This window comes from Candidatus Thorarchaeota archaeon (genome assembly GCA_013388835.1).
In the GTDB taxonomy this organism is placed as follows: domain Archaea; phylum Asgardarchaeota; class Thorarchaeia; order Thorarchaeales; family Thorarchaeaceae; genus JACAEL01.
Genome location: JACAEL010000069.1, coordinates 1 through 57,671, shown reverse-complemented (window position 1 = coordinate 57,671; position 57,671 = coordinate 1). Strand labels below are relative to the sequence as shown.

Annotated in this window: 60 protein-coding genes (1 of these 60 running past the window's edge); 34 read left to right on the top strand and 26 right to left on the bottom strand. The window is 53.7% G+C overall.

The genetic code is table 11. From position 1 onward, the window contains the following. On the bottom strand, positions 1 to 226 hold the 5' end (the start) of the coding sequence (locus tag HXY34_11515; GenBank protein NWF96759.1) for a hypothetical protein. It extends 437 nt beyond the left edge of the window; the window shows 226 of its 663 coding nt (coding positions 1-226); the start codon lies at positions 224 to 226; the stop codon falls past the left edge of the window. Positions 227 to 534: 308 nt separating this feature from the next. Here HXY34_11515 and HXY34_11510 point away from each other — a divergent pair, with 308 nt between their 5' ends. The 5 genes from HXY34_11510 to HXY34_11490 all read left to right on the top strand — a co-directional run bounded on the left by HXY34_11510 (position 535) and on the right by HXY34_11490 (position 8,627). Beyond that, positions 535 to 1,779: a hypothetical protein gene (locus tag HXY34_11510; GenBank protein ID NWF96758.1), complete on the top strand. Its 1,245-nt coding sequence runs from the start codon at positions 535 to 537 to the stop codon at positions 1,777 to 1,779. Positions 1,780 to 1,790: 11 nt separating this feature from the next. Next, entirely contained in the window at positions 1,791 to 2,609 is an 819-nt protein-coding gene (locus tag HXY34_11505) for a hypothetical protein (protein NWF96757.1), read from the top strand. Between the two features lie 112 nt (positions 2,610 to 2,721). Beyond that, positions 2,722 to 3,732: a hypothetical protein gene (locus HXY34_11500; protein ID NWF96756.1), complete on the top strand. Its 1,011-nt coding sequence runs from the start codon at positions 2,722 to 2,724 to the stop codon at positions 3,730 to 3,732. 159 nt (positions 3,733 to 3,891) lie between these two features. Then, complete coding sequence (locus tag HXY34_11495) at positions 3,892 to 4,707, top strand: hypothetical protein (protein NWF96755.1); 816 nt, start codon at positions 3,892 to 3,894, stop codon at positions 4,705 to 4,707. A 23-nt stretch (positions 4,708 to 4,730) separates the two neighbouring features. Then, positions 4,731 to 8,627, top strand: a complete 3,897-nt coding sequence (locus tag HXY34_11490; GenBank protein ID NWF96754.1) for a hypothetical protein — start codon at positions 4,731 to 4,733, stop codon at positions 8,625 to 8,627. Here the strand turns inward: HXY34_11490 and HXY34_11485 are convergent. The 3 genes from HXY34_11485 to HXY34_11475 are packed head-to-tail and all read right to left on the bottom strand — an operon-like array spanning position 8,608 to position 9,819. Next, the gene (locus HXY34_11485) at positions 8,608 to 9,096 is read right to left on the bottom strand and encodes a GNAT family N-acetyltransferase (GenBank protein ID NWF96753.1); all 489 of its coding nucleotides are present in this window, start codon (positions 9,094 to 9,096) and stop codon (positions 8,608 to 8,610) included. The genes HXY34_11490 and HXY34_11485 overlap by 20 nt on opposite strands. A gap of 2 nt (positions 9,097 to 9,098) precedes the next feature. Continuing rightward, entirely contained in the window at positions 9,099 to 9,443 is a 345-nt protein-coding gene (locus HXY34_11480) for a zinc ribbon domain-containing protein (GenBank protein NWF96752.1), read from the bottom strand. A 28-nt stretch (positions 9,444 to 9,471) separates the two neighbouring features. Further along, positions 9,472 to 9,819, bottom strand: coding sequence for a DUF59 domain-containing protein (locus HXY34_11475; protein NWF96751.1), 348 nt, complete (start codon positions 9,817 to 9,819; stop codon positions 9,472 to 9,474). A 144-nt stretch (positions 9,820 to 9,963) separates the two neighbouring features. Here HXY34_11475 and HXY34_11470 point away from each other — a divergent pair, with 144 nt between their 5' ends. Both HXY34_11470 and HXY34_11465 read left to right on the top strand, forming a co-directional pair. Next, on the top strand, positions 9,964 to 10,437 hold the full coding sequence (locus HXY34_11470) for a hypothetical protein (protein ID NWF96750.1): 474 nt from the start codon (positions 9,964 to 9,966) through the stop codon (positions 10,435 to 10,437). A 60-nt stretch (positions 10,438 to 10,497) separates the two neighbouring features. Then, positions 10,498 to 11,847 carry a hypothetical protein gene (locus HXY34_11465; protein NWF96749.1) on the top strand — a complete coding sequence of 450 codons (1,350 nt, stop codon included), beginning with the start codon at positions 10,498 to 10,500 and terminating at the stop codon, positions 11,845 to 11,847. Here the strand turns inward: HXY34_11465 and HXY34_11460 are convergent, their stop codons facing one another. Then, on the bottom strand, positions 11,848 to 12,552 hold the full coding sequence (locus HXY34_11460) for a HesA/MoeB/ThiF family protein (protein ID NWF96748.1): 705 nt from the start codon (positions 12,550 to 12,552) through the stop codon (positions 11,848 to 11,850). Between the two features lie 98 nt (positions 12,553 to 12,650). Between HXY34_11460 and HXY34_11455 the strand changes: the two genes are divergently transcribed. From HXY34_11455 to HXY34_11440, 4 genes are all read left to right on the top strand, one after another. Then, the gene (locus HXY34_11455; protein ID NWF96747.1) at positions 12,651 to 13,526 is read left to right on the top strand and encodes a DUF362 domain-containing protein; all 876 of its coding nucleotides are present in this window, start codon (positions 12,651 to 12,653) and stop codon (positions 13,524 to 13,526) included. A 173-nt stretch (positions 13,527 to 13,699) separates the two neighbouring features. After that, positions 13,700 to 14,884, top strand: coding sequence for a pyridoxal phosphate-dependent aminotransferase (locus tag HXY34_11450; GenBank protein ID NWF96746.1), 1,185 nt, complete (start codon positions 13,700 to 13,702; stop codon positions 14,882 to 14,884). Further along, entirely contained in the window at positions 14,871 to 15,452 is a 582-nt protein-coding gene (locus HXY34_11445; GenBank protein NWF96745.1) for a YkgJ family cysteine cluster protein, read from the top strand. Before HXY34_11450 ends, HXY34_11445 begins: the two co-directional genes overlap by 14 nt. A gap of 37 nt (positions 15,453 to 15,489) precedes the next feature. Next, positions 15,490 to 16,449 (top strand): NAD-dependent epimerase/dehydratase family protein, encoded by a 960-nt coding sequence (locus HXY34_11440; protein ID NWF96744.1) that lies wholly within the window; start codon positions 15,490 to 15,492, stop codon positions 16,447 to 16,449. A 9-nt stretch (positions 16,450 to 16,458) separates the two neighbouring features. Here HXY34_11440 and HXY34_11435 read toward each other — a convergent pair whose 3' ends face one another. Together HXY34_11435 and HXY34_11430 are read right to left on the bottom strand one after the other, a co-directional pair. After that, positions 16,459 to 17,460, bottom strand: a complete 1,002-nt coding sequence (locus HXY34_11435) for a hypothetical protein (protein NWF96743.1) — start codon at positions 17,458 to 17,460, stop codon at positions 16,459 to 16,461. A 101-nt stretch (positions 17,461 to 17,561) separates the two neighbouring features. Next, a complete protein-coding gene (locus tag HXY34_11430) occupies positions 17,562 to 17,702 on the bottom strand; it encodes a type II toxin-antitoxin system ParD family antitoxin (protein ID NWF96742.1) in 141 nt (46 codons plus the stop codon). A gap of 216 nt (positions 17,703 to 17,918) precedes the next feature. On the opposite strand from HXY34_11430, the gene HXY34_11425 reads away from it, so the two are divergent. From HXY34_11425 to HXY34_11375, 11 genes are all read left to right on the top strand, one after another. Beyond that, a complete protein-coding gene (locus tag HXY34_11425) occupies positions 17,919 to 20,015 on the top strand; it encodes an acetate--CoA ligase family protein (GenBank protein ID NWF96741.1) in 2,097 nt (698 codons plus the stop codon). Positions 20,016 to 20,019: 4 nt separating this feature from the next. Continuing rightward, a complete protein-coding gene (locus HXY34_11420; protein NWF96740.1) occupies positions 20,020 to 21,093 on the top strand; it encodes a phosphotransacetylase family protein in 1,074 nt (357 codons plus the stop codon). 464 nt (positions 21,094 to 21,557) lie between these two features. Further along, on the top strand, positions 21,558 to 22,115 hold the full coding sequence (locus HXY34_11415) for a hypothetical protein (protein NWF96739.1): 558 nt from the start codon (positions 21,558 to 21,560) through the stop codon (positions 22,113 to 22,115). An 80-nt stretch (positions 22,116 to 22,195) separates the two neighbouring features. Further along, positions 22,196 to 22,954, top strand: a complete 759-nt coding sequence (locus HXY34_11410; protein NWF96738.1) for a nitroreductase family protein — start codon at positions 22,196 to 22,198, stop codon at positions 22,952 to 22,954. 1 nt (position 22,955) lies between these two features. After that, on the top strand, positions 22,956 to 23,213 hold the full coding sequence (locus HXY34_11405; GenBank protein ID NWF96737.1) for a hypothetical protein: 258 nt from the start codon (positions 22,956 to 22,958) through the stop codon (positions 23,211 to 23,213). A gap of 1 nt (position 23,214) precedes the next feature. After that, entirely contained in the window at positions 23,215 to 23,496 is a 282-nt protein-coding gene (locus HXY34_11400; GenBank protein ID NWF96736.1) for a hypothetical protein, read from the top strand. Beyond that, positions 23,493 to 23,849 carry an SCP2 sterol-binding domain-containing protein gene (locus HXY34_11395; protein NWF96735.1) on the top strand — a complete coding sequence of 119 codons (357 nt, stop codon included), beginning with the start codon at positions 23,493 to 23,495 and terminating at the stop codon, positions 23,847 to 23,849. The genes HXY34_11400 and HXY34_11395 overlap by 4 nt, the downstream gene beginning before the upstream one ends. Before the next feature lie 12 nt (positions 23,850 to 23,861). Then, positions 23,862 to 24,986 carry a 3-hydroxybutyryl-CoA dehydrogenase gene (locus HXY34_11390; protein NWF96734.1) on the top strand — a complete coding sequence of 375 codons (1,125 nt, stop codon included), beginning with the start codon at positions 23,862 to 23,864 and terminating at the stop codon, positions 24,984 to 24,986. 162 nt (positions 24,987 to 25,148) lie between these two features. Continuing rightward, entirely contained in the window at positions 25,149 to 25,961 is an 813-nt protein-coding gene (locus HXY34_11385) for an enoyl-CoA hydratase/isomerase family protein (protein NWF96733.1), read from the top strand. Positions 25,962 to 26,100: 139 nt separating this feature from the next. Then, a complete protein-coding gene (locus tag HXY34_11380) occupies positions 26,101 to 27,267 on the top strand; it encodes a thiolase domain-containing protein (GenBank protein ID NWF96732.1) in 1,167 nt (388 codons plus the stop codon). Positions 27,268 to 27,269: 2 nt separating this feature from the next. Continuing rightward, positions 27,270 to 27,683 carry an OB-fold domain-containing protein gene (locus tag HXY34_11375; GenBank protein NWF96731.1) on the top strand — a complete coding sequence of 138 codons (414 nt, stop codon included), beginning with the start codon at positions 27,270 to 27,272 and terminating at the stop codon, positions 27,681 to 27,683. 24 nt (positions 27,684 to 27,707) lie between these two features. Here the strand turns inward: HXY34_11375 and HXY34_11370 are convergent, their stop codons facing one another. Then, the gene (locus HXY34_11370; protein ID NWF96730.1) at positions 27,708 to 28,064 is read right to left on the bottom strand and encodes a hypothetical protein; all 357 of its coding nucleotides are present in this window, start codon (positions 28,062 to 28,064) and stop codon (positions 27,708 to 27,710) included. 184 nt (positions 28,065 to 28,248) lie between these two features. Between HXY34_11370 and HXY34_11365 the strand changes: the two genes are divergently transcribed. Continuing rightward, positions 28,249 to 29,031, top strand: a complete 783-nt coding sequence (locus HXY34_11365) for an enoyl-CoA hydratase/isomerase family protein (GenBank protein ID NWF96729.1) — start codon at positions 28,249 to 28,251, stop codon at positions 29,029 to 29,031. Positions 29,032 to 29,064: 33 nt separating this feature from the next. Here the strand turns inward: HXY34_11365 and HXY34_11360 are convergent, their stop codons facing one another. After that, positions 29,065 to 30,012, bottom strand: coding sequence for an MBL fold metallo-hydrolase (locus HXY34_11360; GenBank protein ID NWF96728.1), 948 nt, complete (start codon positions 30,010 to 30,012; stop codon positions 29,065 to 29,067). A 100-nt stretch (positions 30,013 to 30,112) separates the two neighbouring features. Here HXY34_11360 and HXY34_11355 point away from each other — a divergent pair, with 100 nt between their 5' ends. Then, positions 30,113 to 31,570: a hypothetical protein gene (locus HXY34_11355; GenBank protein NWF96727.1), complete on the top strand. Its 1,458-nt coding sequence runs from the start codon at positions 30,113 to 30,115 to the stop codon at positions 31,568 to 31,570. Between the two features lie 223 nt (positions 31,571 to 31,793). Here the strand turns inward: HXY34_11355 and HXY34_11350 are convergent, their stop codons facing one another. Beyond that, positions 31,794 to 32,621: a CPBP family intramembrane metalloprotease gene (locus HXY34_11350; protein ID NWF96726.1), complete on the bottom strand. Its 828-nt coding sequence runs from the start codon at positions 32,619 to 32,621 to the stop codon at positions 31,794 to 31,796. Between the two features lie 292 nt (positions 32,622 to 32,913). Between HXY34_11350 and HXY34_11345 the strand changes: the two genes are divergently transcribed. Continuing rightward, entirely contained in the window at positions 32,914 to 34,062 is a 1,149-nt protein-coding gene (locus HXY34_11345; GenBank protein ID NWF96725.1) for a HEAT repeat domain-containing protein, read from the top strand. On the opposite strand, the gene HXY34_11340 is transcribed toward HXY34_11345, so the two are convergent. Both HXY34_11340 and HXY34_11335 read right to left on the bottom strand, forming a co-directional pair. Next, entirely contained in the window at positions 34,059 to 35,336 is a 1,278-nt protein-coding gene (locus HXY34_11340) for a VWA domain-containing protein (protein ID NWF96724.1), read from the bottom strand. The two genes, HXY34_11345 and HXY34_11340, sit on opposite strands and share 4 nt — an antisense overlap. A gap of 75 nt (positions 35,337 to 35,411) precedes the next feature. Beyond that, positions 35,412 to 36,911: an amidohydrolase family protein gene (locus HXY34_11335; GenBank protein NWF96723.1), complete on the bottom strand. Its 1,500-nt coding sequence runs from the start codon at positions 36,909 to 36,911 to the stop codon at positions 35,412 to 35,414. Positions 36,912 to 36,950: 39 nt separating this feature from the next. Between HXY34_11335 and HXY34_11330 the strand changes: the two genes are divergently transcribed. Continuing rightward, complete coding sequence (locus HXY34_11330) at positions 36,951 to 39,674, top strand: hypothetical protein (protein NWF96722.1); 2,724 nt, start codon at positions 36,951 to 36,953, stop codon at positions 39,672 to 39,674. On the opposite strand, the gene HXY34_11325 is transcribed toward HXY34_11330, so the two are convergent. Genes HXY34_11325 through HXY34_11310 form a run of 4 tightly spaced genes read right to left on the bottom strand, consistent with a single transcriptional unit; the run spans position 39,675 to position 43,428 of the window. Continuing rightward, positions 39,675 to 39,968 (bottom strand): hypothetical protein, encoded by a 294-nt coding sequence (locus HXY34_11325; protein NWF96721.1) that lies wholly within the window; start codon positions 39,966 to 39,968, stop codon positions 39,675 to 39,677. Positions 39,969 to 39,975: 7 nt separating this feature from the next. Beyond that, complete coding sequence (locus HXY34_11320) at positions 39,976 to 41,181, bottom strand: hypothetical protein (protein ID NWF96720.1); 1,206 nt, start codon at positions 41,179 to 41,181, stop codon at positions 39,976 to 39,978. A 7-nt stretch (positions 41,182 to 41,188) separates the two neighbouring features. Further along, positions 41,189 to 42,340: a VWA domain-containing protein gene (locus tag HXY34_11315; GenBank protein ID NWF96719.1), complete on the bottom strand. Its 1,152-nt coding sequence runs from the start codon at positions 42,338 to 42,340 to the stop codon at positions 41,189 to 41,191. A gap of 11 nt (positions 42,341 to 42,351) precedes the next feature. Then, positions 42,352 to 43,428, bottom strand: a complete 1,077-nt coding sequence (locus tag HXY34_11310) for a hypothetical protein (GenBank protein ID NWF96718.1) — start codon at positions 43,426 to 43,428, stop codon at positions 42,352 to 42,354. Positions 43,429 to 43,586: 158 nt separating this feature from the next. Between HXY34_11310 and HXY34_11305 the strand changes: the two genes are divergently transcribed. Beyond that, positions 43,587 to 43,967, top strand: coding sequence for a hypothetical protein (locus HXY34_11305; GenBank protein ID NWF96717.1), 381 nt, complete (start codon positions 43,587 to 43,589; stop codon positions 43,965 to 43,967). 3 nt (positions 43,968 to 43,970) lie between these two features. On the opposite strand, the gene HXY34_11300 is transcribed toward HXY34_11305, so the two are convergent. Next, entirely contained in the window at positions 43,971 to 44,522 is a 552-nt protein-coding gene (locus HXY34_11300; protein NWF96716.1) for a hypothetical protein, read from the bottom strand. A gap of 231 nt (positions 44,523 to 44,753) precedes the next feature. Here HXY34_11300 and HXY34_11295 point away from each other — a divergent pair, with 231 nt between their 5' ends. Then, complete coding sequence (locus HXY34_11295) at positions 44,754 to 46,085, top strand: GTPase (GenBank protein ID NWF96715.1); 1,332 nt, start codon at positions 44,754 to 44,756, stop codon at positions 46,083 to 46,085. 67 nt (positions 46,086 to 46,152) lie between these two features. Here HXY34_11295 and HXY34_11290 read toward each other — a convergent pair whose 3' ends face one another. After that, a complete protein-coding gene (locus HXY34_11290) occupies positions 46,153 to 47,103 on the bottom strand; it encodes a hypothetical protein (protein NWF96714.1) in 951 nt (316 codons plus the stop codon). A 237-nt stretch (positions 47,104 to 47,340) separates the two neighbouring features. Then, positions 47,341 to 48,936 carry a hypothetical protein gene (locus HXY34_11285; GenBank protein NWF96713.1) on the bottom strand — a complete coding sequence of 532 codons (1,596 nt, stop codon included), beginning with the start codon at positions 48,934 to 48,936 and terminating at the stop codon, positions 47,341 to 47,343. Between the two features lie 161 nt (positions 48,937 to 49,097). Here HXY34_11285 and HXY34_11280 point away from each other — a divergent pair, with 161 nt between their 5' ends. Then, on the top strand, positions 49,098 to 49,529 hold the full coding sequence (locus tag HXY34_11280) for a hypothetical protein (GenBank protein NWF96712.1): 432 nt from the start codon (positions 49,098 to 49,100) through the stop codon (positions 49,527 to 49,529). 298 nt (positions 49,530 to 49,827) lie between these two features. Here the strand turns inward: HXY34_11280 and HXY34_11275 are convergent, their stop codons facing one another. Both HXY34_11275 and HXY34_11270 read right to left on the bottom strand, forming a co-directional pair. Then, entirely contained in the window at positions 49,828 to 50,166 is a 339-nt protein-coding gene (locus HXY34_11275; protein ID NWF96711.1) for a hypothetical protein, read from the bottom strand. A 4-nt stretch (positions 50,167 to 50,170) separates the two neighbouring features. Next, positions 50,171 to 50,866, bottom strand: coding sequence for a hypothetical protein (locus HXY34_11270; GenBank protein ID NWF96710.1), 696 nt, complete (start codon positions 50,864 to 50,866; stop codon positions 50,171 to 50,173). Between the two features lie 104 nt (positions 50,867 to 50,970). Here HXY34_11270 and HXY34_11265 point away from each other — a divergent pair, with 104 nt between their 5' ends. Further along, the gene (locus tag HXY34_11265; GenBank protein NWF96709.1) at positions 50,971 to 51,627 is read left to right on the top strand and encodes a hypothetical protein; all 657 of its coding nucleotides are present in this window, start codon (positions 50,971 to 50,973) and stop codon (positions 51,625 to 51,627) included. Between the two features lie 69 nt (positions 51,628 to 51,696). Here the strand turns inward: HXY34_11265 and HXY34_11260 are convergent, their stop codons facing one another. Continuing rightward, complete coding sequence (locus tag HXY34_11260; protein NWF96708.1) at positions 51,697 to 52,419, bottom strand: hypothetical protein; 723 nt, start codon at positions 52,417 to 52,419, stop codon at positions 51,697 to 51,699. Between the two features lie 261 nt (positions 52,420 to 52,680). On the opposite strand from HXY34_11260, the gene HXY34_11255 reads away from it, so the two are divergent. Continuing rightward, on the top strand, positions 52,681 to 53,085 hold the full coding sequence (locus HXY34_11255) for a hypothetical protein (GenBank protein ID NWF96707.1): 405 nt from the start codon (positions 52,681 to 52,683) through the stop codon (positions 53,083 to 53,085). 15 nt (positions 53,086 to 53,100) lie between these two features. Continuing rightward, on the top strand, positions 53,101 to 53,307 hold the full coding sequence (locus HXY34_11250) for a hypothetical protein (GenBank protein NWF96706.1): 207 nt from the start codon (positions 53,101 to 53,103) through the stop codon (positions 53,305 to 53,307). Positions 53,308 to 53,323: 16 nt separating this feature from the next. Here the strand turns inward: HXY34_11250 and HXY34_11245 are convergent, their stop codons facing one another. Both HXY34_11245 and HXY34_11240 read right to left on the bottom strand, forming a co-directional pair. After that, positions 53,324 to 54,091, bottom strand: coding sequence for a PAC2 family protein (locus HXY34_11245; GenBank protein ID NWF96705.1), 768 nt, complete (start codon positions 54,089 to 54,091; stop codon positions 53,324 to 53,326). Positions 54,092 to 54,168: 77 nt separating this feature from the next. After that, a complete protein-coding gene (locus HXY34_11240; protein ID NWF96704.1) occupies positions 54,169 to 54,921 on the bottom strand; it encodes a TatD family hydrolase in 753 nt (250 codons plus the stop codon). Between the two features lie 71 nt (positions 54,922 to 54,992). Between HXY34_11240 and HXY34_11235 the strand changes: the two genes are divergently transcribed. Continuing rightward, positions 54,993 to 55,892: a hypothetical protein gene (locus tag HXY34_11235; GenBank protein NWF96703.1), complete on the top strand. Its 900-nt coding sequence runs from the start codon at positions 54,993 to 54,995 to the stop codon at positions 55,890 to 55,892. 4 nt (positions 55,893 to 55,896) lie between these two features. On the opposite strand, the gene HXY34_11230 is transcribed toward HXY34_11235, so the two are convergent. Next, positions 55,897 to 56,268, bottom strand: coding sequence for a hypothetical protein (locus tag HXY34_11230; GenBank protein ID NWF96702.1), 372 nt, complete (start codon positions 56,266 to 56,268; stop codon positions 55,897 to 55,899). A 154-nt stretch (positions 56,269 to 56,422) separates the two neighbouring features. On the opposite strand from HXY34_11230, the gene HXY34_11225 reads away from it, so the two are divergent. Beyond that, positions 56,423 to 57,361 (top strand): hypothetical protein, encoded by a 939-nt coding sequence (locus HXY34_11225; GenBank protein ID NWF96701.1) that lies wholly within the window; start codon positions 56,423 to 56,425, stop codon positions 57,359 to 57,361. Here HXY34_11225 and HXY34_11220 read toward each other — a convergent pair. Then, the coding region (locus HXY34_11220) for a hypothetical protein (protein NWF96700.1) at positions 57,354 to 57,671 on the bottom strand (318 nt) is incomplete at its 5' end. The genes HXY34_11225 and HXY34_11220 overlap by 8 nt on opposite strands.

The following is a 57,671-nucleotide window of genomic DNA, read 5'->3' as shown; positions in this document are numbered from 1 at the left end:
GGACTGGCTCGTCGTAGCTCAGCAAGTCCACCTGAACCTCAAGTTTCGGTTTCTTGAATGCAGAGGGCTTATGATGAAGAGTCACTCTAAGCTTCTTTCCAATCTGCTCCTTGCGGATTAGCTTGATGCTCTCAACCTCGGTCGATGCCGACTTGAAGTACTCCCCTTCATGCATGTAGGAGAACCAGAACCCGCCTTGATAGTCCGTGGGATTCTTCAGCAGCAATCGCTCGATTCCTAAGGAGTCGATGAGGCTCAGACGCTTGATGTAGAAGCCGATGCGACCACTTCCTCAAGAAGTGCACTCAACTGCATAGCTGAGGTCAATTCTTGGGTGTCGACCACCAGTTTCCAGTATCTCTGTCATTGCCTTTCACTGGTCCTTGCTTGAGCACACCCACGCGACACGATATAAAACTAATCTACTGGTTCGTAGTCACTCCCAACAGTTTAGTCATCCGGTGACTCCTGACCATGTGGTTCGCAAGATTGATATGTGGCTCCAAGAGCGGGTAGTCATCTGGGGTTTGATTCATGTCCTCGCTTACTCTTGACGAGCTAGAGAAATGGTACCGCAAGAGATTGGCCGACAAGTCGAAGGAGTTCACAAGGCGAGCGGAGAGGAGCTACAAGGTTGTCGACCGGGCTTTGAAGGACATCCAGGCGATTGCAAATGAGCTCAAAGAGGATGCGGCTGATGATGATGATCCCGAGTCAGTGGGGACTTCCACACGTTTCGCTCTGAAGCTGGACGAGATAGTGAAGAACTTCGGTCTGGGCGAAGAGATATCTTACAGCAATACAGAGGCGATGCAGAACGAGATTCAACGCTTCATACAGGAGCTGTGGGGTGCTGGAGCTCGCTGGATTCGACGGATGGACAAGAAACACAAGAGCACCATCAAACAGCTGGACATCTACATGAAGGACCTCATGCAGGAGATGTCTCGGTTGCAGAAGCTGCTCTATGAGTTCTCATGGCTCAAGGACCTTGAGAGAATTGGTCAGAGGATAAACGCACTTCGTGAGCTCGGCTATAGCAGAGAAGTCTACGATGAGACAATTCGTCAGATACGCACCAAGCTCGAACAGGCCAAGAAAGAGTATGAGGAGGCCAAGCGAGAGCTTGAGACCTTCAGACAGACATCCAACGTGTCTGGGCTGCTCAACCTTGATGAGGAGGCTGAGCGCGTCCAGAGCGTCCTTCAGATGAAACTGAACACCCTCAAGAAGCCCGTCAAGAAGTTCCTTCAGCATGACACTGGCGTTCGGGTAGGGCCTGCGGGCCAGAAGGCTCTGACGGACTACTTCGAAGACCCCCTGAAGGCGATAACAGCAGATGCTGTAGGCTATCCGGCCCTGGTCGAGGGGCTTATGGCGGTGCGCGAGGCAATTGAGCGTGGCTCACTCCCATTGAAGGATCGGCGTCTTGAGCGACGAGCCGTGGAGGAGATTGATGCCATCAGAAGTGGTGCACTGGCCGAGCTTCAGACAAAGGCCAAATCAATCGATGAGAACCGCCGTGCCTTTGCCGGATCGGAAGTATACCAACAGGCCTCGAGACTTGAGCATCGGTTCGAAGAGGCCTCAAAGGATCTAGAGTACCACACTAACGACATGCTGCGCGTAAGAGACGAGATAACGCGCCAACTCGATAAGATTGTTGAGTTCAGGGCCAGGATAGAGACTGAGATAGAGCAGTCGTTCCAAGAGAAGGTCAAGATTGAGATGGGACTGACTCTGGAACCGCTGCTTGAGAAGTGCACAGTACCAAGCTGAGGGCGAATGCCTTGCGAGTCCTAGTAACCTCCAAGAAGGACCCAGCGAGTCAGAACATCCTTCGCGTACTTGTTTCTGACTACGGCTTCAGTGAAGACGGCGAGTCCTTTGAGGGGAGCCCGGTGTATACACTGGATACGAAAGCCAAGCTCATCACCACTGAACGCGACATGATTGCGTGTGACCACCTGGAAGACCACTTCCGTCCAGAGGTGTTCATCTTCTGCTCTAGACACAGAGCACAGTCGGGAAGGCCCTCCCTCCTTGTGCACAGCACAGGGAACTTTGGTGAAGACACTGCCTTTGGTGGTCAACCAAGGGCATTGTCTGTCAGTGCCCCCAGGCTGGTTTCGGCGGCGTTGAGACGCCTATATGCAGAACGCGAGGAGCGTGGTCTTCATGACTTTGACGTATCGCTTGAGGTGACACATCACGGCCCGACCAACCTCATGACTCCGCTTCTCTTTGTTGAGCTTGGCAGTGACGAGACCTATTGGAACCACCCTGAAGGCGCAGCTGCAGTTGCTGCAGCAGTGATGGACTGTCTGGAACCATCTCTTGGAGGCGACTCCGCCATTGCCTTTGGGGGTACTCACTATGCGAGCAAGTTCAACAGCATTGTCCTGGACGGCGAATGTGACATCGGTCATATGGCCGCCAGGTATGCAATGGATGATATAGCCCCCGATACTATTGGCCAGATGGTGAGGCGGTCTGCCAGCACTGTGAAGACCGCGCTGATTGACTGGAAGGGCACGAACGCATCGCAGCGAGAGAGAGTCTTGCCGGTTCTCGAAGACTTGGGAATCGAGATCATCAGGGCAAAATGATTCCGAATGTCGTCATGACTGTGGCAGTCCAAGGCAGGTATTCATTTACCGAAAGGCTATATGTGCATCACAAAACAATGCGAAACAGCCTCTTGCAGGATTGGAAGCTCAAATGCCAGACGATCAGGTGCACATTGACGGTTTGGAAGAGAAGGTCGAGAAGATTGCAGGTGAGTTACGCTCCGTAAGAGATGAGATGAAGAAGCTCTCATCGATAGCGGAGATGGCTGACCGGTTCAAGGCGATGGAACAGGACCTTCGAGAGGTGCTCGGGCACATGAACCCCATGGCTCAGATTGTCACAAAGATAGAAGCGGGTGTCGAAGAGATAAGGCAGGACGAGGGCATCTCTGCCATATCTGAGAAACTCGACAAGTTGACAAACGTGTTCGAGAAGCTCGACTCAAGAATCGACAAGGCCTCAGCAAGGCAAGAAGTGGGTGAACTGGGAAAGAAGCTTGACGAAGTCGTCGGTTCAGTGACTAGAATCGACAGTGCAGTGAGACAGCTGAGCGAGGCCTCAGAGAATGATGCTCTCTCCAAGAAGATTGACGACCTACAGCAGTACGTTGCTGGTCTGTCGGGGATTGAGGAGCGATTTCATGATCTCACGACGACCTTCGAAGAGACAAAGGAGATTGTGGGAATCATTGTACGTCAGCTCGACGACCTAGAACGCAAGCACAACAAGACGCTTGAAGAGGTATCTCAGGCTCTCGGCTCAGTGACCAAGATGATAGATTCGTCACAGGTCTCCGCGTCCACGGAGAGGGATGCGGGAAAGAAGGCGCCTGCTCGCACCGAATCGACCGAAGTGCCTGAGGAACCCCGCGTGTTCCAAGGTCCTCTGCCATCTACGATTGATGGCCTAATGGACAAGCTGCTCAAGATGGTAAGTCCTCAGACGGAAGCAGTCAAGATGGCCAGAGCTCTTGAGGAGATACGAGACCAGCTTACCAGTCAACTTCAGCGTCCCACTCCTGTCCTACATGACTTCGGACGAATCGCACGAGAACTCAAGTCCTACCCGCCGACCGCGACGCTGAACGATAATGACATAGCGCGGCTCAACAAGGAAATACGCAGCTGGACCTCCAAGCTCAAGGAAGCCGCAAGGTCCTAGAGCTATCAGTGCTTCTGTACACGGTCCTCCCATCGTGCAGCGGACGGTTTACATTGCCATAGGTTTATTTTTACGATGGTCCTCTTGCTGCTTAGACTTCAGGAAGGCACGTTCTCATCTAGGCCTCGACCACTTCTATCATTCCTGAGATGAAGCACCATGCAGTACACGAACCACGACTCTCGGCTCTCAAGCAGAATTCGCCTACTCGACACTGACTCGGACCGGCAGCTGGCCAGAGAGCTGTTCGAACTGCATGAGAAGAAGTGTACCGCGTGTCAGGAAGATCGACTGAGCTGCACAGTGCGTCCTGCCTGCAAGAATCGCAACTTCCTGAACATGCTCATCGAACTAGGTGTTGAACCTCCAGACCTGCCAGCCTTCTGTTACTCGCAGTATCTGGATCAGGTCAAGCGTTACATTCTGGAGCGAAAGGGTCGAGGTATGGACAATCGACGACTACTGATCAAGGACCTTCTCGCAACCTTAGGGATGGGGTCAATAAAGCAGTTCACGACACGGTTTGGCAGCCTCTGGTCCAAATCAGCAAAGGCGACTGAACAGGATCTACTCTTGCTGGCCGGTGATGGTCTCGTGTTTCACTTTGACTTCACCAGAGGAATCGTGTTGATGAACCCGCTTGATTACGAGATTCGGGACTTCGGCGTCTTCAAGCTGTACCTCACACTGTTCGGAAACTACTACAGTCTGCCCGTGTCATGTCGGGACGTGACTCCAAACTGGTGGACGATGAGAATCGACGTACCCAAGATGAGCCCAGCAAGGATAACGAAGGCGTTAGAGCCTGATTTGACCCGGAAGTTTGAGAGTTTTAGGGTGGAAATTGTTGAAGACAGGACACACGTCATTGTTGAGGTTATTGTCAGAAACGGTGAACCCTCAATCATGGTGGGCGGCTTGCTAACACTTTTCAGCACATTGGCCACGGGTGCTCCAGAGGAGCACGGGAGTTGAGAATTGCAGGGTGGGATTGAGAAATGAGTGACGAATCTGCGTTGAGAGGCAAATTGACTGCTCTGAGAGAGGCTCTTGGTCTGTCTGAAGCGGAAGTCAGTGTGCTCCTGCCATTATACATCGGTGGCAACATGACAGCAGGGGCGATTGCCCTCATTCTGGGAGACAATCCAGCTCGTGTCGAGAAGACGCTGGAGGGACTTGTCGAGAAAGGGCTAGCTGTCAAGAGCGAAGGCATCCTTCCTCTCTACAGAGGACTTTCGCTATGTATGAGTGCTGGACCTATCCTCTCATCCGCAAGAGATGAGCTGAAGTCCTTCGCAGAGAAGACCGGACTGGCTGTTGAGTCTCACATCTCGGGACTTGACAGTCTAGTCGACGAGCTGTTGACAGTCCGTCAAGCAAGCACCGGGCGTCTGCGAGAAGGCCTTGAAGCATACGACCTGTCAGTGGCAAAGGCTGTCCACGACCAAATCACCGAGATTGCAGAAGCTGTCAGGACACTGCTCCAGGAGTTCTCGAAACGTGTAGAGTCCGTTCTCGCGGGCGTCGAGGTCACGTTGGACAACAACCTTGGAGAGGGTCTGACGGCTCTTCAAGGAGAACTTGATCAGATTCAGAAGACACTCAGTTCAGAACTCAATGGGGTCTCAGCGGAGTTTGACCAGTGGGTCCAATCGGAGCTGTCTTCGACAACGGAGAGCGCTGACAGATTTAGTGCTGTTGCAGGGAAGGTGGTTCACGAGACCAAAAAGGTTGTAATGAATGCGCTCAGTCAAAGCGCGAAGGCCGTTAGGTCCGCGTTCAGCAGCATCGGCGCCCGGGTGTCTGGAGTCGCAGCTGAGAAAGTCCGGCAGCTGACTCCTGTGATGGACGCGACATCGAGCGATATTCTCCACGAGCTGGAGCGATTGGAAGCTGCGATTGCGAGGATTCATGAGAGCGGAAGGGAAGCCATCAAGAACTCGCTGGTCGCTGTCCGGAATGTCCATGCAGAACAGGCTGCAGAAGTGAGGGCTGGCATTGCAAAGGCGTCCGAATCTGTTCATGCCATGAGCGAGGACATTGATGCATGGAAAGCTGAGGTGGCTGCTCACATAGAGTCGACTGTTACGTCACTCACGAAACAGCTTGAACAGGTCGCGCATACCGACAAGTCATACCATGACTCAGTGGTCGCCACAATCACAGAGCATCTCGAGAGTTCCAACCAACAGATGGACACCGAGTACCAGAGTATCCAAGAACTGGTATCCAAGACCAATGCCGACTTGGAGTCCGCATTGGGAGAGGCCAAGAATTCCATCTTGCAGGTTCTTGAGAGTGAATCACAGATAGAGTCTACCCGTTTCGTCCAAGTAAGAGATACTCTAATCGCCAGTCTTGACAAGCTGGCCAAGTCGACAGCAAAGAGCCTTGCGAAACAGGTGTCAACCACTGCGGCCGATGTCTCATCTCTTCTAGACACTGAGGTCAATGAGTTGACCGGACTGGCGGAAAGCATGAGCAATCGACTGAAGTCCGCCTTTAGCAGCATTGTGTCATCAGGGGCAGCGAAGGGTCAAGCCACCCTGACCACCATCCGGAAGACCGCCCAAGACCTTGACTCGTCGGTGGGGTCCAAGCTCGACGAGATGGTGTCTGCTTATGCCACCTCAACGAAGGCGAGTCTGGAAGAAGTCATCTCCCTCTATGAAGAGCTCAAGTCCAGGATTGACGAGCGACTTGCACAAGGTGTGTCACGTATCGGCTCACACACGGAAAAGGCACAGAAAGCAATCGATGTATCTGTCCAAGAGCAGATTGGGCGGATAGAACGGCAAGCACAGGAGATGCGGGCGGAGTTCCATGGGCATGTCGAAGAGCTGACAAAGCGTTTTGCAGAGATGGTGGCAGAGGTAGAGTCTGCCTTCAATGGCATGATCTCAAGTCAAGCCCTTGAAGCACGGGACACCATAACATCTGCACATGCTGAGCTCACGAACTCTCTACGAAGCGAGGTTTCGGTCCTGAAAGAAGACTCGGTCAAGATTCGTGAGGAGTTCGCGTCGCAGATTGCAGCCAGGGTTGCAGAGGCCTCTCTCGCTCTTGAGTCCATCCGGAAGCAGCTTGAGAGCCTCATTGATGACAATAAGGCAGGAATATCCCAGAGCGTCGAGGATGCCCTTGAGCAAATCGAAGCCTCTCTGAAGACCGTTCATGATGCGCTCAAGGAGATTGAGAGCTCGACTGTGAGTGAGGTTTGTCAGGACTTACTTGGGGCTGCACAGGCATTCAAGAAGACAGTCTCCGAAGCGAATGCAGTAGTTACACAGCGGCTGGATTCAGCCCGTGACTCCCTAGAGTCCGCCTTGGTCAAGAGTATCGATAACGTCCGCGCACTCACGGAGAAGCATATCTCCGACCATATCGATACCGCAACTCGGGTTGTCGCCGAAACAAGCAAGAGTCTTGACGCGCTGTCCAAGAAGACCATGGAGTCCGCCACTGAGCGGCTGGGTGCGTATCACAAGGCGCTGGCGGAGAGACAGACTCAGGGAGTGAAGTCAAGGGCGGCCCTACTGGATACGGCTGCTGCCTCGATAGCCTCGTTCAAGACGGAGGCCTCTCAAGCCATTGACGCCTCATCCGTGTGGTTTGAGACGAAGTTGGATGACTTCTCCACGTCACTGACAAGTCTGGGTGTGAAACTTGCAAATGCAGTGGACGTGGTACAGCGGACGCTTCAGAGGAGCGATGAGACGACCAGCCGAGCATTGACTGAAACAGGAGAGGCCAATGCAGACAAGATCCAAGAGTTGCTGGAAGCAGTTCTGAATCAGGTCGAAGGGGCAGTGACCGCGTCAATCGAAGACTTGAGTCAGAAGAGCGCATCCGTCATCCAGAAGGCCACAAAGTCATTGAACGGTTTTGAGAAGTCCGTCAAGGAGACTGTCGCAGCGGAAGTCGCCTCAGCATCCGCCGATGCAGAAGCCGAGGAGAAGGTTGTCCAAGACTCGCTCTCCGCAGGAATCTCAGACATTACTGCTGAAATCAAGGCAGCCACCGATGCGTACCGCAAATTTGTCGACACGCTTGTCAGACAGGCTGGCACTTCGCGTGACGCTGTCATTGAGAGGACTCAGGGAGCATTAGTAGCTGGCAATGTGCAGTCATACAGAAGACTTGAAGCGGCGGCTATTGTGCTCAAGAAGAAGCTAGGAGATGCTGTCCATGAACTGACCGAGTCCGTTCGAAACGAAGTCAGTTCTATCTCTCAGCGCACAACCCAGATGGTCACCAGAGCCACGACCAGTGCCAGCGAAGCAGGGTCTGTCTTCCTCCAGACACGAAATGACCTACTAGGGACCTTTGAGACCACTTCAGATAAGAGTCTTCGGAAGTGGGGTGGAGAGGTGAAAGTGTCGCAGAATCAGCTTGGAGCGCTCATCAAGTCCGCTGCTCTTCACTCGGCGAATGCCCTTGCTCAGATTCTCCATGCTCTTGAGTCAGTACACTCGGCATCTACAGAGTTGTCGAAGGTGTCTGCCAGTGATACGTGGTACCTGAGCGGCCGCGAGGAGATACTCGCCTATATCCACGACATGGCCCAGCGAGCTGAAGAGTCCATACTGATCTCGGTCCCGGACTTGACGCTCGTAGACATCAAGAAGCTGGCGAAAGTGAAGGAAGCTGGCCGAAGAGTCCTCGTGGTGCCTCTCTCAGAGGAAACGGAAGAGACCCCGGAGCAACTGCCCGGCTGGAGAGTGTGGCGAGAGAAGTCCCCACCATTGCTTTCAGTGCGCGATGACAAGGAGATGGTGCTTGGTAGCGTCAAGGACATAGAGAAGTCGATTGCTCTGGTCACGGTGTCCCCTGGCTATCTCGGACTGTTTCACGACCTGCTGGGGCCAAGTCTCGTCAGAGAGGCGAAGAAGTAAGCGAAGTCGAGTAGATGATGGCATCTTCATCTCCATAGTACTTGGGGCTGCGTCCTGTAGGATGCAGTCCCATCTTCTCATATAGTCGCCGGGCTGGGAGGTTCTTCTCTCGCACTTCAAGACTGAGTCTGGCACAGCCCGCCCGTTGCGCGGAGGCCATGACAAACCGCATCAGGAGTGTTCCAATCCCAAGCCGCCTGTACCTGGGTGCAACTGCTATGTTGCTGACTCTCGCCTCTCTATTCCTCCTGCTGTCCTCCCAGCAGACATAGCCTACCACCTCCTGCCTTAGATGCGCCACGTAGAATCTCAAGATAGTGCCTCCGGGTCCTTGTATCATTCCTCCAAGGTCTGCGAACAGTCGGAAGAGATCACTCTCCCATGGGTCCGGGAAGCACTGTTTCTCCAGCTCCACTACCGCCTCCAAGTCTGTCTCATTGAGAGGCTCCAATGTCACCGAATCAGTCATACCTATTGTCCCTCTTGGATGCGAATGCCACAATACGGGCAGAATACTGCATCTGAGGGCACACTCCTTTCGCAGAAGGCACATCTATGGTGAACTGACCGCTCCTCACGATGCCCCTGTGTGACGGACTCAAGGCCCCATCCGACCATTCTCAATTGAGTCACGAACATGACCATGAAGACCACAGCCACGGCGATGAAGGCAAATGCAAAGACCACTCCGGGGGCACCAAGCGGAAACATGAAGGGGACGACGAAGAAGAATCCCCCTGCAGAACTGCTGTCTGCAAGAATCAGGACCAGCATCAGTCCCAATGCTATGGCGGTCAGACCAAGAACCATGAACATGACGGACACGCGCACTTCAGGACACGACCTAGATCATGCCTCTTTCCTTCATCTGCTTGATTATCTGGGCGTACTTGCCGTCGTCATTTATCATATCATTGACATCAGTCTCTCTTGCATGGGTGCCGGGGACAACCCTCACGGATATCTTGGTGCCAGGGTATACCTTCTCGAGATGATGACGAATGAGGACTCCTATCAGTCCTCCCATCGGGCAATAGGGTACCGTTGGCTTGAACTGCACCGTGATTCTTCCTTCATCGACGCTGATGAACTCCTGTTTCACAATCCCCATCCGAGGGTCGGTCACTGAGACAGGGTGTTCAGGGTCCATGACCGGGGCCAACGCCTGAAAAACCTCAGAAGCACTAGTCATTCTTCATACCTAGTCATTTCGCCCCGAATCAACGCTTAATAACCTAATGGCTATGGCTCACCATGTCCACGCAAGACATATCAGTCTCAACTTGGTCTAGCATGATACAGTCTTACGGCAGATAATGCGAGAGGGTCTGCTAGCATGCCAGGAGAGAAGAAGGTGGTTGAAGACAGCAGTTCCGGGAGTGGGCACTATCTCTTCAAGGTCACTATCGTGGGTCCCGATGACTCCTTGCTGGCTGAAACCCTTAGGATGTGTACGGAGAAGGTCGTTGCGGTTGACGGCATCAAGATAACCTCCACCAAGACCCAGGTTGATGGCTCTGATGTCCGTACCGTTATGATGTCCCCTGGACGCGAGGCTCAGAGTCTCCTGCTTTCGCTCACATTCAAGGGTGCAACAGCTGCAATCATAGTCATGAGGGATGCGGACCCTGAGGTTGAGGCTCATTACCGCAATGAGATTCGAGAGAAGATTGGTGCTGGGTATCCCACAAGAGTCTTCCTCACCGGCCCCAGGGTGACTACTAAGAAAAAACAGGAGTTCCTTCGTCTTCTTGACGAGCTGACTGAGGAAATGCTTCTTCAGAGGAAGGCCAAGACGAGAGAGCGGTAAGACGCACGTAATGCAAAAGCCTTTTCCGGATTCGAGCCCCTTCAGATGTAGGTGCAGTTGGTGACTACAGGCGGCCGCGACGAATCATATTGGATGGGTGTCCGTGATGCACTACGGATGATCGACAGTTTCATCAAGTGGTCTAGGCGGAACCCGGAGAAGGCGAAGACACTTGACGACTTCCTCAATGAGGCACTCATTGCCGTTTCCAAGAAGTGTGAGTCATGTCTGAGTGACCTCCTTGGTGTGAGTTTTGGCTCAAGCGGCGAGCGTCCGGAGGAGTCGGCTGATAGGTCCTCGTCTCTCGCCGATTCTGAGCTCAGTTTCGAACAGGAAACGAGAACTGAGGAGAGCCCAACGGACACAGCACCCACACGGAGTGTGGAAGTGGTACCGGACCCTGCTGAGTCACTCGATTCCTCTTCAGACCTTTCCCCCGGACCACCCGAGACTTCTGAAGAGGTCCCGCTTGCGCGTGTCTCTGAGGAGGTCCCGCTTGCGCGCGCCGACTTCACTCATGAAGACACTGAGCTCGTTGACGAGGAGAGCGGAGACCTGCTTCATGCAGGAGGGGAAGACGTGGTGGATGAGTCGGAATCAGAGTCTGCAGGCTTGCCAACTCCTGATGAACCGGCGGGAACTGGCTTTGGGTTCATACGACGCACCGATGCTGAACACGCGGAGGAGCTTCGATTCGAAGGTCCTCCAAGGGATTTCGTGTCTGAGTTTCACCTCGATGCGCCGGAGCCCTACGAGGCCGACGAGTCTGGCTTTGCGGAACATGAGGAGACTGCTCGGCGCGGGTCCACATCAGATGAGGGTCTCGAGAGCTCCCCTGAGGTGCTCCCGAGCACTGACGAGTTCCATGAAGACACGGATCTGTCGGGGCAGGAGGAACCCTCCTTCTCCGAGTCGAAGCTACCAGAGGCACTGGATGAGCTTGAGCGGGCATTCTCTTCTCATGGTATAACTATCTCTCCCGAACCAGTAGAGGAAGAGCCGCATGTGTCATCAGTGAGCGAAGAGTCTGCCGCGGCGCCGGAGTCGGTTGATGAGCGTTCTGGCGTTCATCCGACCGGATTGTGGTACGATGAGATGGTACGTGGACATGAACCTCGCGAGGATTCCACTGCGCCAGAAGCACTGAGGAGTCCAGATGAAGAAGTGAGTGTGGTGGAAGAACGTCCATCCATGTCGAGTCCGTCCAGAGAGTCGGCGTCTCTTGAAGAGACAAAGGAGGCAGATCACACTGAAGCCGAAGAGTCTGCTGTCGATGAGGATGACTTCACTGACCGATTGCCGTCCAGAGGTACTCCTTATCCCCCACCGCCTCCGCCTCCACCTGATGAGGACGATGAGAGCGAAGAAGAGCGCATACGTCGAGCCCGACGACTCTTCTTTGGAACATGACTAACGACACACATCGCAGTTGTCAGCCGCCTTGACTTCAAAGGTGTCGAAGCTCAAGGTGGCCATGTCAATTGCCATCAGACGTCCCTTGAGCAGTGGTTCCCTACCCATCGCCAGAAGGGTTGCCTCACGGACCTCTATTGCTGAGGCCACCGCAAGCATCGCTGGATCAACGCCGCGGACTGCTGCTGTGTTGTTCGGGTCATCTCTTGCCTCACCCATGATGCAGTTGAGGCAGGGAGTCTTGCCGGGGACAATGGTGGTCAGATTCGCGTAGTACTCGACAGCTCCTGCAAAGACATAGGGTGTGCACATGTTCACGCTCGCTCTGTTGACGGCTCTTCGCGCCTCGAGGGAATCAAGTCCGTCAACAATGATGTCCACACCTTTCAACAGCATCCCTGCATTCTCTGCAGTGATGGTCGCCTCTACGGGTTCAATGGTGACCTCAGGGTTCTGGAGTCTGAGATTCTCTGCTGCAGCGACTGCCTTCGGTCTTCCGATGTCCTCGGTCAAGTAGAGATTCTGGCGTTGTAGATTGCTCAGTTGCACAATGTCGTTGTCAATAATCCGTATCGTGCCGAAGCCAATCGAGGTGAGTAGTCTGAGGGCTGGACTACCAAGACCGCCTGCTCCAACAACTGCGACAGTCGTATTGGCTATGGTTTCCATGTCGGCTTCGCTGAAGTCGTAAAGCCTGAGCATCCGTGAATACCTCTCACGTGCTTCTGGTGATAGCGGTGACATCTCTGCCGGAACGGTACAGTGATTGAACTTAAAGCCTTGGAGCGGGACACTTGCTTATGGACTTCACTGCCGAAGTGTCTATTGCTGTCAGGAGGAACCCACGGGAGACTCTGTTGAAGGCCATCTCCAACCTCTCAGAACCTCTCCGTATTGACCACATGTTCAATCGTGTCATCATAAAGCCCTCCATCTATGACCCGAGTTTGGTTGGCAACACAAATCCCAGTCTCATTCGCGCTCTGGTCGAGATGTTCGCCGGCGAGTCCGTCTTTGTTGTTGAGAGCGACAATCCGCGCCGGACTGCAGAGCAGGCGTTTGCAGGTCTGGGTCTCTTCAGTCTAAAGTCAGATCGAGTGTCATTGGTCAATCTGTCGAGTTCACCAGTCGCCGCAAGCTGCCCGCCGGGCCACATCTTGAACAAGATTCGTATGCCAGAGTTGCTTATGAAACCGCACGGATATCTGGTGAGTGCAGCCACTGTCAAGAGAGAGTCGAACAAAGCCGTGCTTGGAGCTGGACTGAAGAACCTCTTTGGTCTGATTCCGGAGAGGGACAAGTCGGTCTATCATGAACAGCTCAGTGACGTCATTGTCGACCTTCTCATGGCCTTCCGACCTGCGCTGTCTGTGGTGGACCTCACCGATGTGGTCATTGGGGACCGGGAGTCTGGTAGGTCTCAGCACATAGGCGGTGTCGTACTGGGAACCGACCCCGTTGCCGTTGACGCATTCTGTGCAGGGTTACTGGGCATCAAGCCCGTGGACATCCCATACATTCGTAGGGCATATGAGCTCGGTCTGGGAGAAGCTCTGCTCGACCGGGTCCGCGTCCGAGGTACAGACCATCAGAGGACCATGTTGGAGGAGTCCTTTGCAGCAATGAGAGGTTGCAACACAGGTCGGGGGACTGGGCACCACTGGGACTCTGAGTGACTGCCCTCCTAATTGGTCCGAAGTCCGGAGTGATGCATTGCGGCACTCGAAACGGGTCCGGTCGATTGTATCGCAATCAAAAGCGATATAACCCTGCGTTCAGGCCTGAACCTACTCTCGCCAAGAACAACTGGAATTGGCAGGTGCCTCCTTTGGATTGGACTTCGCATCACATGATGAGGATCCCCGCTTCAGAAACCCTCAAGATGTTTGAGCTCGCATCAAGGCTTGAACAGGAAGGAAAACGTGTCTATCACTTTGAGGTAGGTCAGCCCGACTTTCCAACACCAGACAATATCGTCCGGGCTGGCATTGAGGCACTGAATCAGGGATTCACCAAGTATGTCTCAGCTCGAGGAATCACACCTCTGCTTGACGCGATAGCGGGTATGTACCGCAAGAGAGGCATCGAAATCAACGGCCGCAAGAATGTCATTGTCACGGCCGGAGCGAAGATGGCACTCTTCATGGGGTTCCTCTCAACCGTGGATGCTGGCGACGATGTACTTCTTCTGACTCCCGCTTGGCCGAGCTACAAAGTCATGATTGACACAGTGGGCGCCACTGCTATCGAGGTCCCCACAGATGCCTCCTACACCCTTGATGAGGAGAAGCTGAAAGAACGCATCACAAAGAAGACGACCTGCATCGTGGTCAACAGCCCTAACAACCCAACGGGCGGACTGCTCATGAAGGAGGACCTCAAGACAATCTATGACCTTGCAACTGATCATGACTTTGTGATCTTCAGCGATGAGATATACGAAGCCTTGGTCTATGACGGGCACAGGCAGACCTCAATGCTTGAGATTGACCCGGCGATGGAGCGGACTCTGGTAATCAATGGTTTCTCCAAGTCTTACTCCATGACAGGCTGGCGACTGGGCTTTGCTGTCGGAAATCCTACCACTATTGACAACATGATTCGTGTGCAGCAGAACACCACTTCCTGCGCGACATCCTTCGTCCAAGCAGCAGGTGTTGAAGCACTCAAAGGCGATCAGTCCTCCGTTGAGAAGATGCGTGTGGAGTACGAGAAACGAAGGAATCTGATGCGCAGCATGCTGTGTGAAATGGGGCTGACTAACTGCCCTCTGCCTCTTGGTGCCTTCTACGTCTTTCCTGACTTCTCTGTCTTCGGCATACCCAGCGAAACCCTCGCAGAACGCATACTTGAGCACACCGGAGTGGTATGTACTCCGGGAAGGTCCTTTGGAGTGGAGTACGATGGGCATCTGCGCTTCAGCTATGCGACCTCATCCGAAACAATCAAACAAGGCCTTGCCGCTCTCTCCGATTACCTTCACACGCTTGAGCGGAAGCCGATGAAGGAAGTCAAGGCCATTGCAGTCTCATAGTAGCGAGATTCGATTTGAATGCACCAAGTGCGGTGCTTGCTGCAGGAGTGAGTTACTGTTGGTCACCATCACCGGCTCCGACCTGCTGCGCATCAGGGACGCTCTGAGAATTGACACCCCGCAGTTGCTACGTGCCATTGACTTCTACACTCTTGATGCGGACGAGGTGCCTGCCGGTCTGAAACATGTGCCGGCGGTCAGTACTGAGAAGGGACTGGCATACATGGCCCTGAGGAAGCTTGAGAATGGTGACTGCATCTTTCTCAGCGGGAACGAGTGCATGATATATCCCGTGAGACCGAGCGTCTGTCGCGCTTTCCCGTTCTTCTTCAGAGAAGACAACGGGGTTCTCAAGTGGGGCCTGAGCGCGATGAAACACATCTGTGAGGGGCTGGGACAAGGACCAGCCGTACATGCAGAAGAGCTTGCGACCGTTGCCCTGCAGGTCACCAGCGATATGAAGGAGTATCGTGCGTTCGTAGAGATGTGGAATGCGCGGGAGCACAGTCCTTCAGCCAAGTACCTGATAGACGAGCTGTTGTCAAGCGCGAGGCCCATCACTCAGTAAAGCCTTAATGTAGTTGGTTTCTTCGTCGGGTTTGGAGATATCTACCTTGAAACGCGTACTTGTGACAGGTGGCGCTGGATTCGTTGGCAGTCACCTAGTGGACAGGCTCGCCCGGGAGTATGAAGTGGTTGTTCTTGATGACCTGTCGACGGGACTTGAGGAGAATCTGAGTTCGCACATTGAGAGTGACGACATTGTCCTTGTAAGGGGCTCCATTCTGTCAAGGGATGATGTCCAGAAAGCACTTGACGGTGTGTCTGCTGTGTATCACTTTGCTGCTCAACCAGATGTACGGCTGAGTGCCGTTCGTCCGTTCTGGGACTTTGAGATCAATCTTATGGGCAGCATGGTTCTACTGGAAGCAGTCAGAGAGGCTGGCATCCAACGGTTTGTGTTCGCATCGTCCGGCGGTACGGTCTACGGCCGGGCGACAACCCTGCCCACTCCCGAGTCAACCCTGCTCCGTCCCGTCAGCAACTATGGAGCAGCCAAGAGTGCCTTTGAGATGTATCTCTCATCCTACTCCGAGCTGTATGGTCTAGAGGCCGTATCAGTGAGGTTCGGCAACATCATCGGTCCACGCTCGACGCACGGTGTGATATACGACTTCTACAGTAGGCTGAAGAGTGACCCCCGTCGTCTTGAGGTTCTTGGAGATGGTACTCAAGAGAAGAGCTATGTATGCGTCCATGACGCTGTCGATGCTACGGTCCTGCTTGGGCAGAGAGCAAAGGAGGGCTTCTTGCCTGTCAATGTGAGTTCCGGAGAACGTCTCAGGGTGTCCAGGATTGCCGAGCTCGTTGTTGATGAGCTGGGACTTGGGAACACCCGGATTGAGTACACAGGAGGAAGAGCGGGCTGGCAGGGTGATGTTGTCTTGACTGACCTCGATGTGTCACTGTTGAAGTCGTTTGGTTGGAAGCCTCAGGTCAGTCTTGAGGACTGTATCCGTATGTACATACGCTGGTTGAGAAACACTCTTGGTGAGGTCATATGAACAGGTAGTCTACAGCCTGCTCAGTATCTGGAGTATGTTCCCGAAGTTGTGTTCAATGGTCCTGCTCTTGTCTGCATAGGAAGCCAGACGTTGAAGCCGAGGGTCTTTCTGAAGTGCTTCCTTGAAGTGTTCAGAGCGTATCTGTGAGTGAATCCTCTCGTTGATGGAGAGTATCTCGTCTGCAGTCTTGAGGATGAATGAGAGCATCTTGATCATGAGGTTGAAGTCATAAATGTCCCGGAGTTGAAGTGTCTGGCTGTAGAACTGAAACTCGAACCGTGCGAGCTTCTCCCTGTCTCTCAGCAGGTTTGTCATCCAGACCTTCTCTGGGTCTTTGCTTGTCTCCTTTGCAAGGTCCCCCCAGTAGGATTGTTGTTCCAACAGTTGGACCAAGTACCTTCTCAAGAACGCAAAGTGGTCCATGTTATCCTTTATGTCACTCTCTGAGCCTATCGGCTCCATCATCTCGTCTATCTGACTGTGCTTTAGAGCAATCATGAGCGAGAACTTGTCCACGTACCTCTTGACCTCGTCAGTCTTCTCCTTCCTTGTCATGGCGTCTGCGAACTGGTCGCTCAGAGTCAGCAGAAACTTGTACAGGCACTCGCTGCATATCTCTGCGCTCTGAGAGACATCCTTGGTCGTGAGGAACTGGAGCGCGTCCTCTAGGTCATTGCCGAGCACCTCTCGACCATGAATCTTCAACATCCAACCCTGTGAGATGCAATAGACTCTGTTGTCTGGATAGTTGACATAGACTGAGCAGTAACAGATGTTCTCACTATTCGCTCTCTCTTCCTCCATCGCCGCTCGGTCTGCGTGGAGCGAGAACAGCGTTGGGTCAACCTCGATTACATCCATCTCTTGCACAGTGTCATCGTTGACACAGAGCTTCTCGTCGCCAAAGACCTTGTAGCAGGGGCACCCTCTGACAAGACGTATGGATCTTCTTGCACCTATGCCCTCTTCGTCCACAAGCAAGTCATCAGCGTCCCTAGGATGTCTTTTCAACAGATGAGTCTACGGTCTGTCCAATATAGAGATATCTGTGCAGAACTCGCTAGGTGGGACACCGTGACCGCCGAGGGCGGAGGGAGGAGCCGGGGACTGGCTCAACCCCACAGCTCTCTCTTCAAGAGGTCTCTGATTGCGATTCTGATTGCTTCAGACCTGTTCGGATACAGGTTGTTCTCTACGAGCTTCTCTAGGCCTTCAATGTAGGTGTTAGGAACATGTAATGTGACAAGCTTCATTCCCGGTATTCACCCGATTGTGTCCTCATCATACACCAATATGGGTGCTGGTATTACTGGTCCAATACGATGGGAGTGATGAATTCCGAGTCCAGTACAGGTTCGACAATAGGGCAACTCAGCAGGGCCAATACGCAGAAGTTATATCACCATCTCCTTCCGACCGCCAGTGACGCCTGAGTGAAGGTCGTGTGAGAAGTGGACAGGCAGAAAGGCATCAGAGCGCTCTTCAATCCCCGCTCCATCGCGGTTGTTGGCGCATCCTCAACAAAGGGCAAGCTTGGCAACGATGTGATGCGCAATCTTGTAGACAGTGGGTTTGATGGCAGGATATATCCCATAAACCCCAGTGGCGGCGAGATGTTTGGTCACAAGGTCTACAGGAGGCTGAGTGACATCTCTGGGGACGTTGATGTGGCCGTGATAGTCGTGCCGGCCAAGGCAGTCCTGGAGGTGGCGGAAGAGTGTGGTAAGAAGGGTGTGAAAGCTCTGGTTGTAATAACTGCGGGGTTCAAGGAGATTGGACATGATGGCCTAGAGGCTGAGCGGAAGCTGGTCCAGATTGCTGAGAAGTATGGCATGGTTGTCCAGGGTCCCAACTGTCTTGGCATAGTCAACACAAACCGTCCGTACAATGCAACTTTCGCAGCTGGTACTCCTGCGAAGGGAACAATCGCATTTGCTTCGCAGTCAGGTGCACTCATGACTGGTATTCTCGACTGGAGTCTCATGGAGAGCATTGGCTTCTCCAAGTTTGTCAGCCTGGGCAACAAGGCTCACCTTGACGAGTCTGACTTCATCGAGGCGTTTGGAGATGATCCTGACTCCACCTTCATACTGCTCTACATCGAGTCTGTCGTCGATGGACGGAAGTTTGTAGAAGCCTGCCGGAAAGTGGTGCCACAGAAGCCAATCTTCGTCATCAAGTCCGGAGTCAGTGCTGCTGGTGCCAGAGCTGCGTCTTCTCACACCGGCTCTCTGGCGGGGAGCGATACGGCATACGATGTTGCGTTCAAGCAGTGCGGTGTCATTCGGGCGACGAGCATGGCGAGCCTGTTCGATGTCGCAAATGTGTTCGATGACATGCATCTCCCTGCAGGTAACCGCGTCGCAATAGTCACAAATGCGGGAGGGCCCGGCATTCTCACCACTGACGCATGCGAAGCGAATGGACTGGTAGTGACCCAGCTCTCCCCGGCGACCGTAGACCTGCTCAAGAAGAGTCTGCCACCAGCTGCGGCAGTGTACAATCCTGTCGATGCACTTGGAACGGCCCTTGCAGAAGACTACAGACTATGCACTGAGGCTGTACTGAGAGATGAGAATGTAGATGCCGTCATAGTCCTCCTCACCCCTCAGGCAATGACGGAGGTGACCGAGACCGCTCGCGTGCTGGTCGAGACCCATCAGAAGTATCCCGAGAAGCCCATCGTGACTGTATTCATGGGTGGCAACTCGATGGTGTACCCGAGAATAGTCCTGAACGAGGGAAGGGTGCCTGTCTTTGACTTCCCTGAACGGGCAGTAAAGGCACTGGCTGAGCTATACAAGTACGTTGAGCGCCGAAACTCACTGCGAGATGAGAGCATTCCTCGCTTCAATGTGGACAAGAAGAGAGTGCAGCAGGTCATTGAGAGCGTCAGGGCTGACGGCCGCAGAGTCCTTTTGGGAAGCGAAGCTCATGCGATTGCGGAGGCCTACTCCATTCCAACTGCGAAGATTCGACTGGCCACCAGTTCGGAAGAGGCAAAGCAGATTGCCTCAGAGATAGGCTATCCTGTTGTGATGAAGATTGCGAGCCCTGACATCATCCACAAGAGCGATGTTGGTGGCATACGCGTTGGACTTGCCACGCCTGAGGATGTTGAGGTTGCGTTTCAACAGATACTGGCGAGCTGCAAGGCGAACATGCCAAAGGCAATCATATACGGCGTTGAGGTTCAGCAGATGGCTGACAAGGGTCGAGAACTGATCGTCGGTTGCTCTCGTGACGTTCAGTTTGGTCCTCTGGTAATGTTCGGAGCCGGAGGCATCTTCGTCAACTACCTGAAGGACGTCGCCTTCAGACTTGCACCCATGACGAGAAGCGACGTGTCCGAGATGATTGCGGAGACCAAGATGGGGACCCTGTTAAGAGGCGTGCGTGGCGAGCCCCCCAGTGACATCAAGGCCCTTGAGGACACCATCTTGAAGATCAGCCAACTGGTGACGGACTTTCCTGAGATTGTGGAACTTGACATCAACCCATTGTTTGGCTACGAGGTGTCGAAGGGAGTGGTTGCGGTGGACGTGAAGATCACTATTGGAGGTTAGGAACATGGCGAAGAGTCTGATGGTTAGCGGAGCTACACTGACTGGGAAGACCATGGTGGCACTCGGTCTTGCCTCACGCCTCCGAGCCAAGGGCTATGATGTTTCGTACTTCAAGCCCGTGGGTGAGAGGACGTATGGTATGGGAGGCGAGTCCCCTGACTATGACAGAGATGCGGAGCTTATGAAACAGGTGTTGAAGATGGGCGCGAAGGAGGAATGCATCTCTCCCATTCTCAGAACGATGTCGAGCTTCGATGAGATGATTAAGAAGGGCCGGGTCGCGCTGCTCAAGACGATTCATGACTGCTACAGCGTCGTGTCCGAGGATGTCGATTTCGTGCTGATTGAAGGGACGGAGGCCCCATGGCATCTGCTTCATATCGATCTCTCATCTCCTCAGATTGCCAAGGAACTGGGCGCATCGGTCGTCTGCGTTGTGCGCTTTCCCGAGGTCGAGGCGATTGACGAGGTGCTCATGCACAGAGACTTCTTCCGTCACTTCGGAGTGGAGTCCATTGGGGTCATCCTCATGATGGTCCCGCCCATGCTTCGTTCGACTATCAGTGAGAGCATCGCGCCACTATTGGAGAGACATGGTGTACGTTTCTGTGGGGCGATATATCAGAACCGGGAGCTGTTCAATCCAACAGTGCGGGACATAATGAAAGCTCTGGACGGACAGATGGTCATAGGTGAGGACAAGCTGAACACCATCGTCGATGAGTTTGTCGTAGGTAGCATGGCACCCGAGAACGCATTGAGATGGTTCCGCCAAAAGAAGGGCAAGGCTGTCATAACCAGTGGCGACCGTTCGGATCTCTGTCTTGCCGCAATGGAGACTGACACAAGACTGCTCATCCTTGTCGGCAGTCTTGGACCCGATATGATGATCCTTACCAGAGCCAAGGAGCTTGGGATTCCCATAATGGTTACAGCCAAGGACACTTACAGCACCAGTCAGATAGTCGATCACCTCGTCGGTTCTGTCAGCCCTGAGAACATTGAGAAGGCTGCTGTGGTGGAGCGAATAGTGGGCGAGTCAATCGACTTGGATGCTATCGTCTCTCTGATGCAATGATGAGAGCGGAGAGGGCAGTCGTTCTCCTCTCCGCAGAGACGTGCGTCGAGAATACCGGGAGTCTGAGAGCACGTCTGCGTGAGTTCCGCTGTATGCACCTTATGGCATCTTGTGTACCGTGACTGTTATGCCACCAATACTCACGTCATACACACCTGCCATTGACTGACCTGAACTTGTCATCCCGTGAATAGTCTGGTGTCCTCTCGTGTGCAGTGAAACATGACAACCACGGGCTGAATGGTCTGATTCAGTCGGGATACTCTGCACTAAAGGCAATACGGTAGTGCCCTGAGGTCAAGGAGAATTGGCCGAAGGTCGAGAGGTGCTCCTGAAGATGCTGGCTCGTAATGGTCTGCGACTTGTATAGCTCATCTGGGAGAGCAGATGGATCATGCAACAGAGTTGATGATGAGATGATAAGGCTCATTAGTGGCTAGCCAGACTCGGTTTCTCTGATTGCAATGGAGCGGCGTCTTGCAGTATCTGCCGTTACGATGACGGTGGCCACGCTTCTGTGTCCGTTGTCTGTGATACCTCTGTACTATGGGGGATATGAGATGGTCTACTACGGGGGATATCAAATAGTCGCTCTTCTATGGAGCTATGTTTCTACTTCGTACAGTGAATTCATGCTTAGCCAGGGTTTCGCGCTGAACCCCCCGTACGTGTTGTTTACGTTTCTGTTCCTCTTTCCGTTCAATCTAGTATTCCCGGTATCGGTTGTCAGGTACGTGGGCGGCAAGACAAGCGGTCATAGACTTGGTCTGGTTGCTTTCCTAAGTCTCTTCTTCGCGGACATTTTCACATTGATGACGTACCTCCCCTTTTTCATGTACTATCCTTCGCCCTATCTCGCACTACGCCTTCCCATCCCCATGCCAATGCAGCAGGCAATGGGCATCTTCTTGGCGCTGCACTATCGTATGAGAGAGCCCACTACCATCTGGGCCGACGCACCACTTCACATGCAGACACACACTTCAGTACAGGGCTGGTGTCAGATAGGCCTGCGAGGCTGAACTTGCTAGCGACAGGCGTTCGATACAGATTTATGCCAGCAAGTGTGCGTCAGCCTACTATTGACCTAAGGGATGAAACAATGGTTACTGCTTCAAGACCTGACTCTGCCAGCGAGGCGAGCAATGAGACGAAGGTCTCCCCCGAACTTGCCTCTCTGCGGATGATTCGAGAGAGACGCTCTATCCGCGAATTCACTGGCGAGCGCATCCCCGACGAGCACATTGAGATGATACTTGATGCGGCTCGGCACGCTCCCAGTCCAGAGAATATGCTTATGGTCCGCTTCATAGTCATCCGTGACGACCAGGACACGAAGGTGTTCCTTGCGGACATAGCACAGGAGATGGCGCAGACTGCCTTTGGTGGAGCGCCCTTTGAACTCACCAGCGGAAGAAACTGGTTCATCGGAGACCCCTATCGCGCAGCTGTGTATGCCAGACTCCGAGATGGCGAGCTCTTCCGATACCCCGAGAAGTCGGACACTGTGATTATAGTCTGTGCGAGTGACTCATGGCACGATGCAGGCTACTTGTATCCGAACGAGCTGTTCGGCTCGGTAGTAGCAGGTATGGCCATCATGAACATGTGGCTTGTGGCCTCTGAGCTAGGATATGGCTGCGGATACGAGGCTCTGGTCTGTTCGGACCCCCGACACGCAGAACTGATCCGCGATCGACTTGGAATCCCGCCCATATGGTTGCCGCTGACCGCCTTCTGTATAGGCAAGCGGGTTCGCGCACGCGACCTAGGTCCCAGCCGACCTCCACTTGAAGGTCTGATGTATCAGGAGCGATGGGGCTACCCATACAAGCGGCTTGCTTTCAGGAGGAAGAAGTGAAATGGAAGTCAATTTCGAAGGAGAAGTCCTCAAGCACCTGAAGGAAATTGCTGAAGAAGCTGGTCTGAAACCGGAAGGCCTGATAGAAGTCGTGATGCACGAGTTCTGTATGGGCAAAGGTGGACGCGTCTATACCGGACGTTGGTCTAAGGGAGAGGTTGACGGAGTCAAGGGAATGCGCTATGCAGTCCAGTGGCCGTTTCGACCTGGTTTCCTTGAAGCTGACGGCAGGCTAGTAAAGAGATGGAGTGAGAAGTGAGATGGCGAAGTTCAGAAAGCATCCAAGAGGAGACTGGCCCTTCTATCCTCGACTGAAGGAGGGTGACATAACCCATGAGTACTGGACCTCCAAGAAGATGATTCATCAGTCCTTCCTGAATGACAGGAAGGGACGAATCGTCGTCCTGATGGATGGACCAGACTATGATGAGTTCCTTGAGACCGTCAAGAGAAGAAAAGGCAACATGTGGGCAGTTTCAGTAGATGCTGCCATGAAGGAGGCCATTGCTGACTGGATCATGAAGGAGGACGAGAAGAAATGACTCAACTACAGGAGTTCTTCCAGTTCCTGATGGCGAAGGTAAAGGAAAAGGCTGACCTGAAAAAGAACCTCGCAGAGTGGATTGGTCCGTACGATGGCAAGGTCCTTCAAGTTCATACCGAAGAGGGTGATCAGTATATCGTGGTCACCCGTGAGGATATGACGCTCCACGAAGGTATCTATCCGAGTCCTGATGTGATCTACAAAGCCAATTCGGCCACGCTGTTGGCAATCTTCACAGGTGAAACCCCATTCAAGGATACCATGGCCGATGGAAGACTGACAGTCATTGGAAATGCGAATGAGAGTGACCCACTTGCGAATCTGATTCTCGCAGCGATGATGTCCATGTAGGAGGCGGACGTTGTGGACATCAAGCGGATAACAGTGGTGGGTTCAGGTCTGATGGGCTCAGGCATCGCCTATGTTTCGGCATGGCGCGGCTTCGATGTCACGATGGTTGATGTGAACCAGCAGGCGGTCGACGCAGGAATGGACAGGATTCGCTCCGATGTCATGAGTGGCATCGACAAGGGAAAGATGTCCATGAGCGAGGCCGAAGGTCTCATGAGCCGCCTGAAGGGGACTGTCAACCTCGCCGAGGCCGTGCGGGATGCAGACCTTGTCATCGAGGCAATCTTTGAGAACATGGATGCGAAGAAGAAGCTCTTCTCTGAAGTTGACAAGAGCGCACCCGCTCATGCCATCCTTGCGACCAACACCTCATCTCTGAGCATTGATGAGCTTGCCAAGTCCACAGGCCGACCAGACAAGTTCGTCGGTATGCACTACTTCTCACCAGTAGCAGCCATGAAGCTGATTGAGATTGTGATAGGTTCCAAGACGAGCCAGGAGACAATCGACGCGGTGATCAAGGTCGGTGAGAAGCAGGGCAAGACGGCTGTCAAGGCGAAGAACAGTCCCGGGTTCATTGTGAATCGGATTCTGATGCCCGTACTACGCGAGGCGATTGTCCTCTATGAGAACGGCGTTGCCACAAAGGAGGAGATAGACCGCGCAATGACGACCATTGCAAAGTTCCCCGCGGGTCCATTCACGCTCGGTGACTTTGTGGGCCTAGACATTGCATTCAATGCCATGAGTACTCTCTACCGCGAGCTGGGTGACTGCTTCCGACCTCCCAAGACTCTCGAAGACCTGGTGAAGAGTGGCGCCATTGGTGCGAAGGCAAAGAAGGGCTTCTATCACTATGGTGGCACGGCTGAGCCAGCACCTCCACCGAAGGGCGTAGATGCTCAGTGGTTGGTGGACCGCATCTCTTTGCCCGTCATTCGTGAGGCAATGATTCTGGTCGATCAAGGCATCGCCACGAAGGAGGACATAGACTTGGCCATGAAACTCGGAGCCAGTTTTCCACTAGGCCCATTCGAGATGGCTGCCAAGTACGGCTTCGACAGAATCAAAGCGGAGCTTGGCAAACTGGAGAAGGAGCATGGGCCCTGCTATAGTGTCCCCAAGATGCTCGGATAGCAGAGAATGTGATACGATGAGGGAGGTCATCGGCCTCCCTCGTGCTGTTTTTGCACTCCCGGCAAGGACCATACTGACAGTGCATCCCACAGATGCCAAGGTAGGAGGTTTATAAGTTGGGTCTTACAAACGAAACCCACTGTCTCGAAAAAGGTGAAAACAATGCCTGAGTTCAAGACTATGCTATACGAAAAGGCAGGGTCCTTTCTGAGCCCTGTCAAGAACACGGCTCTGATAAAGTTCAACCGTGTTGATGCTCTCAACGCAATCAACGACGAGTTCATCGCTGATCTCATCGCAGCCCTCCAGACTGCAGAGAAAGACCCCGACATCAGGTCTGTTGTCCTTGCGAGCGCGCATGAGAAGGTATACTGCACGGGCGCGGACCTGAAGATGGCACAGGGCCTGTTGGGCAGCCCAGGCAAGGTGGCGGAACTGGTCTCACAGGGTCAGAAGGCAATCGACACGATTGCGACCCTTAGCAAGCCTGTGATTGCAGCCATTAATGGGCTCTGTCTGGGTGGTGGTACCGAGATTGCCCTCGCCTGTGACATCAGGATCTGTGAGGAAGAAGCAAAGATTGGTACCCCGGAGGTTAGTCTGGGCCTTCTCCCCGCTTGGGGTGGGTGTGTCCGACTACCAAGGATTGTGGGTCTCGGTCGAGCCCTTGAGATGGTGCTGACAGGTGGTCAGGTGACGGCTTCTGAAGCACTCCAGATGGGTCTGGTGAGCAAAGTCACGAAGAAAGAGGAGCTCATCAGCCAAGCAATGTGGTACGGAGCCAAGCTTGGTGGCAACGCACCAGTCGCGGTCAGGCTCGCAAAGAAGGCCACACATATGGCGTTCGAAGCCAGCTACGTCGACAACCTCCGCTACGAGGTGGATGCTGCTGTCGAGTGCTTCAAGACAAAGGACCTGGCTGAAGGCATCAGCGCAATCTTCGAGAAACGTCGCGGCAAGTTCACTGGACAATAGTATCTGGAGCCTACCTCCACGGCGAGGTGGGCTTCTTGCCTTTTTCTGTTCTTCATTGTCCATCCGGTATGCTTAAGACCTCGCACTCAGAGTGGGCACATCTTTGTCGGGAACGACTACAATCGGAGAATTACAAACATTGGCAAGAAGAGTTGCTGTTGTTGCTGCTGGTCACAGCAAGTTCGGCAAACGACCCGACGCGACCATGAGAGAGCTGACATGGGAGGCCTACAAGCCTATCTATGACGCGGGAATCACTCAGGACCGGATTGATGCCTCGGTGCTCTCTTATGCTGCATCGCAGTTTACGGGTCAGGGAGCTGGTTCGGCCTTGATGGCTGACTACATAGGGCTTCAGAATCGGCCTCACCTCAGATGCGAGTCCGCTTGCGCCACTGGAACCGCATCGCTGAGGGCCGCATGGGGCATGGTGGCCTCGGGCCTCTATGACGTCATGCTTGTACTTGGTGTGGAGCAGATGAACCGTGTGTCCTCTGCCACTGCCACCGAGTACATGTCCCGAGCTGGTGACATGAGGTGGGAATACCCCTACGGGATATCCTTTCCCGCTTTCTATGCGCTAATGGCCACCCAGTACATGGCGAAGTACAACATGCCACATGACGTGCTGGCACAGATTGCAGTGAAGTCCCATCACTATGGCTCTCAGAATCCAAAGGCACACCTGCCAAAGGCGGTGTCTTTCGAGGAGGCAAACAACGCCATACCAATCTGCCGGCCTTTGAACCTCTATGACTGCAGTCTCATTACTGATGGTGCTGCAGCCGTGGTGATTGCGGCTGAGGAGAGAGTGAAGGAGTTCACGGACTACCCCATGTGGATTGCGGGCATTGGAGCTGGCGCATCGGAGATGATGATCCAGAGCCGTCCAAGCCTCACCTCCATCCCCGGTGCGAGGCAGGCTGCCGCGGCTGCCTACAAGATGGCCGGTATTGGACCGGACAAGATTGACATGGCCGAAGTCCACGACTGCTTCACAATAGCAGAGTTGATTGCCTATGAGGACTTGGGCTTTGCACCACCAGGAAAGGGACGGGAAATAGTCGAGAACAAGGAGAACTACCATGACGGTCGGATTCCCGTCAACTGTGATGGTGGTCTCAAGAGCAAGGGACATCCGCTGGGTGCCACGGGCATCTCGATGACCTATGAGGTCTACAAACAGATGCAGGGCAAGGCCGAGAAAAGTTCGCGTCAGATAAAGGACGTGAAGTACGGTCTTGTACACAATGTGGGTCAGTCTGGGCAATTCGTCAATGTGTTCATCTACGAGCGAGGTTGGTAGCAATGAGCGAGAAGGAAGTCTATCTTGGATATACGACTGACAAGGCTTTGACACCTTTCTTCCGTCAGTTTCTGACTGAGCTTGATTCAGGCACGCTCAACAAGAGCAAGTGCACCAAGTGTGGAGCTGAGTATCTCCCACCGAGGGAGCACTGTCAGAAGTGCTTGAGCGTGTGTGAGCTCACCCCTCACAAGGAGACCGAAGCCAAGCTCCTCTCGTACGTAATCGTCGACTTTGCCCCTGAGACTATGTCCTCACGCGCCCCGTACGTGGTGGCCATAGGCGAGTTTCCGTCTGGGCTCAGGTTGACTGCGCACATCACAAATCTGATGGACATGCCAACTGTCGGTATGCCTCTGAAGCTCGGCATAGAGAAGGTAGACGATAAGAAAGTCACCTACAAGTGGCAGGTCTAGTCCAAGAGGGCCTCTGTGCCCTCTCTATTTCTCTCTCGTATATGTAGTCTTCACCGAGTCCTCAAGTACCCTCGCCAAGTTTGACAGGAGCACGACTCTCTTGAGGGTTTCCAAGTACACCCGAGAGGCCTCGGCACTATCGCACTTGTCCAGCGCTTGGACTGCGTCGTCAATCAGATCTGCCGCATCAGTGATCCTCTTGCGCCCCTCGTTGCGCTTGTACCCTGAGAACTCGACGTATTCCGGGCCATCGCTAAGCCATGACTGAACAAAGAGTTCTTCTTCCGCTGCTGATGTGCTGAGGTCGTACGTGCTCAGAAGAGAGTTCTTCATCGCAAGAAGTGAGTCACGCCAGACCTGTTTTCTGAATGTCGCATACAACGTTCTCACCTTCTATCGACCCAGTACGAGAACTGTGTACACACGACCTGATAAACTTACGTCCACAGGCGTGCACACTGGTCCATCAGAACACGTGTTCGAACTCTCCCGTATTCGCATGAGTGGTTGCCGAAGCCTTATTATCGTGATGAGTCAGGTGGTGTGCGAAAGGAGAGGTCCAGAAATGTCGAACGATGTCCTCTACGAGGTTGCCGAGGGCGTGGCCACCATCACAATAAACCGTCCTGACAAGTACAATGCTCTTAACATAGAGGTCGTGAAGACCCTGAAGGAGTTCATGAAGAAGGCTGAGGCCGACTCGACTGTAAGAGCGGTTGTACTTACAGGCGCTGGTGAGAAGGCCTTTGCAGCAGGTGCTGACATCAGTGAGTTCAAGGGCCGTGACTCCAAGACCGTACGTCCTCTGGCTGAGAACGGCCAGCAGTTATGCACGTACATCGAGGGTATGAGCAAACCCGTGATAGCATCAATCAACGGTTTCGCTCTTGGCGGTGGGTGCGAGATTGCAATGGCGTGCGACATTCGCTACGCATCGTCAAATGCCAGACTGGGTCAACCGGAGATCAACTTGGGCATCATACCTGGATTCGGTGGTACCGTACGCCTTCCACGGCTTGTGGGTCTTGGCACGGCAAAGGAACTAGTCTTCACGGGGAAGCAGATATCCGCTGAAGAAGCACTGCGCATCGGACTGGTTGACAGGGTGTTTGAGTCCGTAGCTGCACTCAAGGCCGGCACTCTGGAGCTGGCGAAGCTCCTTGTAACGAAGCCCGGCGTCGCAGTAAGACTCGCAAAGCAGTCAGTGAACAACGCATGGGTGATGCCACTCGACCGGAGTCTAAAGTTCGAGGTGGATGTCTTCTGCAAGACTTTTGACACCAAGGACAAGGACGAGGGAGTTGACGCCTTTCTGAGCAAGCGTACTCCCACCTTCAGACATGAGTGAGCCTTGACGAAGACGGGGCTCTGGCTCCGTCTCCTATCCTCTCTCTACAAGACGTATCCGATTGCCGTCGAGGTATGCAACACCTCTACGGACAAGTTCCTCCACATGCTTTCGTAACATGAATTCCTCGAAGACTATGTAGAGGCCTTGCGGAAGGCGCGGATAGATGGTGGGCAGAGCTGCTAAGGCGTCTATTGTGTCATAGCCTGCAGACAATCGCTCGACAATCCTCTTCTCTCTCTGGTCGAAGACTGCCATGTACCTCTTCAGTTCGAGTTCCAGTCCATCTCTCACAGGATCCACCAGATGGCTGCTTATTCCGACTCTTGGACGCAGACTGATGATGTTCTTGATTGACTCTCGAAACTGGGGGATATCGCTGACCACATTGCCATACCACGGCCCGAACCTAGTAAGGTCAATGTCCGTAAGAAAGATGGTCTCATAGCCGTTGATTCCGATACAGATGTGGTCTGGTGTGTGTCCTGGTGCGCATATCGGATGGAGGACACACTCCCCGAGGTCTATGGTCCTATTCATGTCTATGAGGCCCGTCACGGTGTAGTCAGACATGACGTGTGGCAGTCGTTCGTGGAGCAGCCCCATCCAGTCTTGGTAACATCTGTGCCCTTCAATACCATAGCAGTCTACAAGCCCTGAGAATGTCTTGACCCCTCTCTCTGCAAGAGGATGACATATGACCTCGCATTCCGAGACTTGCTGCAGCTGCGTGGCATGTCCTTTGTGGTCCACATGGAAGTGGGTCAGGACTATCAGGTCGATGTCTTTCAGACTGTGACCGAAGTCCCTAAGCGTTGCCTCGATGTGTCTGATGTCGGCACCAGCGTCCACTAGTGTAAGAGTGTCATCGTCTATGAGGAGACAATTGGCTTGGGGAAACCTCGCGTTATTCCCTCCCCGTATGAGATGGACATGCTGCTCCACCTCAGAGTGGATTGGGTATGGAGCATGGTCTACCATTACAACATGCATGCACCATTCCCTCTGATAACTCTGGCTGAACATCAGTCGAGAACATTCTTAAGTCCCGCATGCCTTTGTCGTCAGTTCGGAGAACGAGATGAGTCAGAGAGTATTCGCGGTATTTGACATTGGCACAACTGGTGCGAGGTCCTCACTAGTGGACGAGGAGGGCCGGGAACTATCCAGAGCATATGAAGAGTATCCGCCAACGCCTCGCGAGCTGAAGACCCACGAGCAGCTAGCGGACACATACTGGCGGACCGCCTGCAACACGATGCAGAGAGCGGTCTCCGACTACAAGGGTGGGCGTGACGCTGTCGTGGCCTGTGTTGTTGCTACGACGAGAGACTGCATAACTCCCGTGGACAGTTCCGGCTCACCTCTGGCTCCAACCGTCACATGGGTCGACAATCGCTCTACCAAGAAGAGCAAAGAGCTGGCTGCACAGATAGGGCCGCGGAAGAGCGTCAACAAGATCATGTGGTTCGCAGAGAACCGTCCGACCCTGTTCGAGAAGACGTGCAAGTTCGTCACACTGGATGCTCTGATCAACTTCAGGTTGTGTGGGGAGATGGTCACGGAGCCTGCCAACGCGCGCTATGGTCCAATCGACCATGCGACTCTGGAGTGGTCTGAGGAGCTATGTGAGCTGACCGGCATTCCAGTAGACAAACTTGCGACAATCAAGCAGCCCGGCAGCACAGTAGGAGAGGTCTCATCCACGGCCTCCAAGAGCTGTGGTCTTCGTCCTGGTACTCTGGTGATAATGGGTAGTGGTGACCAACAGTGTTCCGCACTTGGGACCGGAACCATACGTACTGGCGTTGTTAAGGCTACAACCGGCACCGGGACGTTTGTCATCACTCATACCGAACAACACATCGAGGAACCCTATGTCATGTTCAGCAACCCCTCTGCAATCCCGGGAAAGTGGATTCTTGAGGGTGTCATACCCGGCACGGGTCTCGCCTACAAGTGGTATCGAGACCAGTACTGTCAGGTCGAGATGGCACTGGCTGCCCAAGCCGGGAGGGATGTGTGGGGATTGATTGAGCAGTCCGCACATGCAGTGCCACCTGGCAGTGATGGACTTGTCGTCTTCCCCTTCATGGCCTATAACAAGGGAATCTTCTACAATCTCGGCTTTGGTCACACACGAGCTCACATCGCGAGGGCCATCATGGAGGCTAATGGATACGGTATCCAGCTCTATCTGCAAATGATGGAGGGCATGCTGGACCTCGTATTCACTGAACTCAGGGTCGACGGCGGAGGTGCGAACTCCCCCTTGTGGAGGCAGATAATGGCTGACTGCACGAACAAGACGGTGGTGTTGCCACGGTCGCGTGACTCGACGGTGATTGGTGCTGCAATCCTTGCAGCAGTAGGTACAGGTGTGTACGGGTCATATCCTGAGGCTGTTGATAACATGTACCGGGTGGAGGAGAGACGACAGCCGATTCCTGAGAATGTTGCCATCTATGAGCAGCAGTACAGCGTGTTCAACAAACTGATGATAGCCGAGATGCCATCACTTCTGGAGTTGACATCCTAGGCTCACAAGAAGCCTGTGCGCAGTCGTCACAGTGACCATGTTGTTGGCGCATTGAACCTGAGTAGGGATGGCTCTATGCTCCCTTCTGAGCAGGTCTGATTCGTGCTGGCACTAGTAACGGTGCAGCACGCAGCCTGTCAATGTCCAGTGCTGGCCTTTGACAATCACAGCTGCCACTGCTTGCGTTCTTCTCCAGCTGACCATGGATGGAGTTTCAGCACTCCTAGTTTCGAATGCGACGAAGTCCCGAAGAATCTATTGTCCTGAAGAGGAGGTACATCAGGCCAAGTCCGGCAGCGAAGCCAAGGACTGTCGTGACGCCCCACTCTATCTGAAATATGATTGGAGCTGCTACCGGGGTCGTGGGGTACACGGGAAACATCACATAGGCAACAATGTTCCACATGTAGTGAAAGCCAATGGACGCCCAGATGGCACTTCCCGAGAGATAATAGGCCGCCCCAAGTACACAGCCACCCAAGAAGAGGTTGATGGAGAACATGAGTACGAGTTCAGCTGACACTGTACCCCATGGCAGCCACCAGCTGAAGTGAACCAATGAGAAGACTGCAGAGCTGAGCAGGATTGCTCTACCTTTGCCCCAGAGCTCGGCCATTCTTGTCATCATGTAACCTCGGTAAGAGAGCTCCTCAAGACCTGCCACCAATGCTGTAATCACAATCTCCGAGATGATGAGGTCGGCGGTGATCTCTGAGACAGGTCGTGTCTGCCCGCCGAAGGTGAGTGCCAGCAGGAATACCACACTGGATGCGACTAGTCCTGACAGGGCGCCGATAATCAGACTATGAACGGTATTGGGCGTGAGAGTGAGCCCGAGGCTGGAGAATCCCTTTCTTCGCTCTTGGCCCAAGAAGTACACGAGTGCGAGATACATCAATGGAAAGGTGCAGAGCGCGAGAATGCTCCCGACAACTTCTGCATCCTCTCCTGCAAAGAGTGCGGAACCGAAGACTGGCAGCGCAACAATTGCAACCATCAGTAGTGCGAAGAGAGTCACTCTTGTGACTCTTGCACGGCGATCGTCAGACATCTGCGCATCGAGTCTTCCTCCTCATTCTTGCCTAAATCTAATCCGGTCTCACTATGCAGTGATGTCATGTCCATGGATGTGCAATGGTTTGTCGTGTCACCCCGGGTCTGCGAACGAGGCTACAAGAGGTCGGAACATGTACTGGTCCCAGTCGTACGATGAGTGGTGTCAACAAGCTAGTGCAGTGGTGTCTATCCCCACTAAAGCCATATCTAGGGCCAAGTGATTTAAGTACGGGACATATATCGGTAAAACCGACCATAGAAGTCATGTCTAAGGAGACCCCTAGGGATTGGCTGATACTAGGCAGATGTTGCTTGAGTATGAAACCGAGGAAGTCGGAAAGCTAGCACGGAAGGACCCCAAGGTCAGAGCGGAACTGATCAGTGCTTTCTCGGATGCCTCTGAGACAGTTCGGGAGAGAGCTCTATTGGCTGCAGTCGAAGTCGGGGACCCATCAATGGTCCTTGATGCGGTACGAGCACTGGATGATGATGAGGCCAATGTGAGGATAGCTGCTGCTCAGCTGATTGCGTGGTACCGACAACCCCGGAACATACCCCATCTATTGAGGGGTCTCAAGGACACAAACACATGGGTGCGGTCCCACTGTGCTGCAGGGCTGTCGAAACTGGTCAACGGTCCAATCTGGGCGAGACTGCCCTCTGAGACCATCGACAAGTTCATTGATGGCTTTCCGGGCATGACCGAGGAACAGGTCCGAGAATACCTCCGAGGTCTTCGCGTGAACTCGAATGCAATCGACAGCTACGTCAGATGGAGCCGCCAGAAGTTCGACGTACCCATTGACTCAACCGCTCTGGAGGCGGAGCTTGAGAGCGAGCCCATAATCCTCAGAAGCACAGAGACACCCGCCGCGACAGCCGAAGCTGAAGTCACCACTCCGAAGACAACAGGAATGTCGGCAGAAGTGGAGGCAATTCTGAGCGAACTACCGGAGGACCTGCGTGCAACCCTACCCGTAGAAGACCTCAGACGACTGACTCCAACCACTGCAAGAGAACTCGTCGACTCACTGATGGCTTCCTTCCCTGAAGCTGCAGGCAGGGAGAAGAAGAAGACAGTACGTGTTCGGAAGGTGAAGAAGGTCAGGGTAGTGAAGAAGGGACCGAGCCGTGAGGAGCTCATTGCCAAGATACCGAAGGAAGTCCGAGACTCACTGCCACCGGGCGCCATTGACAGCCTAAGTGAAGATGAGCTTGAGGCCCTGATTGCTACGCCTGACAGGGAGTCCTCAGGCGAATCGTCTGCCACGTCTTCCGAAGAGTCTACGAGTTCAGAACTAATCACCAAGTATGGCGAAGTCAAGGGGAAGCTCTTGATGAAGGTGCCCCCAGAGGCGCTGAAGGGGCTGACCGAAGAGCAAATCCGCGACATGGATCTAGACACTCTGAGAGGGCTGGTTGACGCCTTCTCCTAGGCATTTCCCTTTATGACAATGGCGAACTCGCTTGCAAGTCTGCCGTACCATTCGAGCAGGTCCCTCATGTTATCGACATGACGATAGGTCCCGTTACCGAACTGAGCTATGGCCAGCATGAGCTCTTCGTCAATCTCACTTCGCTCGCCCAGGCCTATCGTGTAGATTACGAGTCGGTTCTTCTCCGTGAAGCGCTCTTTCAGTACCTTCAGTGGAGGCGGGCCTGCTGTTGTCATACCATCAGTGAGCACGATTATCATTGCGGGTTTGTTTGGGTCTTTGAACGCAAGCAGAATCTCATGGGCCTTGATGAGGGCGGTACCGATATCAGTGAGCGTCCCGCCTTCCTCTACCTTGTCTATGACATAAGTGCTGATCACCTGTTGGCCGAGAGCCTTGTCTTTCCCAGTACACTCCACAAACGGTTGCACTTCTCCCGTTTCAGAGTTCAGAAAGGTCATCTCACTGACATCCTTCTCAAAGGTGACTAGTGCGACCTTCTCGCCATACCCTCGACCCACCTTCTCGGCCAGATAGAGCAGGACCGCCATCGCGGCGGCCTCGGCTCTGCTCACATTCTTGCCCTCTTCAAAACGATCCAAGAAGCTCTGCACCTCTGGATTGTCACCTGCCAGGTCCTTCAGCCCCTCCCTCGCATGTGCAATGTCCTGAACAGGAACGTCGGTAGTCTTCATGGACCCGCTTGTGTCAATGCAGAGTATGGCATTGAATGGTGTAGCAATACCAATTGTCTTGAACTGGTACCCGGTCTTCTCTCGTAACGCCTCAAAGGCGAGCTTCGCGAAGCTCTTGCCGCTCAGTGGAGGTCGGGTCAGGGTAATCTCAACTTTGACAGCCATCTCCGGCCAGTTGAAGGACATCCCGGGGTAGACCAGACGACCACCTATCACTTTCTCAAGTGAGTCGATCTTTTCTGCAGCTCTGGTTATCAGGTCCTCTGAGTTTGCCTTGTCTGTCAGCGGCTTCAGTCCAAACTCCACGTACTCGAGAGCGACCATATCTTTCTCATACAGCTCCACCTCAACCGTGTCACCATCCATTAGGAGGGAAGCCTCCAGTATGAGTGTGTCGACTACTATTCGGTCCCGTCCCACAGAGGAGCTCTTCCGTATCTCGGCTGCGCCCCAGAAGCCGCTGCTTGTGTCTTCGAACGTGACTATCGAGCCAATCTCAGCGTCGAGCGCCTTTGCGGTGTCCGGATGAAGATTCGCATATCCTCTGAGATCGCCACCATCAACAATCTTCAAAGTCATGCGTTTGGGGATCTCTGTCGCCTCCACAATTCCTTGTAATCTGCGTGTCAGTGTGTTGTTATAAAGAATCGGTCGCTATGGTAGCAGTGACTTCAGTGCCGCGTGAACAGCGTCTGGGCTGTCAATCTGCCTGGAGTTCTTACTGAGAGTCCTCTCAAGTTCGTAGTTCATTCTCTGTGTTGAGTGTTCTGTTGTGCAAAGCGTTGGTTCGCCGCGACTACCAATCACCGACAGTGTGACAATGTCCCCCGGATGCTGGCGAAACAGAAGATGCACCTCTCTCCTCGACTCCCGGTGCACAATCGTGAGGACATACGATTCAATGTCCACTCCGCAGAACCAGCCGCTCTCCTCCACGCGGGGTTCCGGCCAAGTCCCCGATGGTGGGATCAGAAAGTCCAATGAGGAGGTCTCCCATTCGCCGTCTGATACGAGAGAGAACACCTCTCTCTCCAGAGCCTCCAGCACACTGCTGGACTGCCTCCTGAGCAGCAGTTGTCTTGGCTTCAGAGTACAACCCGCGTCTGTCTTCATGGGGGTCCTGACTAGGGAGAGGATATTCCCGGCCAGCACCCTCTGTATGTCGGCCAGGTTCCCGGGGAAGTCACGAGAGAGCATGAAGAGGACAACCTGAGCCGCTTGGACAGAGAGAAAGGTGTAGTCGGTTCCGAAGATGAGCTTCTCTGACCATCTGTTTCCATCTGATACGATCCTCTCCCTCGCGCTCTTGAATAGAAGCGGCACATCATTGCCGTGTAGTGTGGAGGTCTCCCCATAGACTCGTGGATGCCCAAGGTACTTGTATAGTGCAGGGTCGCCCGGGCTCATGCCACAGTGAGCCACAATCACCCCGCTGTATGACCGGTCGATGGCGGGTCCTGCAAGAGCCTCCGTCAGTTCGACTATCTTGCTGACCGTTCGGATGTTTCTCGTGTCAAAGAGGACAGGGATGTTCAGTTCAAATGCCTTGAGAAGTACCTCCTTGACGGGTGTGCTGGTGAGATCGTCGACGAAGAGCTGAGACAGTGGATGCAGTTTGAGACCCCTCAGACCCAGGGTCTTGACAGCGCGTTCGAGTTCCACCACTGCCAAGTCGGGTCTTCCCTCCTTGTAGTCCATCGGGTCGACCCGAGCGAACCCTATGAGTCTGGCGGAGTTGGGCGCCCGAGTGGACCATCCGGCTATGCGGTCATTTGAGACCTTGAAGCTGGCGTTCTGCGGAAAGCCGGAGCGGGCATAGTCGTCCGAGTATGGAAAGACGACAGTCCGGTCCACAAGCCAACCATGGTTGAAAGCATTCCAGTCATCCCTTGACCCGAAGAGTCTTGCCACTGCCGGTGGTGGCTCGACCCTGACCGGCTCAAGAAGCAGTTCATCTCTGTCAAGCATCTCCTTGGCCATGCGCTGCATTTCGAACCACAGGAGTGCATAGAAGTCATATGCTCCAGAGGGAGTGTTCCTGTGGGACTTCTCCTTCCCCATGTGGTGGTGGGCATCAACCACATAGAATGCAATCTCCTGCCCTTTCTTCATTCCATACTGGGGGAGGTCCTCCACAGCTCGCACAATGAGCATCTGCTACAACTCCGCCTGTGCTGTCATGATGTGGACGTGATGAAACATGGTACAGACAGACATCTGACGATACACTACGCATATATCTGTTCACCAACAGGAATGACACAAACCAACGGGGCGAGTCACTTGCTGGTAGTAGAAGACAGCGAGGCAAATGAAATCCACCGCTTCTTTGTACTTGACGGGACGCTACAACTTGGAGTCGTCCAGGTGGGATCTCAGAATACAACATTCGACCCGGCCCGGGCACTCTCATACTACAGGACCGTGGAGAGCCAGCTGTTCACGCTTGTCTCAAAGTATCCCAGTGCGTACAAGTACGTCCCTCGTAAGACCTACGACTACCTGGCAAGACCTCGGCTGCTTAGTGACCTCTATGCCGGAATGCAGGAGGCAGATACCAGCTGGCTAGTTGACCAATTCCTCGTTCGTCCCCTATCGAACGTCGGAGACATGGTGTTGAGTAAGGCTCAGCGAGAGGAGAACTCTGAGACTGTCAGAAGATGGTGCCTCACCGCTCCCTATGGCCCTAGAATGCTTGTCACTCAAGACCTCCGGTGGGGCGACTACGACAGACAAGGGTGGGGTTGTCAGCTCCGAGTAGAAGACTTGAAGCCTGTCTTTGATGGCCACCACAGAAACGACCTCATAGGCTACCTGAGGCAGGGGTTTCCCGTCTTCATTGAGATGGTCAACCGAGAGGACCTTGACGCGCTCCTAGAATGGCTTTCGGTTCTGAAAAGCATGGGACTGAAGTGGTCGTCGATTGTACTCACGCTGCGTTCACACAAGACGCTAGGAGCAGTCGTGAACCGACTGGCCGAAATACCCGACATAAGGTTCCTCACAGCGGGTTCCACAGTGAGGTCCCTATCCACCATCACCAAGCGGCTACGTGAAGTCCGAGGCGAAGACTGGGCGTCCGGGCTTGTCTTCGGGAGTCTATATCCGGAGACGCAGCTGGGCGACAGCATAACAGAGATTCTCAGCTATCTGCTGAGCAGGACTCTGGCCGGAACCCCGCGAGACCTCCAGAGGATATTTGCGGGCAATCTCATGCGGATGCTACCATCAGCGCCACCCTTCCTCCGTGCTACTGCTAACGATGAGTGTGTTGTCGCTGAGCGGTCGTTGGGCAAGGCTGCTTATGATGAGGTCTTGCGCATGCTACAGGTCTTGGCTTCGAGAGAGCAGAAGCATGTCGCATCTGTGGCGTTCATGATCTCAACAGACTCTTATAGAGTAGACACCAGCACAGCCGTGGTCACAGTCGAGGATGCCGCATCTGAGCGGGCTTCCAGTCTGGTCATGAAGTCTGAACACGATGGGACTCTGAGACTGGTGGGATGGACGAGAGTGCTCAGTCGTGGTCCGGTGTCCCGGGACTCTGAAGAGATGACTGCGCTTCTAAGGTCCATCACCCAGTCGGGCCCGGTGCTTAACTCTCCCTCTCATCTGAGAGCGTTTGGTAAGTCACTTCTTGAGCACTTCCGGGTAGTCGACCCTGTCGAGATACTCTCTACACTTCACTTCTCAGCGAGCAGGCAGGAGACCTCCCCCGGAATGATTGGGCTGAACCGGAGCGACATGGAAGCACTCAATGTATCTGATGATGACCTTGTCCTGATTCTCGAGGACCATACCGGTCAGTGGTTTGTAGGAAAGGCCTTCGCATGCGACGTGGAATCGCGGACTGCCTCAGTGCACACTCTCGACTCAGAACTTGTCGCAATGAGCGGAAAGCACCAGCTAGACATTGTAAGGTATCAGGGGCAGCCTATTGGCCTCAGACAGGTGGTCTTTGGCTACAGGGAGTCTGCAGGACCGACCACCGGGGAGACGGTGTCCCTGATACAGCTCAGAGATGGTGATGTTGTCTCGAAGCTTCAGGGATTCTTTGTTGCAAGAGGTGTGAAGTACTACCCCTTGGGCCAGAAGCATGGTGTGATCTTTAATCTGACGTGGTCACGGCCGCAGCTCCGACCCGGAGAGGTCGGCACTCTGACAGGAGCGGATGTGGAATTCAGACCCCTTCCGTCTCTCTCCGAGATCAATGTCATTCTCTGCCTTGAATTCAATGGAGGTAGAGAGTCACGCATCTCCGTGACATCCCCGAGGAGCATCCTGTCAAGACTGACGCGCTCCGCTGGTGGTGGCCTGACGGAGCAGATTGCGGACCACGTACGGGGAAGTGTTTCGGGGTCCGAGGGGGTTGCGATAATTGGACTGCTGTTGATGAGCCTGTTCGAGGTGAACCGATGCGACGGGAGGTTCGCTCTCATCAACGCAAGCAAGGACGTGGAGAAGTTCTCGGTTCAGAAAGCGGAAACGGTTCAGCAGTACTTGCAGTTCTCTGATGACATGGAGTCAAGCGAGGTACGGACCACTATGGTCCTATCAGTGCTTGACGCGCTCAGGGACTCTGCTGGGCCTCCCAACATGACTGAGGTCTATCGCTCCATTGCTGAGTTTCTGGAGGACTTTGGCGACCAGAGGCCCACTCTTGCAATTCTGGTCACAAGTGGGGCAGAGGCCGAGGGAGATGAAGCCGCATCCTTCATCCATGCCATCGGACAGAGGAATGGTTGCCGGGTTCTTGTCATAGGTGTCGGGGAGAGCTTCGACACTCAGGCTGCACTGAAGACTCTGCAGGGGTCATGTTTCGTGGTTGAAAAGGCTTCGAAGATATGTCTACAGACGATACACAACGCAGTCCTCTCTTCGCTCGAAGCACTGACTGCTTCAGGACAGCCTCGGTGACTACTCGGACAGCATTAGCTCGATGGCCTTCACTCTTGACTCGAGGTCTGCAACCTCCACCTCTAGTCTGGAGACCGCCTCGCGAGTCGATTCGGTGAGAGATGCAGTCGATTGCAGCTTCGACACGCGGGTCTCGGTCTGGTCCGTCAAGGCCAACCCTTGTCTCTTTCCGAGAGTCGTTTCGATCCTGTCAAGCACACTCTCGACATTCTCAAGTCGCTGTAGAATCTCGGACATCGAGGCAAGAACAGACTGTGCATCCTTCCGCGTCTCTTCCTCATTGCTGTCTGTCATAGGAATGTCACCCTGTCTTCGAAGCAAACCGTGCGATTCTCTTTTCCAAGTCCTCTAGACGTTCAGACAGTCGTTCGAGCCGTTCGACCACCTCCTTTAGCCGACTGGTCGTCAGTTCGTGGAGGGACCTACTACCCGACTCATCGGGCGAGGACGGCGTCCTAGTGCTTATGGACTCGACCCGCTGTTCAACATGTGCCAGTCGGGATAGGATCTCAGCGACGGGCACGTTTCGAATCAGCTGGGTGAGCTGGTCCAAGTCGCTGGGCGTCGCTGTCGTCTTGTCTTGTCCTCGCTCAACTCTCTCTGACTCGACGAGACTTGGGGATGACGAGTCTTGCATACGCAATTGAGCAGTATCGTCTGAACGACTCTGAGGCACCTTGGGTGGCAGGTCTCGTTCTTTCCCAGACGACCACATTGACTGGACTGTTGAAAGCAGGAGGGGGTTCGCATCTAGGCCTTCCGTTACCATGAACAGAGCCATACTCCTCAAACCGTCCCACAGACATGACTCAGTGCGACCATCGTGTGACATGATTGCAGCAACGCACCGGTCTCTTGTGTTTCTGACCAGCTCAAGTCCAAGAATCCAAGTGGTCACAACCGGGGCAAGACTCGGTATGAGTTTCAGTTCGCCCACCTTTAGCGGGACCTTTTCGTCCTCCTCTGCGGCTGTTGCTTCACTAACCCATTCGGAGGGCTTGAACTTCCCTCTTGGTATCGCCATAGCAAGTGCCTCTTTCACGAGTCCCATCGAAGCAGCCTCTCTGACCTCTTCGACATAGTCTGTGAACACTGTGCTACTCTGAGGTGGCTCGACGCCCAATGCCTCGTTGAGGACTATCCGAAGTACTCTATCAGGAGTTGAGCTCACAGTCCAGAATGCGGCGCAGTATCTGAACGTCTGGCCTTCTGAGGAGTCGTTCCCAAGATATACATTGAATCGCGGTGAGTGCAGACCCGGCTCGCCCAGCATGAGAATGCCATAGTCGCCCTGCTTCAACACTCCTCGTTCGGTGAAGAGGCGAACAGTCCGGTCTGCAGGTATCAGAGTCTGTACCTGAGTCGTGCGCAGACGAAGCTCGCCCTCAGTACCCTTTGAGAAGAGACCCTGTTCAATACATCCAGACTCTAGGCGCCCTGAAGGAAGGCGCGAACAAATGAACCCTGAGACCTCATTGCTGGCGCGCATGGCCTGAAGTCGTGTCAACAGCCCATCACCCAACTATCCCAGTCCTCCTATGTACCCAGTCATGAACTGCTCTCTCAACAGCCTCCGCGTCCACATCCGTGGAGACTCGAATGCCACTTCCCCTTCCTGACTCTGCTATGGCGTCTAGCAGATCCATGTCTGCAGAACTGCCCAGTCCAACTGTGAACACTGCTATGCGTTCTTGGCCCGGGTCCACTGTGGCGAGTTTCACAGGGTTTGGTCCTGCTGAGTAAGCACCCGAGGCGAACAGGAGCACGACTGTGGGCAGTCCGTTCTTGCGGGTCATGTCGTAGGCAAGTCCAAGAGCACGCTCTATTGCAAGCCCTGGACTGGCAGGAGACCCGCGATGGTCTTTCTCCCTGTTACTCATCCAGAGCGAGAGCATCTTTGCCACATCTGGCGTGTCAACGGTGCAGAACTCAGACTCTTGGCCTGAATCGGGGTCGTACGTCTTGAAAGTCTCAACAGATGAGGAGAACATCATTGCACTGAACAGGGCGACTGCCTCACAGGACATGAGGTCGTTCAACAGGTCACTTGCAGTCTGCAGTGCTGCTTGCCACTCAGTGACCATCCTACCGTCCATGGAGATGTCACTCCTGTGCACAGTGGAGGTCATCTCGAAGACACAGCACAGGTTGTAGCATTCTGCTTCTCTAGTGGCCTCAATCTCAACCCTATTCAGCCGCTTCCACAAGACTCTCGCAGCCCGGTGGGTGGTGCTCATGGGAGTGACCGACTTGACTCGGAATGTGAGCCTCAGGTCATCGGCCCGCAACTCCTGACCGCTCCGCAGTATCAGTCCTTCAACATAGGGCTTCAGGTCAGTGACTCTCTTTGACACAGCAGAAGCGACCTTCTCAGAGTCAAGCCCGGTGTGGGAACTCACGCTCAGAGAGATCTCTTCACAGACAGGTATGTCCTCGTCCGCAGCCTCCACCAGAACGGCGGTTCCTTCTCGGGCCAAGAGAGCGTCAGCAATACGTGCATCCACCACAATGCTGTTGGCTGGCACTCTGTCCGAGTGTCGCACGTCAGACAGGACGAGCCTACCCTCTGAGCGAATAATGACCGTCTTGACATTCCCGCCGAGGCATCCGGGGCTCGTGAAGCTCATACCCTGTTGATTCCGTCCTTGCAACAGCTTGAGCTCCACAGGTAGACCTCCTAGTAGACCCGTGTGGAGTAGATTCGGGATGCTAGAGGCTTTGAACCATAGTATACTTCGACCTTCACACTGGCCTTTCCCTTCGAGTAGACTATGGGCACGAGCTTCAGGTCTATTGTGGAGTCACCTCGGGGGGCAATCTCGTGCTGTTCATTTGTTATCTCTGAGACACCGTCCTCGGACACAATTGACACGACTATTCGGACCCCTGCTGTTGCAGAACTAGGGTTCTTGACCCTTACCTGGTACTTGAATGCCTTACCAGGGAGTATGGCGTCAGGCACGTCTCCCAGTTCAACCGAGAGACCTATCTGTCCGGAGGAGAGAGGACGACCCTTCGGCCACCGAGGCACAGTTCCAAGTTCAATGAGTCGAGAGAGGCTGGTCTTCACCTCTCGGAGTTCAAGCCCAAGGTCCGATGCTGCCTGTCCAAGGTCAAATACCCCGTCATGTGACTGGTAGTATCTTAGCACTTTCTGATCCGACTCGATGAGGTCGCTCATTCCTTCAAGAATCTTCAGAATGGCGTCAGGGACATGTCGTACCTCTACGAGTGAGTAATATACCCCACCATCTACGGCATTGGCAATGCTCCGAAAAGCGTCCTCCACAACAGGATTGCAGCCGCAGACAAACACAAACACCGTCGAGCCGTGTTCCTTCTTGAGCAGCTGGACCTCATTCTTGGGGTCATACCCGCACGGACAACCGTTGGGCCATGCGTCATCTCCCATGTTGTTGTACGCCCTGCCATGAGGAGGCGCATCTCCAACCAGAATCAGAACCTTGTATGAGTCCCGCATCCAACTGAGACTCGTACGGGCGTCATGTAGCGCATCGGCAACCGCCTCTGGCATGTCACCCCCCTCAGATGGGTCAAGCTTCGATATCTCCCTGTGGACCTTCTTGATGTCATCACTGAAGTCGAAGATCTTTGTGACGTAGGTCTTGTCTTGGGGCGGGTGGTCTCTGTACGACACTATCCCAAACCGGATGACAAGTCCTCTTGTGCGTTCTGTCACACGGTCGACAATGTCAAAGAGGCTGTCTTTCACCGCCCTAATGTCATCCTTCATAGAGCCCGTGGTATCCACGACAAATGCAACATCCAGTCTTGATGGCAGCCCGAGTCACTCCTCTACTCGTGAGGCTCGGTCTTCACAATTAAGCTTTTGCCGAGCGCGAAATGAATGAAGGCAGTTGTTATTAGGGACATCTTCTCAGTACCTCTGTAATGGCCGCCGAGAGCGAACTCAGGATAGACGTCGTATTCGACGATAGTACCATGGTACAGGCTGTGCTGGACCGTGTCCATGCGCCAAGCATAGTGGAGGAGTTGAAAAGCCGACTGCCAATTGAGGGCAAGGCAGCTCTTCTGAGAGGTGAAATGAGGGTCACAGTCGGCATTAACAAGGGCAACATCAAGGCTACGAGGCAGGTCAAGAGAGGACAAGTCGCGTATATGCCCCTCGGAGACTGTTTGTGTATCTACCTTGACGAGATGACAACATTCTCACCTGTGAATGTCATAGGGCGTATCATCTCGGCGGACTCTGTCCTTGAAGGACTCAGGACAGTTAGGAGAGGAGCTCGAGCCGTGCTTCGACAGGGCTGAGTGTCAGACTCGTTGAAGAACACGAAGGAGTTCTTCGTTCTCGTTCCACTGTGTGACAGATGGGTCTACGGACATACCGGGCTCACTGGTCTCAAGCAGGACCTCCATCCCTGAGTTGGTCACTCTCTTGAAACCGCCGGGCGTATGACATCGTACACGAAGTTGTGTTGTGCTAAACTCGGTTCTCGTGACAGACTGGACAGGTCTTGCTTCGTATGCCACTCTGGCTCTGGCCTGTCTCAGCTCCTCCTTCAGTTCGACAACCTGAATCTGCAGAGCCTTTCTGTCTGCGTCCAGGGCCTGAACCTCGTTCTTGAGCCGTTCGTGTTCGGCCCTGGGAACGAACTCCTTAGAACGATCGACCCAAGTGATTGTCGTACCGTTGAAACGTCTCCGGGTAGTCACTAGACCGAGGGCTCTGAGCACCGCCACAACGTCGTATACCCTCCTCTTAGGAGTCATCAGCATCCTTGCCAAATCATCGCTGCGTAGGCCCTCCGCTCCACTCTCCTTCAACAATCGCAGGGACTCCTGGGCAAGCTCTACTAGTTTCACAACTGCACCTCATGAACCAATATAGCGCACAGTGGAGGGGTGTTCTAATTCGCAGCTTGGGTCGAACTTAAGTCTTTGTGTTATGGTGCGATTTTGCGAGAGGTCATTCATGAAAAGGAGAATATCATCAATGTACCAATGCGACGATTTAGAGAAACTTCGCACCGACAATTACTTATCTGCGCTGCAGGGCCAGTCAGGCTCGACAACGGACCAGTGGAGTGATTCCGCATGACGAGACAACGAGTCATAATAATGGGAGCCGCCGGAAGAGACTTCCACAACTTCAATGTGTACTTCAGAGAGAATGAGGGCTACGAAGTGGTAGCTTTCACTGCTGAACAGATACCCGGGATTGGAGACAGGGTCTACCCGCCCGAGCTCTCGGGCAGACTATATCCGGATGGAATCAAGATATATCCAGAGGCGAAGCTGCCCGAACTGATCAAGCAATACGATGTTGAGCAGTGCATCCTCGCCTACTCTGACCTGCCGCACATGACCGTGGGACACAAGATCGCATGGGTGACATCGCTTGGCCCGGACATGAGACTGATGGGTCCTCGTACCACGATACTGAAGAGCAAGAAGCCAGTGATCGCGGTCACAGCAGTCAGAACGGGTTGTGGAAAGAGTCAGACCTCGAGGAGAGTCAATCAGATACTAGTCGACATGGGACTCAAGCCCGTCAACATCCGCCATCCCATGCCATATGACCCTGACCTGACAACCCAGATAGCACAGAGGTACGGCAGTATGGGGGACATGGACAAGTACAGGTGTACGATAGAGGAACGGGAGGAGTATGAACCCATGATTGGTATGGGCGTGGTATTGTATGCGGGAGTCGACTACGGCCGGATTCTTGAGATGGCGGAACAAGAAGCGGATGTGATCACATGGGATGGCGGCAATAACGACTTCCCATTCTATAAGCCTGACCTTCACATAGTTGTGGTCGACCCACACAGACCTGGACACGAGGTCTCATACTACCCCGGTGAGACAAACCTACGGATGGCTCATGTGGTCATCATCAACAAAGTGGAGACTGCGGACTACCAGGATGTGGAATTCGTCCGACGAAACGTACAGGAAGTGAACCCCAATGCTGTCATAATTGACGCAGCATCTCCCGTGCGCGTGGACAACATGGCCCTCATAAGAGGCAAGCGAGTGCTTGTTGTCGAGGATGGCCCGACCGTGACTCATGGGGACATGAAGTATGGGGCTGGATTCATTGCGGCTAAGAAGGCTGGAGCTACCATTGTTGACCCAAGGCCTTTTGCAGTCGGCAGTATCAAGAAGACGTTCGAGAAATACTCTCACCTGGAGAACGTCTTGCCTGCAATGGGCTACGGACGGGAACAGATGCTCGAGCTTGAAAAGACAATCAGTAAGGCTGACGTTGACGCGGTGGTAATTGGTACGCCAATCGATCTGACCAAGGTGATAAGAATCAACAAACCGAGTACTAGAGTCAGATATGACCTCCAAGAGATTGGCAAGCCAGACCTTCACGACGTACTGCTCGAGTTTGTCCAACAACGCGGCTTGAAGTGAACCACAAACAAGCATCTGTCAGTCGGACCGGGGCTGCAAACCCCGGTCCGGCATTCTCTTTCCAAAACTACCACTGCAACTGTGCGACTTCTGCTTTTCGGACTTCGAGGTCCTTATAGAGCACAAGCAAGAACACGGCGTTGAGCGAGCCAACTATTGCTTGGACTGCCACTACTCTTGCAATGACAAACAATGGACTGACCATGATTGGATAGGCAAAGCCAGCCAGCAAGCCGGCTCCTATAATACCCGTGCCAATTCCTAGCAAAAGCAGTGGCCCGAAGATATGCCAGAACTGACCGCTGCTCAGACTCCATGCACGTTTGACACAGCCGACGATGGAACAGTCCTCAACCACAGCAACCGGAAGAGCGACTGAGAACCGGATGTTCAAGTAGAGGTTAATAAGTAGCAGCAAAAGCATGAACAAAGATGCAGTGAGAACGCTCATGGCCTGCTCTGGAGTGATAAGATACGGATCCAATGGAATGCTTTCCATGACCGCGTACGTGTACACCTGTCCGGGAATCATTATGACCCCGGCGATGAGAATCAGCAAGAGCTGAACCCCGAATAGTTTCACAATGCGGTTCACTCCAAACGAGATGCTGGATGCAATCGTTTCCTCGTTGTTCCCGGCATATCTACTGAGGGTGTACCTCATGGTGCTTCCAGCAAACAGAGCGGACAACAGTGTGCTGATTAGTGCGAGGGCCAGTAGAGAAACGGCTATGGCTAGAGTGGCAGGCACCTGCGCGAAGAGGTTCGCGATGGTAGTAGTGATGTCAGAGGACGCCTGCAATTGGAAAACGGACAAGAAGTCGTTGCCCGCAACAATGTACAGCAAGAGGACACTGACAATGGCACTAACGAAACTGCCAATTCCGTAGAGCACTATGTAATGTACTGGTTTCTTTGCCCATACATCTATGGTCTTTGTGACTACCTGAACTGCAGACAGTTTGAACTGGTCTGCGCTTGTTGCTTCAGGGGCTGAAGAATCGAACTCGACCGCCATGAACAACCACCTCAGTCGTACTTCATGCCCGAATCTTATAACCTATTGCATGACTCTGACTCTATATTGCATAAGTGGTTTCGACCTATCGTTTCAGGGCTGGAACTGGTACAAGCAATCGACTCGTGTGCCATACATGTACGGACTATGCGGCGCGACGACCGCTATGCAGACTCCAGACATGACTTCCGCAGAGTCCGTGACTCTCATGGTCGGTGAGTGACCGCAGCCAGTAGACTAGGCCGGTCTGGGACGGGCATCAACAATCTCCATGAACTTGAGCCCCCCCGCCTTCTCCATGAGTTCCTCGAAGGCAATCATGAAGACCCTCGGTGTGACCTCAGTGGCATTCTTGGTGATTCGCACTATCTCATGGGTCAGGGAAGTATAGTCTGCGTTTACGGGTCCGCGGGGAGCCACATAGAGGTTGAGTATGTCCATGCTATATGGGTCTGACATGTCTTCCTTTGCTATCTCGACCTGTAACTCTTCGATCTCGCTTAGACGAAGAAGGTCCTCTCTCAGGGCGGTCAGATTGACGGTCGCACCCTTGATCTTCTTCTCTGTGAGTCCCATGACCTCAATCTGAGCCTCCGAGTCGTTCTGGCGGCCGATGTCCCAGAAGAATGGGCCATCAAGCCCGCAGACAGGACACTTCCCGTTCTCATGGCGAGAAGCGATGTCACCCAGAAGGAAGCCCTCGAATACGGTGCCAGTGCCATCAAGATGGAACAGTGTCACATGTCCCGGCTCATCCTCTCCCACAAAGTCATAGGTGCCGTCCTTGTTCACCTTGATGAACTCAAAGGACAGTACGAGGGGGCTCACGTTGTGGTATGGGCCACGATAGTCGCACTGAACCGCAAATGACACCTTGCTCTCTGAAGATGCATAGCCGCCTATGACTCGCACCTCTTTTGCACCCTTTTCGGTAAGGGTCTGCACCATGTCTTGTGCGACTGCGTCGTAGATCTTCTCACCGGCGAGGAGCACGACAACCTTCTCCGGCGCGGTGTAGTCCTTTGCTTCCTTCAACGCACGGAAGAATCGATTGCGCAGGTAGGACGGCATACCCGCGAAACCGTTCACCTTGAAGACCCTAGCTAGGTCAACAAGCTTCTCGCTGGGTATTGCTCCTCCCGCACTGGTAGCAACGTAGAACTTCGACATCTGACCGAGGCCCAAGTTGACAGCATGCCATCCGAGATGGGGTGCATACGGAAAGAGGTTCATGCTAACAAGCTCCCACCCGGTGCCGACCCAGGGGTCGATTGCCATCTGACCTACCTTCACGCAGTTCTTGTAGAGCAACTCATTGTCATATCGTGTGAGAAAGACGGGGGACGGCAGACCAGAGGCCCGTCCTGAGCTGAGCCAGAACTGGAGCGGAGCATAGTCATGGGTAAGTCTAGCCTTGATACGTTCTTGTGCCGCTGCAGAACCGATGTGGAGCTTCACCCGGGCTCCGTTGTTCCGGATGAAGCTGTAAGTATCATGCTTCCCGGACTCCTTGGTGTACTTCATCCATGTTTTGACTATTTCAGCAGGGGGTCTTGCAGCTCCATCGACTTGGGATGGATTCAGTACGAACTGCGCAAGACTGTCCTTGTAGTCCTTCTTGCGGACCAGCGGAATCTTGTACTTGGCCCAGTCTTCGATGCAGGTCAGATTGAAGGGGTCTATATTGTTCTCCTTGAACAGACGACGATAGTACGGATGATTCGGCCAGACCTGATATCTTATGAACGCACGGAACTTCCTGTCTTGCAGTTCCTTTATCTCACGGTGATTGGTTCGCTTCAGTTCCTCAAATGTGAACGTGGTCTTGACCATTCGAAGACCTCCTGTTGAAATAGTCCGGGTTCAGAGAGGGCCGTCATCGGAATAATAAACGTTCCGAGGGCATTTCGAGGATGTATTTCTAGTCGAAAGCCATAATAGTGCTGGCGAGCTGTCCGTTCAAGACAAGTTCCGCCAAAAAGGAGTCACCAGCTTTGTCAGAGACGGACGAGAAGCTTCAGAAGGGCATCCAAGAACTAGGAGAAGGCAACAACAAGAAGGCTTTCGCGTTATTCAAAGAAGTCTTTGAGGGTCGCCAAGAGCGGCTCATCAAGAAGGTGCAGGAAAACCCGAAGTCCCCAACCCTCATGCTGGATGCGCTGTACATGATACACTCGCTCGTGTGGCTCAGGGTCGCCGAAGCAGGAATGAACCCCAAGCAGGCAATCGAACTCCTCGGAAAGGCCGTTGGCACCGTCGAGGCGGCAAAGACTGCGCTTGGGCCGCTTGTCACGGGGCTTGCGCAGTGGGCTAAGGAGAAACAGATCAAGGTCGTTCACAACAAGGCACTTGGTCTGCTTGCTGCCACCAAGGACCTAGAAGAGATGGCCAAGAAAGCGCTCGAAGCACAGCGCAAACTCAAGTAGTCCTCAGTGCGCGGCTGCGGCCGCGCCCCATGTCCGACTACTTGGAAACTCCTTACAGGTGTTCATTGCACTCATCAGTTCCTCGGTCACACTAGGCACCGATCAAGACGTGAAAGAGACACTTGATGTGACAATCGTTTCGGAAACGGGCCCACCATGGTGGAGTCTGATGTTCTTGAGGTAGTGGCTGCTCCTGATGTCAAGTCAATGGGCAGCTTGGTGAATGCGACCATCAGAACGAGGCCCCGCGTATTCATGACTGATGTGACAGTCGGTCTGTGTTCAGTCTACACAAGATCTAGCGACGGTCCATCTCCCGCCTCCACTCCTCTGCTGGAAACCTCTCTCGCATAATCTCCAGCTCAGCGGACACGCAAGACTCCAAGTCGACTGAGAAGTGATTTGCAAGCTGTGTGAAGAGGGAGAAGACTTGGGCGAACTCATGACAGAGCTCGTTTCTGTCAACACCTCTGTGCCCCAGTCCGACCACCTTGTATCCCTCCTCGACGGTTATGTGACGAGAGATCTCTCCCAACTCCTCGATGAGATGTGCGAAAACCTGTGAGGCCGGGAATCGGTCCCATCCTCTCTCTCTATCAAATGCATCCAGTCTATGCTGTACTTCTCTAAGGTCCATCTTGTTAAAGCCTCTCGATAATTCTCAGTGTCTGGGCTCTGGCTTGGTCCAGCATTTGTCTGGACGGTGCAACGATAGGTCCTAGTGGAGTCCCCTCCGGAAGAGGGTCACCGCCGAGAAACATCGCCTCGCTGACCGTGTCCATCATCTCAACAGGCGGAAGAACTGCGCATGGCAGCTTGCTCCCCACACGGATGCCAGCAATGTTGGTCACTATGTTCCACGCTCTCTTGCCATCGGAACATCTACAGTGGGTCAGTTTCGATGCACCAGCAACAGGTCTAGTCTGGCTCACCTCGACAGCCAGAATGTCTACGGCAAGTCCGGCCTCGTCAGACCCCGACTTCAGACGCCTCTGAAATCCTTCCACTGTGCGAAGCGCATAGTTGAGTTCTGCAACAACGAGCTGCTCCTTGGTTGTCTTTGGTTTGAAGCCGACCGAGGCTATTGCGGAGTGCATCATGACACCAATCTCAGACACGCAATCGACAATCTTCTTTGTGCCCTCGCTGGCGGCCAGCTGCATAGGGTCCACATAGGAATACTTCACCTCATAGAGGGCAGTACTCGCAGTCTGGATGAGCTGACTTAGTCGACTGTACTCTAGATGGAGCTTGAGCTTCCTGTTGGATATGATTTCCCCGAGACGTCTGAGTGCGTCCTCCAAGACCAAGACTCTCGCATCCTTAGCTGTGTCCAATCACTTCACCATGTGTGGGGGAATTGCTCGGAGATAAAAAGATGGTTGGGCGGGTGTCGCTAGGACACACGACAATAGGCCACGTAAAGTGATATAAAGCATCGATGAGTACTGCAATCGGCTCCAAGAGAAGGAGATTGGACCCCTTGATTCAGGCGCTGTACGTTCTAATAGCCGATAGCGGTCTCTGTGTGCTCGACCGGAAATACGGTCAAGCAGACATGGACCCGAACTTGATCAGTGGATTTCTCACAGCACTCATTCAGTTCGGTCGAGAACTCAGTTCAGGAAACCGCGTACACGTCATCGATTTCGGTGCGTTTGACATCTGCCTCTCTCTGAGAGAGAATGTGATTGTCGCGGCAATCGTTGACAAGATTGACGACACCAATGCCGCTATGGCTGTGCTAGGGGACGTCAACGCTGCCTTCGTAAAGGCATTTCAGAAGGTGCTCGCCAACTGGGATGGCAATCTGGAGCCTTTCGAGTCCTTCAAGGCCACAGCGGATGAAATCACCAAGAATGGCAAGGCATCTGAGAAACGCATAGTTGTTCCGGTATTGAAAGGCAAGGTCTCGCCGATGCTTGTCAGACTCGGACAGCTGAGTCAGGAAGCATATGACGTTGCGCAGATGTGCAAAGGAACACTCACTACGAGAGCCATTGCCGATCAACTGGGAAAGCCGATCAAGGAGGTCCAGAAGGCCATGCAGGACCTAGAGGACATGAGGATGATTACCTGGAAGGAGATTGGTTTGTAGGTAGTCCTGTGCAGTCTCTCATCTGTCCGTTCGCATCTGCAAGTGTCGTGCTGCGAGTAGAAGAGCACGCTACTGACTCTGACCCCACTCATTGCCTGTGGCAATCAGAATCAGCCCTATGACGATAAGACCTGGTGCCAGTACACCCGATACCGAATAGGTGATGATCCCCAGAGTATCGAGGATGAACCTGCCTGCGTGCAACACGCGACCAGTGAACAGGACTAGAAACCCTAGTCCTAGAAGGAAGTTCGAAATCCGCAACAGCCCGCCCGACTGCCATGACAAGTACCAGAACAGGGCTGGCAAGAAGAGGGCATATAGTACGCCTGCGAGACCTGCATAGTAGCTCACTAGTGAATAGGGAAGCACTGCAAGCGCGACAGCAAAGCCGGCTGCTGGAATCATGAATCCAATTTCCGCCCAGCGCTTGCCGAAAATCATGAAGCCCGCAGTTGCTGACAGGACTGCCAGTGCCATCCATTCAAAGAAGCCACCGATGCCGAGCCATTGGCCAAGAACCCCCTCCAAAGATGAGGGATTGAGAAATGGAGTGAGCCCGGGAGGATTGGTGGGCATTGATTTGGGGTCCGCAAAGAAGTCGCCGATGAAGTAGAACACCCTTCCGACGGCAAGCAGCAGGAAAAAGAGCGCCATTGCCAGCTGGAACGGGTTCCTTGAGTTGCGCCATCTGAAGAACAGGAGGAAGATGAACAGGAAGAAGTAGTATCCGACTACTAGGAACCACAGGCCCATGTGAACCTCACGAACAATCATGTCAACGGTCTGCAAGTTGGATGGACTCCTTTCACTCTCTCGGCTGGAATCAAATCTGTATACCTACAGATAAAACTTGCCCGCACACGTTCAGACTCTCTAAGAAGGCTCAGCAGAGCTGCACAATGAGATCGCAATCATGCAAGCAGCACCTCTTGCCGCTCGTCGAGGTCCTCTCGAGTCCTGATTGTTTCCAGTGTTTCAGTCCCTTGCGGGAAGCCATTATGGATTAGCAACGCCTATATTGGGTCTCTCCGAGCATGCTTCGAGAACACCTTGAGCGAGAGTACGTGGAGACTGAGCAGGGAAGACGGGACTGCAGAGGAGTTCATGGACGTCAGGAGAAAGGTCGGCAACCGGGTCATCCGGGCATACCTCCTGCAACCACTGTTGGACACCGGGAGCGCCCTGTTTGTAAAGGCGAGTCTGAGAGGTCCTAAGGGTGAGTTCCAAGACTTTGCAAAGTTCTTTGTCTTGGGGGCTCAGTATGGTGGGAGAGAGCTACGATTCCTTGTGGAGTCAGGTGTCTATGAGAATCTCAGGATAGTCGCAGCCGACAGAGAGTCCGCCGCCGGTCTTGAACCCGATGCTATCGTCAGAGTATTTACGGAAGTGCTCACGAAGCCGGACGAGTGCAAGGCTCAGATATGGTTAAGTACAGATACCAAGGTGCACAGCTAGCGTCTGAGAGATGAGATGGTCACTGTGAGCACGTTCGAGAGATACGCCAACTGTCCTGTATGTGGCAACAGAACGGTGCTCAAGGTCCCGCCTGGCATCACTGCAAAGGCCAAGAGATTCCCACTAATGGTGAAGGTGAAACACAAAGATCATCACTTCTACATCAACTTGGATAGCCAAGCCTTGATAACGGACATCCTCCACCCGGACGTTGTAGAGTAGTCGGTCGATGTATCCGTCAGCCGATGTATCTGTCAGAGGGGTGTTCCTCATCTGGAGCGCGTTCACTCCGCTGGTCTAGTTCGCTCTTTGCCCATTCGATGAACTCTACGACATGGCCAACAGGCTCGTCAAGCTGTTCAAGGTCGAGGCTGACGCCTAGATGGTCCGAAAGCACCTGTAGGACCGCCCTTGCGGCTCGATAGTCCGCCTTGATCACTCCCAATGTTTCTCCAAGGAGACACGCCCCATCCATGTCATACATCGTTGCAGCCCATGAAGGGATGAAGCCATTGGCGCCGTTTATCACACCGTCCAGAGTCACCACGGCATCCTGTATCCCTGACAGTCTCTGCAGCAGTTGGTCCGAACTTGCAGAGATGAAGACTCTTGGACTTCGCGGATAGCTTGAGAAGAAGTCTCGGTATTCCTGCTCGTAGGCAGCGAGAGCATAGATGTGTCTCACTCCATATGACTGGAACTCCCTTGAGACAAAGTCGGCGTAGGCAAACACTCCCTGACTGCTCGACGGCTGATAGTCAGCTGAGAGCATGACAAGGTCATGGGGCTCATCAGGAGCAGCCCTGTACACACTGACGGAAGACCGCGGGAACTGAGATATTCCATTCTTCACAGCTACACGGGGAGGAAAGTCATCACTGAAGAACTCCAAGACCACCTGTGCGTCAAGCATCTCGATTAGACTCTCGACAGCAATTCTGCCCACGTTTGCAATGCCCGGCAGACCAACAATGCCAACAGGGTCCTTTAGCGAATCGGCTGACAAGGTAGCATAGCGTCTTGTGTACATGTTTGCCCGTTGTGTTAGGGCAGACAGTGCATTTGGAGGTATCGGTCATGGTGCTATAGTGAATAGAACCGCTTTGCATTGCTTGTTGTGGCTGCAGCGACGTCTTCAACCGGCAGCCCAAGCAGTCGTGCAAGTGAGAGACAGCCATGCCTCACGTTTGACGGCTCATTTCTGCCTGTGGTCGGCGACAGATACGGTCCATCGGTCTCAAGCATTATGGACTCGAGAGGAAGTATCTGTGCTGCATGTATGCGATTGCGATACTTGTCGAAGTTCGCAGGAAGTGTGACACTCCATCCGCGGTCCTTCAAGGCAGCTGTTGCTTCAGGAGTCCCATCGTAGCAATGCATGAGCACGTCCCCTTCGTAGTGCTGATCCACGAGTGCTATGGCCTCCGCCTCTGCCTTTCTGGAGTGGATGACAAGAGGCTTATGGAGTTCCATGGCCAAGTCCATGAACTGGATGAAGAGTGGTTCTTGTGCCTTCCTCTGTGCGGGGTCCTTTATCCAGTGGTAGTCGAGTCCCACTTCGCCGACTGCCACGACTTCCGATGCATATTGCCTAGTGAGGTCAGCAATACGTAACGCGTCTTCTCTGGTGAGCTGTGAAACTGAACAGCCCGAGCTGTGGAATATGTAGTTGGGATGGGCTTGCATCAGCAGGCGCGTGTTGTGGATTGATTTGGGACCGGTCGAACAGTTCACGATTCCAACGACACCAGCGGACTTGGCACGTGCTATGACTGTGTCGATATCTGACTGAAAATGACCTAGGTCCAAATGAGTGTGGGCGTCTATCAGCTCCAATTACGTTGTGCCTCCACAGTGACGCATACGAATTCCTTTTTACTCCATGCATCGGGGACATCTCGGTTGAAATGTCTGACGAATCTGAACGCCTTAGGGAGAGGACTCGACAGGTCGCCGCTCTGAGCCAGACTGTTGACGCGCTCCAAGCGCAGCTTGCCGGGGCCCAGAAGAGAGCCGCTCAGCTTGGAGAGGAGGTACAGCGACTTCAGTCCGTCATCGGTGAGAAGGACGCGGAAATCATGATGCTCAGGGGAGAACTCGAGCGGACAAAGAGCGCCCTGACCCAGGTGGGTAAGGAAGTCAGAGGCATGAAGATGGACCAGATTCAGCTGGCCTCGAAGAGAGCCCCCGGTGGAGAACAACACTCGATGAGAGAAGAACTTGAGGTGGCTCAGCGAACGGCCAAGGCTGCCAAGGAGGATGTGAGGGCTCTCTCGGAGGCTGCAACAGCAGTTCTCAACAACGAGGAAGGTGCCTTAGAGGTGCTGCGCAAGACTGTATTGGAAGTGGGAGATCCAAAGTACAGAGTGTTGAACATGGTCTTGCAGAAGCGACGAGTGAAGGTGGAGGAGGTAGCTGCCGTCCTAGTGTCAGACACTACCGCTGCGCTGTCCATCATCGACGAGCTTCAGAGCGCAGGGGAAGTGGAGTTGAGGGATGGGAACATGGTCATACCTGCGAAGAAGTATCGAGAAGTGGAAGTGCCAGTGGATCAGTGGCAGACAACCCCTATCGCGAAACTGTTCGATGAGCTGGAGTCCGTTGTTTCAAGGACTGATGGACACGAGAGTGTGGCAAAGGCCATAGCGGCTGCAGTGGACATAATTGAGCAGCGACTGCCGAGGGCAGGCGCACTTGTCTTTCAGATGAGAAAGACCGCCAACCAGTGGAAGGTGAGCGAAGGGAGTATCGACGAGCTTCGGTACACTATCCGAGACTGGAAGAGCCGTGCTCAGGCGTTGTCCTGAGACTCTAGTCCTTTGGCATCTCCCCTTTGATGGCCTCTCGAACGTATGCACCGAAGTCTGAGGTTTCACCATCCCTGTGTACGCGTATCTTCGGCTCCTCGCCTCTTGCAAGTCGCTCGATGTACATCACGTCGGTCTGGCCGATTGTCTCGCGTACGCCACGATAGACGATGAGATACAGTAGTACCTCTTCCACCTTGTTGCCAACCGGAGGGTCTCTGGTCTTCAGCGACTCCAAGTATGCCACGGCATCTGGAGCAAGGTAGCGCTTGAGTAGTTTTGACCGCTCAGCCGAGACCTTCGCCTTGTGTTCTCTCTCGGCCTGCAGTTGTTTCTCTCGCTGAACAAGCTGTGCCATCTTCTTTCTTCGTATCATGGCCAACTCGTCGTCATCGTTCAGGGCTCATCCCTCGGTGCTAAGGACCTCTCGCGACTGTTGTTAAGTGTGTCGATATAGATGGGTGACGTTTTTAGGCTCGAAGTGTGAGTTCACACTGCCCATAATCACGCGAAGGACGTGTGTACACCTATTGACAGAGTCGGAGAGCTGTTCATGGCTTCGTACTGCAGGCGCCAGCCACTCGTGTGCGCTGCGTAATCAGAAGATACCTAGAGGGGAAGTCAAGGCCAAATGCACACAAGCAGGTCTCTACGTGATATGCATCGACGCGTACAGTTCACTGTCAAACGCACAGAAGCTCCTTGAGGCGAAGAGCACCGACGCGCTTCTCTGGCTTGTTGAGGCAGCAACGCAGTTCGAGAACTTGGGAGAGCTCGACAATACAATAATCGCCTGCATCAAAGGGATTGTCTTTGCAAACAGCATGAATCTGACTGACAATGGCTATGAGATGTTCAAGTATGCCCGGCAGGTCTATGAGGAGGGTCAGCGCAGAAAGGACCCATCGCTATCAGACCCGTCAATCAAACGTGCATTGATAAAGGCAGGCCAAGACCTCATAGCAACTGCAAGGGAGTCGGCCAAGGGGGATGCGATGAGAGACATGCAGTCCGAATTGAAGGCCGCTGTCCTTGGCGGGGCACAGCTGAAAAAAGCTGAGAAACAGGAGGATAAGGATCTCATTACTATTGATGGCCGCCAGCTCTATGCGAAAAAGCTCCAGGAATACAAGGAGAGTGCTGAGACCTATATCAAGTCCGGGGTCATCAACAATGCCATTGTCTTCTCCTGCATGGCTGCACTTGCAGAACTCATGATGGGCAGGCCAAAGGAGGGAATTGAGTACTTGGCTGAGATGGCAGCATCATCCGGGCAGAGAGAACGATTCAACGAGGATCCCTGTTTTCAGTGGACCAGACTGGTCTTCAAGGCGTTTGTTAGCAGGGATATTGGGGCCATCGAAGAGGCAAAGACCAAGTTTCTCAGAATTCCGTGGTCCTTCAAGGACGACAGGGAGTTTGCGCGAAGAGTGATGGAGTCGGTCCACAGAAGGATATCTTCTACCTGATTCGGAAGCGCGCGATGAAAAAGCCGCTTGTCCCATGGATGTGCGGAAATAACCGCCTCACCCTCTCAGAACACAGGAAACCGGGGTATCCGTGCTGACCACCGACGGCGGGATCAAGAAGTTCAATGTTACTCTCCTTCAGGAGAGAGTCAATCTGCGACTCACCCTCGTGGGGAAGAAGCGAGCAGGTTGAGTAGACCAACTCCGTGCCGGGTCTATCAGTGTACTCGGTGACAATGGTGCTCAGAATCTCGTGCTGGATGGTCAAGAACCCCATCAGGCGGGACTTGTTAAGCCGCCACTTGAATAG

Bases quoted from the DNA above. Each gene is read 5' to 3' on its own strand.
- HXY34_11335 (NWF96723.1), bottom strand. From the start codon at position 36,911: ATGCTCATTGTGCGAGCTGTGGAGGACCTCCCCCAGTATGGAATGAAG.
- HXY34_11460 (NWF96748.1), bottom strand. From the start codon at position 12,552: ATGCTCAGGCTTTACGACTTCAGCGAAGCCGACATGGAAACCATAGCC.
- HXY34_11490 (NWF96754.1), top strand. From the start codon at position 4,731: ATGAGTGACGAATCTGCGTTGAGAGGCAAATTGACTGCTCTGAGAGAG.
- HXY34_11355 (NWF96727.1), top strand. From the start codon at position 30,113: ATGAGTCAGAGAGTATTCGCGGTATTTGACATTGGCACAACTGGTGCG.
- HXY34_11405 (NWF96737.1), top strand. From the start codon at position 22,956: ATGGAAGTCAATTTCGAAGGAGAAGTCCTCAAGCACCTGAAGGAAATT.
- HXY34_11250 (NWF96706.1), top strand. From the start codon at position 53,101: ATGGTCACTGTGAGCACGTTCGAGAGATACGCCAACTGTCCTGTATGT.
- HXY34_11480 (NWF96752.1), bottom strand. From the start codon at position 9,443: ATGTTCATGGTTCTTGGTCTGACCGCCATAGCATTGGGACTGATGCTG.
- HXY34_11455 (NWF96747.1), top strand. From the start codon at position 12,651: ATGGACTTCACTGCCGAAGTGTCTATTGCTGTCAGGAGGAACCCACGG.
- HXY34_11395 (NWF96735.1), top strand. From the start codon at position 23,493: ATGACTCAACTACAGGAGTTCTTCCAGTTCCTGATGGCGAAGGTAAAG.
- HXY34_11325 (NWF96721.1), bottom strand. From the start codon at position 39,968: ATGACAGACAGCAATGAGGAAGAGACGCGGAAGGATGCACAGTCTGTT.
- HXY34_11290 (NWF96714.1), bottom strand. From the start codon at position 47,103: ATGGCGGTCGAGTTCGATTCTTCAGCCCCTGAAGCAACAAGCGCAGAC.
- HXY34_11330 (NWF96722.1), top strand. From the start codon at position 36,951: ATGAAACATGGTACAGACAGACATCTGACGATACACTACGCATATATC.
- HXY34_11310 (NWF96718.1), bottom strand. From the start codon at position 43,428: ATGAAGGATGACATTAGGGCGGTGAAAGACAGCCTCTTTGACATTGTC.
- HXY34_11350 (NWF96726.1), bottom strand. From the start codon at position 32,621: ATGTCTGACGATCGCCGTGCAAGAGTCACAAGAGTGACTCTCTTCGCA.
- HXY34_11285 (NWF96713.1), bottom strand. From the start codon at position 48,936: ATGGTCAAGACCACGTTCACATTTGAGGAACTGAAGCGAACCAATCAC.
- HXY34_11275 (NWF96711.1), bottom strand. From the start codon at position 50,166: ATGGACCTTAGAGAAGTACAGCATAGACTGGATGCATTTGATAGAGAG.
- HXY34_11495 (NWF96755.1), top strand. From the start codon at position 3,892: ATGCAGTACACGAACCACGACTCTCGGCTCTCAAGCAGAATTCGCCTA.
- HXY34_11430 (NWF96742.1), bottom strand. From the start codon at position 17,702: ATGAAGCTTGTCACATTACATGTTCCTAACACCTACATTGAAGGCCTA.
- HXY34_11470 (NWF96750.1), top strand. From the start codon at position 9,964: ATGCCAGGAGAGAAGAAGGTGGTTGAAGACAGCAGTTCCGGGAGTGGG.
- HXY34_11485 (NWF96753.1), bottom strand. From the start codon at position 9,096: ATGACTGATTCGGTGACATTGGAGCCTCTCAATGAGACAGACTTGGAG.
- HXY34_11510 (NWF96758.1), top strand. From the start codon at position 535: ATGTCCTCGCTTACTCTTGACGAGCTAGAGAAATGGTACCGCAAGAGA.
- HXY34_11365 (NWF96729.1), top strand. From the start codon at position 28,249: ATGTCGAACGATGTCCTCTACGAGGTTGCCGAGGGCGTGGCCACCATC.
- HXY34_11360 (NWF96728.1), bottom strand. From the start codon at position 30,012: ATGGTAGACCATGCTCCATACCCAATCCACTCTGAGGTGGAGCAGCAT.
- HXY34_11415 (NWF96739.1), top strand. From the start codon at position 21,558: ATGGAGCGGCGTCTTGCAGTATCTGCCGTTACGATGACGGTGGCCACG.
- HXY34_11400 (NWF96736.1), top strand. From the start codon at position 23,215: ATGGCGAAGTTCAGAAAGCATCCAAGAGGAGACTGGCCCTTCTATCCT.
- HXY34_11475 (NWF96751.1), bottom strand. From the start codon at position 9,819: ATGACTAGTGCTTCTGAGGTTTTTCAGGCGTTGGCCCCGGTCATGGAC.
- HXY34_11375 (NWF96731.1), top strand. From the start codon at position 27,270: ATGAGCGAGAAGGAAGTCTATCTTGGATATACGACTGACAAGGCTTTG.
- HXY34_11235 (NWF96703.1), top strand. From the start codon at position 54,993: ATGTCTGACGAATCTGAACGCCTTAGGGAGAGGACTCGACAGGTCGCC.
- HXY34_11305 (NWF96717.1), top strand. From the start codon at position 43,587: ATGGCCGCCGAGAGCGAACTCAGGATAGACGTCGTATTCGACGATAGT.
- HXY34_11385 (NWF96733.1), top strand. From the start codon at position 25,149: ATGCCTGAGTTCAAGACTATGCTATACGAAAAGGCAGGGTCCTTTCTG.
- HXY34_11420 (NWF96740.1), top strand. From the start codon at position 20,020: ATGGCGAAGAGTCTGATGGTTAGCGGAGCTACACTGACTGGGAAGACC.
- HXY34_11230 (NWF96702.1), bottom strand. From the start codon at position 56,268: ATGATACGAAGAAAGAAGATGGCACAGCTTGTTCAGCGAGAGAAACAA.
- HXY34_11340 (NWF96724.1), bottom strand. From the start codon at position 35,336: ATGACTTTGAAGATTGTTGATGGTGGCGATCTCAGAGGATATGCGAAT.
- HXY34_11500 (NWF96756.1), top strand. From the start codon at position 2,722: ATGCCAGACGATCAGGTGCACATTGACGGTTTGGAAGAGAAGGTCGAG.
- HXY34_11450 (NWF96746.1), top strand. From the start codon at position 13,700: ATGATGAGGATCCCCGCTTCAGAAACCCTCAAGATGTTTGAGCTCGCA.
- HXY34_11295 (NWF96715.1), top strand. From the start codon at position 44,754: ATGACGAGACAACGAGTCATAATAATGGGAGCCGCCGGAAGAGACTTC.
- HXY34_11410 (NWF96738.1), top strand. From the start codon at position 22,196: ATGGTTACTGCTTCAAGACCTGACTCTGCCAGCGAGGCGAGCAATGAG.
- HXY34_11265 (NWF96709.1), top strand. From the start codon at position 50,971: ATGAGTACTGCAATCGGCTCCAAGAGAAGGAGATTGGACCCCTTGATT.